Origin of the sequence: Janthinobacterium agaricidamnosum, from assembly GCF_003667705.1 — a bacterium.
Lineage (GTDB): Bacteria > Pseudomonadota > Gammaproteobacteria > Burkholderiales > Burkholderiaceae_D > Janthinobacterium.
Map to the genome: position 1 here is coordinate 5,837,310 of NZ_CP033019.1, position 56,431 is coordinate 5,893,740.

General features: G+C 62.5%; 52 protein-coding genes, 3 tRNA genes, 3 rRNA genes and 1 pseudogene (1 of these 59 running past the window's edge). 30 read left to right on the forward strand and 29 right to left on the reverse strand.

The features are described from left to right. Positions 1-329 precede the first annotated feature (329 nt). The 5 genes from rrf to D9M09_RS26330 form a co-directional block, all read right to left on the reverse strand. A 5S ribosomal RNA gene (rrf, locus tag D9M09_RS26310) occupies positions 330-442 on the reverse strand. 140 nt (positions 443-582) lie between these two features. Further along, positions 583-3,458: ribosomal RNA gene (locus tag D9M09_RS26315) — 23S ribosomal RNA — on the reverse strand. Between the two features lie 247 nt (positions 3,459-3,705). Continuing rightward, positions 3,706-3,781, reverse strand: a tRNA-Ala gene (locus tag D9M09_RS26320). A gap of 27 nt (positions 3,782-3,808) precedes the next feature. After that, a tRNA-Ile gene (locus tag D9M09_RS26325) sits at positions 3,809-3,885 on the reverse strand. Positions 3,886-3,985: 100 nt separating this feature from the next. Beyond that, positions 3,986-5,516: ribosomal RNA gene (locus D9M09_RS26330) — 16S ribosomal RNA — on the reverse strand. The 16S, 23S and 5S rRNA genes sit together here with 2 tRNA genes alongside, the layout of an rRNA operon. A gap of 526 nt (positions 5,517-6,042) precedes the next feature. Here D9M09_RS26330 and D9M09_RS26335 point away from each other — a divergent pair. Next, the gene (locus D9M09_RS26335; protein ID WP_070223147.1) at positions 6,043-7,422 is read left to right on the forward strand and encodes a sodium-dependent transporter; all 1,380 of its coding nucleotides are present in this window, start codon (positions 6,043-6,045) and stop codon (positions 7,420-7,422) included. Here D9M09_RS26335 and D9M09_RS26340 read toward each other — a convergent pair whose 3' ends face one another. From D9M09_RS26340 to D9M09_RS26375, 8 genes are all read right to left on the reverse strand, one after another. Then, positions 7,423-8,037 carry a M15 family metallopeptidase gene (locus D9M09_RS26340; protein ID WP_121670729.1) on the reverse strand — a complete coding sequence of 205 codons (615 nt, stop codon included), beginning with the start codon at positions 8,035-8,037 and terminating at the stop codon, positions 7,423-7,425. After that, positions 8,037-8,939, reverse strand: a complete 903-nt coding sequence (locus tag D9M09_RS26345) for a LysR family transcriptional regulator (RefSeq protein WP_070223151.1) — start codon at positions 8,937-8,939, stop codon at positions 8,037-8,039. Before D9M09_RS26345 ends, D9M09_RS26340 begins: the two co-directional genes overlap by 1 nt. An 82-nt stretch (positions 8,940-9,021) precedes the next feature. Next, a complete protein-coding gene (locus D9M09_RS26350; protein WP_121670730.1) occupies positions 9,022-9,822 on the reverse strand; it encodes an N-acetylmuramoyl-L-alanine amidase in 801 nt (266 codons plus the stop codon). Positions 9,823-9,852: 30 nt separating this feature from the next. Then, positions 9,853-10,800, reverse strand: a complete 948-nt coding sequence (locus tag D9M09_RS26355; protein ID WP_240453487.1) for a BadF/BadG/BcrA/BcrD ATPase family protein — start codon at positions 10,798-10,800, stop codon at positions 9,853-9,855. A 94-nt stretch (positions 10,801-10,894) separates the two neighbouring features. Continuing rightward, positions 10,895-12,556 carry a glycoside hydrolase family 10 protein gene (locus tag D9M09_RS26360; RefSeq protein ID WP_121670732.1) on the reverse strand — a complete coding sequence of 554 codons (1,662 nt, stop codon included), beginning with the start codon at positions 12,554-12,556 and terminating at the stop codon, positions 10,895-10,897. A 91-nt stretch (positions 12,557-12,647) separates the two neighbouring features. Beyond that, on the reverse strand, positions 12,648-13,946 hold the full coding sequence (locus tag D9M09_RS26365) for an MFS transporter (RefSeq protein ID WP_121670733.1): 1,299 nt from the start codon (positions 13,944-13,946) through the stop codon (positions 12,648-12,650). A gap of 45 nt (positions 13,947-13,991) precedes the next feature. After that, positions 13,992-14,873: an N-acetylmuramic acid 6-phosphate etherase gene (locus D9M09_RS26370; protein WP_070223161.1), complete on the reverse strand. Its 882-nt coding sequence runs from the start codon at positions 14,871-14,873 to the stop codon at positions 13,992-13,994. A 123-nt stretch (positions 14,874-14,996) separates the two neighbouring features. Continuing rightward, a complete protein-coding gene (locus tag D9M09_RS26375) occupies positions 14,997-15,737 on the reverse strand; it encodes a GntR family transcriptional regulator (protein ID WP_035823211.1) in 741 nt (246 codons plus the stop codon). A gap of 227 nt (positions 15,738-15,964) precedes the next feature. Here D9M09_RS26375 and D9M09_RS26380 point away from each other — a divergent pair, with 227 nt between their 5' ends. From D9M09_RS26380 to D9M09_RS26435, 12 genes are all read left to right on the forward strand, one after another. Beyond that, positions 15,965-17,284, forward strand: coding sequence for a serine hydrolase domain-containing protein (locus D9M09_RS26380; protein ID WP_121670734.1), 1,320 nt, complete (start codon positions 15,965-15,967; stop codon positions 17,282-17,284). 91 nt (positions 17,285-17,375) lie between these two features. Beyond that, the gene (locus tag D9M09_RS26385) at positions 17,376-18,662 is read left to right on the forward strand and encodes a D-amino acid dehydrogenase (protein ID WP_121670735.1); all 1,287 of its coding nucleotides are present in this window, start codon (positions 17,376-17,378) and stop codon (positions 18,660-18,662) included. Between the two features lie 79 nt (positions 18,663-18,741). Then, the gene (locus tag D9M09_RS26390; RefSeq protein WP_070312649.1) at positions 18,742-19,191 is read left to right on the forward strand and encodes a YchJ family protein; all 450 of its coding nucleotides are present in this window, start codon (positions 18,742-18,744) and stop codon (positions 19,189-19,191) included. A gap of 40 nt (positions 19,192-19,231) precedes the next feature. Further along, positions 19,232-20,854, forward strand: coding sequence for a carboxyl transferase domain-containing protein (locus tag D9M09_RS26395; protein ID WP_070312650.1), 1,623 nt, complete (start codon positions 19,232-19,234; stop codon positions 20,852-20,854). 13 nt (positions 20,855-20,867) lie between these two features. Continuing rightward, complete coding sequence (locus D9M09_RS26400) at positions 20,868-21,656, forward strand: enoyl-CoA hydratase/isomerase family protein (protein WP_121670736.1); 789 nt, start codon at positions 20,868-20,870, stop codon at positions 21,654-21,656. A 45-nt stretch (positions 21,657-21,701) separates the two neighbouring features. Continuing rightward, positions 21,702-23,030 carry an adenosylmethionine--8-amino-7-oxononanoate transaminase gene (gene bioA / locus D9M09_RS26405; RefSeq protein WP_121670737.1) on the forward strand — a complete coding sequence of 443 codons (1,329 nt, stop codon included), beginning with the start codon at positions 21,702-21,704 and terminating at the stop codon, positions 23,028-23,030. A 1-nt stretch (position 23,031) separates the two neighbouring features. Next, positions 23,032-24,228 (forward strand): 8-amino-7-oxononanoate synthase, encoded by a 1,197-nt coding sequence (bioF, locus tag D9M09_RS26410; protein ID WP_121670738.1) that lies wholly within the window; start codon positions 23,032-23,034, stop codon positions 24,226-24,228. Then, the gene (gene bioD, locus D9M09_RS26415; protein ID WP_070312654.1) at positions 24,218-25,009 is read left to right on the forward strand and encodes a dethiobiotin synthase; all 792 of its coding nucleotides are present in this window, start codon (positions 24,218-24,220) and stop codon (positions 25,007-25,009) included. The genes bioF and bioD overlap by 11 nt, the downstream gene beginning before the upstream one ends. Before the next feature lie 31 nt (positions 25,010-25,040). Beyond that, the gene (gene bioB, locus D9M09_RS26420) at positions 25,041-26,087 is read left to right on the forward strand and encodes a biotin synthase BioB (RefSeq protein ID WP_070223174.1); all 1,047 of its coding nucleotides are present in this window, start codon (positions 25,041-25,043) and stop codon (positions 26,085-26,087) included. Between the two features lie 161 nt (positions 26,088-26,248). After that, positions 26,249-28,276, forward strand: coding sequence for an acetyl/propionyl/methylcrotonyl-CoA carboxylase subunit alpha (locus D9M09_RS26425; protein WP_121670739.1), 2,028 nt, complete (start codon positions 26,249-26,251; stop codon positions 28,274-28,276). Between the two features lie 11 nt (positions 28,277-28,287). Continuing rightward, on the forward strand, positions 28,288-29,220 hold the full coding sequence (locus tag D9M09_RS26430) for a 2-hydroxyacid dehydrogenase (RefSeq protein ID WP_121670740.1): 933 nt from the start codon (positions 28,288-28,290) through the stop codon (positions 29,218-29,220). A gap of 1 nt (position 29,221) precedes the next feature. Further along, complete coding sequence (locus tag D9M09_RS26435; RefSeq protein ID WP_121670741.1) at positions 29,222-30,145, forward strand: hydroxymethylglutaryl-CoA lyase; 924 nt, start codon at positions 29,222-29,224, stop codon at positions 30,143-30,145. A gap of 164 nt (positions 30,146-30,309) precedes the next feature. Here D9M09_RS26435 and D9M09_RS26440 read toward each other — a convergent pair. Next, positions 30,310-30,386 (reverse strand) — tRNA-Pro (locus D9M09_RS26440). Between the two features lie 208 nt (positions 30,387-30,594). On the opposite strand from D9M09_RS26440, the gene D9M09_RS26445 reads away from it, so the two are divergent. From D9M09_RS26445 to D9M09_RS26455, 3 genes are all read left to right on the forward strand, one after another. After that, positions 30,595-31,197, forward strand: coding sequence for a hypothetical protein (locus D9M09_RS26445; RefSeq protein WP_121670742.1), 603 nt, complete (start codon positions 30,595-30,597; stop codon positions 31,195-31,197). Between the two features lie 65 nt (positions 31,198-31,262). Next, a complete protein-coding gene (locus D9M09_RS26450) occupies positions 31,263-31,874 on the forward strand; it encodes a nucleotidyltransferase domain-containing protein (protein WP_240453489.1) in 612 nt (203 codons plus the stop codon). After that, a complete protein-coding gene (locus D9M09_RS26455) occupies positions 31,813-32,250 on the forward strand; it encodes a hypothetical protein (RefSeq protein ID WP_121670744.1) in 438 nt (145 codons plus the stop codon). Before D9M09_RS26450 ends, D9M09_RS26455 begins: the two co-directional genes overlap by 62 nt. Positions 32,251-32,255: 5 nt before the next feature. Here the strand turns inward: D9M09_RS26455 and rsmI are convergent, their stop codons facing one another. Beyond that, positions 32,256-33,164 (reverse strand): 16S rRNA (cytidine(1402)-2'-O)-methyltransferase, encoded by a 909-nt coding sequence (gene rsmI / locus D9M09_RS26460; RefSeq protein ID WP_070288967.1) that lies wholly within the window; start codon positions 33,162-33,164, stop codon positions 32,256-32,258. A 165-nt stretch (positions 33,165-33,329) separates the two neighbouring features. Here rsmI and D9M09_RS26465 point away from each other — a divergent pair, with 165 nt between their 5' ends. The 7 genes from D9M09_RS26465 (at position 33,330) to D9M09_RS26495 (ending at position 38,214) form a co-directional block, all read left to right on the forward strand. Further along, a complete protein-coding gene (locus D9M09_RS26465; RefSeq protein WP_121670745.1) occupies positions 33,330-34,541 on the forward strand; it encodes a penicillin-binding protein activator in 1,212 nt (403 codons plus the stop codon). 10 nt (positions 34,542-34,551) lie between these two features. Beyond that, on the forward strand, positions 34,552-34,905 hold the full coding sequence (locus D9M09_RS26470; protein ID WP_121670746.1) for a YraN family protein: 354 nt from the start codon (positions 34,552-34,554) through the stop codon (positions 34,903-34,905). Positions 34,906-34,962: 57 nt separating this feature from the next. Continuing rightward, positions 34,963-35,559 (forward strand): phosphoheptose isomerase, encoded by a 597-nt coding sequence (locus tag D9M09_RS26475; RefSeq protein ID WP_034752465.1) that lies wholly within the window; start codon positions 34,963-34,965, stop codon positions 35,557-35,559. Beyond that, positions 35,552-36,238 carry a BON domain-containing protein gene (locus D9M09_RS26480; RefSeq protein WP_070223194.1) on the forward strand — a complete coding sequence of 229 codons (687 nt, stop codon included), beginning with the start codon at positions 35,552-35,554 and terminating at the stop codon, positions 36,236-36,238. The genes D9M09_RS26475 and D9M09_RS26480 overlap by 8 nt, the downstream gene beginning before the upstream one ends. A gap of 86 nt (positions 36,239-36,324) precedes the next feature. After that, positions 36,325-36,846 carry a peroxiredoxin family protein gene (locus tag D9M09_RS26485; RefSeq protein ID WP_070223196.1) on the forward strand — a complete coding sequence of 174 codons (522 nt, stop codon included), beginning with the start codon at positions 36,325-36,327 and terminating at the stop codon, positions 36,844-36,846. Positions 36,847-36,931: 85 nt separating this feature from the next. Further along, positions 36,932-37,522, forward strand: coding sequence for a sigma-70 family RNA polymerase sigma factor (locus D9M09_RS26490; protein WP_070288964.1), 591 nt, complete (start codon positions 36,932-36,934; stop codon positions 37,520-37,522). Beyond that, positions 37,519-38,214 carry an anti-sigma factor gene (locus D9M09_RS26495; protein WP_121670747.1) on the forward strand — a complete coding sequence of 232 codons (696 nt, stop codon included), beginning with the start codon at positions 37,519-37,521 and terminating at the stop codon, positions 38,212-38,214. The genes D9M09_RS26490 and D9M09_RS26495 overlap by 4 nt, the downstream gene beginning before the upstream one ends. 68 nt (positions 38,215-38,282) lie before the next feature. Here the strand turns inward: D9M09_RS26495 and D9M09_RS26500 are convergent. Then, a pseudogene (locus tag D9M09_RS26500) lies at positions 38,283-38,706 on the reverse strand (PaaI family thioesterase). 90 nt (positions 38,707-38,796) lie between these two features. Then, on the reverse strand, positions 38,797-39,954 hold the full coding sequence (locus D9M09_RS26505) for a PepSY-associated TM helix domain-containing protein (RefSeq protein ID WP_121670748.1): 1,158 nt from the start codon (positions 39,952-39,954) through the stop codon (positions 38,797-38,799). A 215-nt stretch (positions 39,955-40,169) separates the two neighbouring features. Here D9M09_RS26505 and D9M09_RS26510 point away from each other — a divergent pair, with 215 nt between their 5' ends. The 4 genes from D9M09_RS26510 (at position 40,170) to D9M09_RS26525 (ending at position 44,181) form a co-directional block, all read left to right on the forward strand. Beyond that, positions 40,170-40,715 (forward strand): YbhB/YbcL family Raf kinase inhibitor-like protein, encoded by a 546-nt coding sequence (locus tag D9M09_RS26510; protein WP_121670749.1) that lies wholly within the window; start codon positions 40,170-40,172, stop codon positions 40,713-40,715. Beyond that, complete coding sequence (locus tag D9M09_RS26515; RefSeq protein ID WP_205602309.1) at positions 40,705-41,526, forward strand: helix-turn-helix transcriptional regulator; 822 nt, start codon at positions 40,705-40,707, stop codon at positions 41,524-41,526. The genes D9M09_RS26510 and D9M09_RS26515 overlap by 11 nt, the downstream gene beginning before the upstream one ends. A 67-nt stretch (positions 41,527-41,593) precedes the next feature. Further along, positions 41,594-41,932 (forward strand): hypothetical protein, encoded by a 339-nt coding sequence (locus D9M09_RS26520; RefSeq protein WP_070223211.1) that lies wholly within the window; start codon positions 41,594-41,596, stop codon positions 41,930-41,932. A 92-nt stretch (positions 41,933-42,024) separates the two neighbouring features. Next, positions 42,025-44,181 carry a TonB-dependent receptor gene (locus D9M09_RS26525; RefSeq protein WP_121670750.1) on the forward strand — a complete coding sequence of 719 codons (2,157 nt, stop codon included), beginning with the start codon at positions 42,025-42,027 and terminating at the stop codon, positions 44,179-44,181. 101 nt (positions 44,182-44,282) lie between these two features. On the opposite strand, the gene D9M09_RS26530 is transcribed toward D9M09_RS26525, so the two are convergent. The 8 genes from D9M09_RS26530 to D9M09_RS26565 form a co-directional block, all read right to left on the reverse strand. Further along, positions 44,283-44,765 carry a GNAT family N-acetyltransferase gene (locus D9M09_RS26530; protein WP_162995799.1) on the reverse strand — a complete coding sequence of 161 codons (483 nt, stop codon included), beginning with the start codon at positions 44,763-44,765 and terminating at the stop codon, positions 44,283-44,285. Next, entirely contained in the window at positions 44,740-45,051 is a 312-nt protein-coding gene (locus tag D9M09_RS26535; RefSeq protein WP_071650246.1) for a DUF1778 domain-containing protein, read from the reverse strand. The genes D9M09_RS26530 and D9M09_RS26535 overlap by 26 nt, the downstream gene beginning before the upstream one ends. Before the next feature lie 105 nt (positions 45,052-45,156). Next, positions 45,157-45,825 carry a uracil-DNA glycosylase gene (ung, locus tag D9M09_RS26540; RefSeq protein WP_070223219.1) on the reverse strand — a complete coding sequence of 223 codons (669 nt, stop codon included), beginning with the start codon at positions 45,823-45,825 and terminating at the stop codon, positions 45,157-45,159. 90 nt (positions 45,826-45,915) lie between these two features. Further along, positions 45,916-46,221, reverse strand: a complete 306-nt coding sequence (locus D9M09_RS26545; protein ID WP_070223221.1) for a Txe/YoeB family addiction module toxin — start codon at positions 46,219-46,221, stop codon at positions 45,916-45,918. Then, the gene (locus D9M09_RS26550) at positions 46,202-46,471 is read right to left on the reverse strand and encodes a type II toxin-antitoxin system Phd/YefM family antitoxin (protein ID WP_070223351.1); all 270 of its coding nucleotides are present in this window, start codon (positions 46,469-46,471) and stop codon (positions 46,202-46,204) included. Before D9M09_RS26550 ends, D9M09_RS26545 begins: the two co-directional genes overlap by 20 nt. 122 nt (positions 46,472-46,593) lie before the next feature. Further along, complete coding sequence (lipA, locus tag D9M09_RS26555) at positions 46,594-47,601, reverse strand: lipoyl synthase (protein WP_070312669.1); 1,008 nt, start codon at positions 47,599-47,601, stop codon at positions 46,594-46,596. 37 nt (positions 47,602-47,638) lie between these two features. After that, the gene (gene lipB / locus D9M09_RS26560; RefSeq protein ID WP_070223225.1) at positions 47,639-48,343 is read right to left on the reverse strand and encodes a lipoyl(octanoyl) transferase LipB; all 705 of its coding nucleotides are present in this window, start codon (positions 48,341-48,343) and stop codon (positions 47,639-47,641) included. A 75-nt stretch (positions 48,344-48,418) separates the two neighbouring features. After that, positions 48,419-49,891 carry a PLP-dependent aminotransferase family protein gene (locus D9M09_RS26565; protein ID WP_121670752.1) on the reverse strand — a complete coding sequence of 491 codons (1,473 nt, stop codon included), beginning with the start codon at positions 49,889-49,891 and terminating at the stop codon, positions 48,419-48,421. 125 nt (positions 49,892-50,016) lie between these two features. Here D9M09_RS26565 and D9M09_RS26570 point away from each other — a divergent pair, with 125 nt between their 5' ends. Continuing rightward, positions 50,017-51,288 (forward strand): multidrug effflux MFS transporter, encoded by a 1,272-nt coding sequence (locus D9M09_RS26570; RefSeq protein WP_121670753.1) that lies wholly within the window; start codon positions 50,017-50,019, stop codon positions 51,286-51,288. Here D9M09_RS26570 and yfcF read toward each other — a convergent pair. After that, positions 51,176-51,814, reverse strand: coding sequence for a glutathione transferase (gene yfcF, locus D9M09_RS26575; protein ID WP_121670754.1), 639 nt, complete (start codon positions 51,812-51,814; stop codon positions 51,176-51,178). The genes D9M09_RS26570 and yfcF overlap by 113 nt on opposite strands. A gap of 110 nt (positions 51,815-51,924) precedes the next feature. On the opposite strand from yfcF, the gene gcvA reads away from it, so the two are divergent. Further along, entirely contained in the window at positions 51,925-52,830 is a 906-nt protein-coding gene (gene gcvA, locus D9M09_RS26580) for a transcriptional regulator GcvA (RefSeq protein WP_070223233.1), read from the forward strand. Here gcvA and D9M09_RS26585 read toward each other — a convergent pair. The 3 genes from D9M09_RS26585 to D9M09_RS26595 form a co-directional block, all read right to left on the reverse strand. Next, positions 52,823-53,119, reverse strand: a complete 297-nt coding sequence (locus D9M09_RS26585) for a DUF493 family protein (protein ID WP_070223235.1) — start codon at positions 53,117-53,119, stop codon at positions 52,823-52,825. The genes gcvA and D9M09_RS26585 overlap by 8 nt on opposite strands. Positions 53,120-53,435: 316 nt before the next feature. Next, positions 53,436-55,208, reverse strand: a complete 1,773-nt coding sequence (locus D9M09_RS26590; RefSeq protein WP_121670755.1) for a DUF6600 domain-containing protein — start codon at positions 55,206-55,208, stop codon at positions 53,436-53,438. A gap of 103 nt (positions 55,209-55,311) precedes the next feature. Further along, complete coding sequence (locus D9M09_RS26595; protein WP_121670756.1) at positions 55,312-55,953, reverse strand: LysE family transporter; 642 nt, start codon at positions 55,951-55,953, stop codon at positions 55,312-55,314. A 181-nt stretch (positions 55,954-56,134) separates the two neighbouring features. Here D9M09_RS26595 and D9M09_RS26600 point away from each other — a divergent pair, with 181 nt between their 5' ends. Beyond that, positions 56,135-56,431 carry the 5' end (the start) of a DUF808 domain-containing protein gene (locus D9M09_RS26600; protein ID WP_121670757.1) on the forward strand. Its footprint extends 651 nt past the window's final position, so the window shows 297 of its 948 coding nt (coding positions 1-297); it begins with the start codon at positions 56,135-56,137; its stop codon lies beyond the right edge, outside the window.

A 56,431-nucleotide genomic window follows, 5' to 3' on the forward strand; every position in this document is an offset into this window, starting at 1 on the left:
CACCAGGGCTGGTCGTAGGGTCGAATTGATCGGCTGGCATTGTTGTCGGATTACGCTACGCTAATCCGACCTACTGAACTTTACATGAGCGTAGGTCGGATCAGGCCGCAGGCCGTCATCCGACAACACTACGCTAATCCAGCCCACCCGACTTGGTCGATGTCGGTCGGCGCAGGTCGGCGCAGGCCGGCGTAGGTCGGCTTAGCGCAGCGTCAGCCGACAACCACCCGCGGCACCCCGCAAAACCGCCAGACGAAAAAAAACCCGACCATTGCTGATCGGGTTTTTCTCAAGAAACCACAGCCAAAGGCTGTTGCTTCAAATAACAAGCCTGACGATAACCTACTTTCACACTGGTTGCAGCACTATCATCGGCGCAAAGTTGTTTCACGGTCCTGTTCGGGATGGGAAGGGGTGGGACCAACTTGCTATGGTCATCAGGCATAACTTGTACTGACGCTTGTCTCCTGTAGGACGACAAGGCCATGAATCTGGAAGAAGCAAAGATTGGGGGTAATGAATTGGTGTATCAACACACACGCAACGTTGTACCGTCTTATCCTCTGTACCTGCTAAGGTTATAGGGACAAGCCGTACGGGCAATTAGTACTGGTTAGCTTAATGCATTACTGCACTTCCACACCCAGCCTATCAACGTCCTGGTCTCGAACGACCCTTCAAAGAGCTCAAGGCTCTGGGAAATCTCATCTCAAGGCAAGTTTCCCGCTTAGATGCTTTCAGCGGTTATCTCTTCCGAACTTAGCTACCCGGCAATGCCACTGGCGTGACAACCGGTACACCAGAGGTTCGTCCACTCCGGTCCTCTCGTACTAGGAGCAGCCCCCTTCAAATTTCCAACGCCCACGGCAGATAGGGACCAAACTGTCTCACGACGTTTTAAACCCAGCTCACGTACCACTTTAAATGGCGAACAGCCATACCCTTGGGACCGGCTACAGCCCCAGGATGTGATGAGCCGACATCGAGGTGCCAAACTCCCCCGTCGATATGAACTCTTGGGAGGAATCAGCCTGTTATCCCCAGAGTACCTTTTATCCGTTGAGCGATGGCCCTTCCATACAGAACCACCGGATCACTATGTCCTACTTTCGTACCTGCTCGACTTGTCAGTCTCGCAGTTAAGCACGCTTATGCCATTGCACTATCAACACGATGTCCGACCGTATCTAGCGTACCTTCGAACTCCTCCGTTACACTTTAGGAGGAGACCGCCCCAGTCAAACTGCCTACCATGCACTGTCCCCGATCCGGATAACGGACCAAGGTTAGAACCTCAAACAAACCAGGGTGGTATTTCAAGGTTGGCTCCACGAGAACTAGCGTCCCCGCTTCAAAGCCTCCCACCTATCCTACACAGATTGGTTCAAAGTCCAATGCAAAGCTACAGTAAAGGTTCATGGGGTCTTTCCGTCTAGCCGCGGGTAGATTGCATCATCACAAACATTTCAACTTCGCTGAGTCTCGGGAGGAGACAGTGTGGCCATCGTTACGCCATTCGTGCAGGTCGGAACTTACCCGACAAGGAATTTCGCTACCTTAGGACCGTTATAGTTACGGCCGCCGTTTACTGGGACTTCAATCAAGAGCTTGCACCCCATCATTTAATCTTCCAGCACCGGGCAGGCGTCACACCCTATACGTCCACTTTCGTGTTTGCAGAGTGCTGTGTTTTTATTAAACAGTCGCAGCCACCAGTTTATTGCAACCCTTTCACCCTTCTGGAGTAAACCAGTCAAGCTACCGGGGCGTACCTTTTCCCGAAGTTACGGTACCAATTTGCCGAGTTCCTTCTCCCGAGTTCTCTCAAGCGCCTTAGAATACTCATCTCGCCCACCTGTGTCGGTTTGCGGTACGGTCTCGTATGACTGAAGCTTAGAGGCTTTTCTTGGAACCACTTCCGATTGCTTCATGCACAAGTGCACTCGTCCCATCCCCTTGAATTGCGCGCCCGGATTTGCCTAAGCGCCTTCTATGAGACAGAAACTGACTATTCCAACAGTCAGACAACCTTCCGCGATCCGTCCCCCCATCGCATCATACGACGGTGCAGGAATATTAACCTGCTTCCCATCAGCTACGCATCTCTGCCTCGCCTTAGGGGCCGACTCACCCTGCTCCGATGAACGTTGAACAGGAAACCTTGGGCTTACGGCGTGGAGGCTTTTCACCCCCATTATCGCTACTCATGTCAGCATTCGCACTTCTGATACCTCCAGCATCCTTTACAAGACACCTTCGCAGGCTTACAGAACGCTCTCCTACCATATCCAATAAAGGATATCCGCAGCTTCGGTGACTGGCTTAGCCCCGTTACATCTTCCGCGCAGGACGACTCGATCAGTGAGCTATTACGCTTTCTTTAAATGATGGCTGCTTCTAAGCCAACATCCTGACTGTTTTAGCCTTCCCACTTCGTTTTCCACTTAGCCAATCTTTGGGACCTTAGCTGGCGGTCTGGGTTGTTTCCCTCTTGACGCCGGACGTTAGCACCCGACGTCTGTCTCCCAAGCTCGCACTCATCGGTATTCGGAGTTTGCAATGGTTTGGTAAGTCGCAATGACCCCCTAGCCATAACAGTGCTCTACCCCCGATGGTGATACTTGAGGCACTACCTAAATAGTTTTCGGAGAGAACCAGCTATTTCCAAGTTTGTTTAGCCTTTCACCCCTACCCACAGCTCATCCCCTAATTTTTCAACATTAGTGGGTTCGGACCTCCAGGGCGTGTTACCGCACCTTCATCCTGGCCATGAGTAGATCACTTGGTTTCGGGTCTACACCCAGCGACTGATCGCCCTATTCGGACTCGATTTCTCTACGGCTTCCCTATCTGGTTAACCTTGCCACTGAATGTAAGTCGCTGACCCATTATACAAAAGGTACGCAGTCACGGAACAAGTCCGCTCCTACTGTTTGTATGCACACGGTTTCAGGATCTATTTCACTCCCCTTCCGGGGTTCTTTTCGCCTTTCCCTCACGGTACTGGTTCACTATCGGTCGATTACGAGTATTTAGCCTTGGAGGATGGTCCCCCCATATTCAGACAGGATGTCACGTGTCCCGCCCTACTTGTCGTACGCTTAGTACCACCGGTCCGATTTCACATACGGGGCTATCACCCACTATGGCTCCTATTTCCAGAGGATTCTGTTATCGGTCCGACTATCACGTACAGGCTCTTCCCATTTCGCTCGCCGCTACTTTGGGAATCTCGGTTGATTTCTTTTCCTGCAGCTACTTAGATGTTTCAGTTCGCCGCGTTCGCCTTGCATACCTATGTATTCAGTATGCAATACCCTAAAAGGGTGGGTTGCCCCATTCGGAAATCTGCGGATCAAAGTGTGTTTGCTCACTCCCCGCAGCTTATCGCAAGCTACTACGTCCTTCATCGCCTGTAATCGCCAAGGCATCCACCATGTGCACTTATTCGCTTGTCCCTATAACGTTAGCCTCTGATCACCGAGGTGATCAAAGAGCGCTACAGGGATAAGAAAGTACAACGTTGTTGCTTGTTTGTTGATACATACAATCATTACCCATCGATTCGCTTTTTACGGCAAACCGATCAATAAATAATCTTTACTTCTTCCAGATTGTTAAAGAACGAAACAGCTTTGATCGCTAAAAGATCAAACCTAAACCCAAGTCTTGTTGACTGGCTTACGTTTGCACTTTCAAAGTACTTGGTGGAGGATGACGGGATCGAACCGACGACCCCCTGCTTGCAAAGCAGGTGCTCTCCCAGCTGAGCTAATCCCCCAGGATATTTCTACGACTCGGGTCTTACTGGTAGGGCTGGTTGGACTCGAACCAACGACCCCCGCGTTATCAACACGGTGCTCTAACCAGCTGAGCTACAGCCCCAACGCGGAACTTCTACGACTACTGTTTCTTCTTTGACTAACAGCCGATAAGTGTGAACATTTGATGCGTGAACCAGTTACCTGATTCGTGCAAACTCTAGAAAGGAGGTGATCCAGCCGCACCTTCCGATACGGCTACCTTGTTACGACTTCACCCCAGTCACGAATCCTACCGTGGTAAGCGCCCTCCTTACGGTTAAGCTACCTACTTCTGGTAAAACCCGCTCCCATGGTGTGACGGGCGGTGTGTACAAGACCCGGGAACGTATTCACCGCGACATGCTGATCCGCGATTACTAGCGATTCCAACTTCATGCAGTCGAGTTGCAGACTACAATCCGGACTACGATACACTTTCTGCGATTAGCTCCCCCTCGCGGGTTGGCGGCGCTCTGTATGTACCATTGTATGACGTGTGAAGCCCTACCCATAAGGGCCATGAGGACTTGACGTCATCCCCACCTTCCTCCGGTTTGTCACCGGCAGTCTCATTAGAGTGCCCTTTCGTAGCAACTAATGACAAGGGTTGCGCTCGTTGCGGGACTTAACCCAACATCTCACGACACGAGCTGACGACAGCCATGCAGCACCTGTGTACTGGTTCTCTTTCGAGCACTCCCCGATCTCTCGGGGATTCCAGCCATGTCAAGGGTAGGTAAGGTTTTTCGCGTTGCATCGAATTAATCCACATCATCCACCGCTTGTGCGGGTCCCCGTCAATTCCTTTGAGTTTTAATCTTGCGACCGTACTCCCCAGGCGGTCTACTTCACGCGTTAGCTGCGTTACCAAGTCAATTAAGACCCGACAACTAGTAGACATCGTTTAGGGCGTGGACTACCAGGGTATCTAATCCTGTTTGCTCCCCACGCTTTCGTGCATGAGCGTCAATCTTGACCCAGGGGGCTGCCTTCGCCATCGGTGTTCCTCCACATATCTACGCATTTCACTGCTACACGTGGAATTCTACCCCCCTCTGCCAGATTCTAGCCTTGCAGTCTCCAATGCAATTCCCAGGTTGAGCCCGGGGATTTCACATCAGACTTACAAAACCGCCTGCGCACGCTTTACGCCCAGTAATTCCGATTAACGCTTGCACCCTACGTATTACCGCGGCTGCTGGCACGTAGTTAGCCGGTGCTTATTCTTCAGGTACCGTCATTAGCAAGAGATATTAGCTCTCACCGTTTCTTCCCTGACAAAAGAGCTTTACAACCCGAAGGCCTTCTTCACTCACGCGGCATTGCTGGATCAGGCTTTCGCCCATTGTCCAAAATTCCCCACTGCTGCCTCCCGTAGGAGTCTGGACCGTGTCTCAGTTCCAGTGTGGCTGGTCGTCCTCTCAGACCAGCTACTGATCGATGCCTTGGTAGGCTTTTACCCTACCAACTAGCTAATCAGATATCGGCCGCTCCACGAGCATGAGGTCTTGCGATCCCCCACTTTCATCCTTAGATCGTATGCGGTATTAGCGTAACTTTCGCTACGTTATCCCCCACTCCAGGGTACGTTCCGATATATTACTCACCCGTTCGCCACTCGCCACCAGAGCAAGCTCCGTGCTGCCGTTCGACTTGCATGTGTAAGGCATGCCGCCAGCGTTCAATCTGAGCCAGGATCAAACTCTTCAGTTTAATCTCTGTTACTTTGCCGTTTTACCGGCATGGTCGAACTATTTAACTAGTTCAAACCCCTCGCATTGCGAGGTGTTTGCTCACTCAAAAAACTGACAGGCTACTTCCGAAGAAGTATCCTATTTCATTATTTCTTGTGAACATTTGATATTTTAAGTTAGACGCCAATCCGAAGATTGACGCTGCACTTGCATCAAATGCCCACACTTATCGACTGTTAATTGTTAAAGAACTGTATTCGGTGCTACTTTCGCGCTATCGACAAAGCGTTGTGTTTGTCAGCTGCGAAGAAGGAAGAGTATGAAGCATTTCACTACATCCGTCAACTCCTTCTTTTCCTGCTCATCGCCGTTTCCGGTGATCCTCAAGTGCCGCATTTGACTGCGTCTCATTGGGGAGGCGAACTATAGCAAAGCGCCCCAGCGGAAGCAAGGCTTTTCCGGGGCTTTTGCGGCCAACTGCTACAATTTCGCCCCCTCCGCGCCAAACGGCGCTTGTCTATATATAGAACCATAGAAGATTCACCATGAAACAACAAGCTCAAGGATCAGGCCTGACCCTGAAACGAGCTGGCTTTACCACTGGCTTCGGCGTGCTCGCCGCCACCCTCGGTTCCGCAGTCGGTCTCGGCAATATCTGGAAATTCCCCTATCTGACAGGCGCCAATGGCGGCGCCGGCTTCCTGCTCATCTATCTGCTCGCTACCTTATTGGTAGGCCTGCCCGTGATGATCGCGGAAATCACCCTGGGGCGCCGCGCCAAAGTCAATCCCATCTCCACCATGGAACAGCTGGCACCGAAGGGCAAGCCCTGGTGGCTGGTCGGCTTTATCGGCATGGTCGCCGCCTTCCTGATCGTCGCGTTTTATTCGGAAGTCGTGGGCTGGGTATTTGCGTACATCGCCAAGGCCATCGACGGCTCCATCTTGAGCAGCGACAAACTGGTGACGGAAGCGGCCTTCGCCTCGCTGATCAGCAATCCTTTGCAATCGCTGTTCTGGCAATGGGGCGTGCTGCTGTTTATCGGCGGCATATTGATGCTGGGCGTGACCAAGGGCATCGAGGCGATCGCCAAGAAGCTGATGCCGCTGCTGTTCCTGCTGTTACTGTTGCTGTGCGCGGTGAGCCTGTCGCTCGATAAGGCGGGCGAAGGCTTGGCTTTCCTGTTCCGCCCTGATTTTTCCAAGCTGACGGCTTCCGTCGTGCTGACGGCCATGGGCCTAGCCTTCTTTAAATTATCCGTCGGCATGGGTACGATGATGACCTACGGCAGCTATTTCCGCGATGACCAGAATATCCCCGTCACGACTTTACGCGTGATGGCGGCCGACCTCGGCGTATCGATGCTGGCCGGCATCGCCATCTTCCCCGCCGTGTTCACGTTTGGTTTCGCCCCCAGCGCGGGACCGTCGCTGGTGTTCATCACGATTCCGGCCGTGTTTTCGCAAATTCCCATGGGACAAGTGCTGATGGTGGTGTTCTTCATCCTGGCCGCCGTGGCTGCCACGGGGGCGATGCTGTCGCTGATGGAAGTGCCCGTGGTGATTTTCCATGAACGCTTCGGCTGGACGCGCACCAAGTCCACCATCGTGACCATGCTGCTGCTGGCCGTGCTCGGTTCCGTGTGCGCGCTGAGTAACAGCACCCTGGCGGACTTCAAGCTATTCAATTTGAATATGTTTGATTTGTTCGACTTCGTTTCGTCGAATATCTTCCTGCCCGTGGGCGGCATCGCCATTGCCTTGTTTACAGGCTGGGCCTGGGGCAAGCAGCATTTCATCGAGGCGATCAGCAATCATGGCCAGTTGCAAAATCAAACCCTGGCGCATGTGCTGCTGTTCCTGCTGCGCTTTGTCTCGCCCGTGCTGATCCTGATCGTGATGCTGAAGGGCCTGAAAGTCTTCTAATCAGAGTACCCGGGTGTAGGTCTGGCGCACCAGCACCCGGTCGCCGCAATCGAAATGCCACCACTCGCTGTTGATGCCGAAGAAGCCCGCCTGGAACATGGCGTCGCGCAACAAACGGCGGTGTGCCACTTGCTCCTCCGTAATTTCCCCCTTCTCCAGCAACACCAGCTCCAGCGCCGGATGCGAGCGCTCACTCAGGTCGTCAAAACCCGTGCCCATGTCCAGTTCCTGCCCATCCGGGCCGACGATGGTGATGTCGAGTGCCATGCCGAACGAGTGGATGGAGCCGCGCGACGGCTCGGCGATGTAGCCCAGCAACTCCGTTCCCTGCAGCGCATCCCACAATTGCTGCTGCACCCGCTGCGGGCGCAGCGCGTCAAGCACCAAGAGATGATGATCGGGGCGATGCGCGGCCAGCCAGGCCACGGCCTGCTCCAGCGCGGCGGCCGCATCGCGGTGCAGCCAGGCGCAATCGATGGGGCTGTATAAGTCGCGGCCGACGAAATTGTCGGGCGTGGCATAGCGCAAGTCGACGGCAATGCCGGCGATGCTGCTCAGGTGGCGAAATTGCGGGTCGCTGCCGACCGCTTCCAATTGCAAACTTGCAACAGACATCAGACTCCTCTTTCCAGGCAGTTGCGCGCCGCCACGCCAATGCTGTCGGCCAGGCGCCGCGCGCCATGCGACAGCGGCGAGTGGCTCGCCGTCAATAAATACAGTTGGATCGGAATGGTGGGCGCCCAAGGACGGCGCTGCAGCCGCTCGGGCGAGCCGGACGCCGCCGTAAACGGGTCGACCACGGCCATGCCGGCGCCCGCTTCCACCAGGGAACGGGCGATTTGATACGTCTGCACCACGGTGGAAAACACGGGATGGATATCCTGCGCCTCGCAGGCGGCCACCACCAGTTCGCCCAGCGGATCGTTGTCCGCATGGCCGATCAGCTCGCCGTTCAGGCCATGCGCCGTCAACGGTGTGCCGCAATCGGCCGCATGCCAGGTGCCGGACGGGGCGATGACCGTCATGACGCCCTGCGCGATCGGTTCGGCCACGATGCCCGGATGGCGCGGGTCTTGCAGCGATACGGCCAGGTCCGCTTCACCGAGGCGCAGGGTATTGACAATCTCGCCCGTGTGGTGGGTAGCCAGTTGGCAACGCGTGTGAGGAAAGTCGCGCCGCCACTCCGTCATGGCAAACGGCAAGACGCTGATGGCAAGCGTCGGCGTGGACACCAAACGGATGGTTTCCACCGCGTGGCCCTTCAGGCTGGCCGCCAGACGGCGGATGCCCAATAAATCGCGGTTGAGCTTTTCCGTCTCGACAAACAAACGGTGCGCCTCGGGCTTCGGGTACAGCTTGCCCCGCACGCGCTCGAACAGCGGCATGCCCAGTTGCAACTCGCAATGCTGCAAGACCTTGGTCACAGCCGGCTGCGAGATATGCAGGACCTGGGCGGCGCCGCTGATGGTGCCAACTTGCATGATGGCGTGAAACACTTCGATATGACGCAGCCGCATGAGCTATTCCTTTACCTTGCCGTGGCCGCCTGGGCCGTAATGTTCAGCATATAAGAAAAAGTCATGGGCTGGAACGGCCATGCTACTTTGTTGCAACAGCTGTGGCCGGTGTCGTCAGCACTTCCAGCAGGGCCGCCGTCTCACCATCGGGCATGCCGTCAAAGCGCGTATTGCGGTACTTCATCTGGAAGGCGATCAGCACATTGCGCGTCGCTTCATCGAATATGCCCGTATTTGGCGTCGCATAGCCGTGCTGGGCCAGCTTTTTCTGGAACCAGACGGCGTCCGGCACTTGCTGCTCAAAAATGAGGCGCTGCGCGGCCACGCGGTTGGCATCGGGCCAGACGATCAGGCCCGCATCGGCCAGCTGGCGCCATGGAAACAGCGGACCCGGGTCCTGCTTGCGTTGCGGGGCGATTTCGTTGTGGCCCAGGATATTTTCCGGCGCGATGTTGTAGCGGGCCTGGATATCTTTCAACAGCGGAATGAGTTCATCGATCTGTGCCTGCGGGAATGGATACCAGAGGCGGCCTTCCGGCGTGTCCTTGTAGCCAGGGTTGACGATCTCGATGCCGATCGAGCTGACATTTAACTGTGTATATGTCTTCCAGTTACTCACACCCGCGTGATTGGCCTGGCGCGATTCGTCGACCAGCACGTAAAACTTCGGCTTATCCGTGTCCGTCAGCAAATAATGGCTGCTGACTACTTGTTCCGTCAGGATCTTGATCGAACGGGGCAGGTCGCTGACCGTGTAATGGATGACGATGAATTTCACGCGCGGGCTCTGGCTGCGCGCCGTCAAGCTATGGTCGAGGTGCGGCGCGGGCGTGGTACACGCGGAAAGCAGTGCCACCAGCAGGGCGAGGGCGATTTTTTTCATGAAAGATCCGTGTTCGGGTTAATAAAATAGTCAGTACTTGACAATACGCTGGCTCGCCGTCCTGGCCGCCAGCTTGGCCGCGGCCTCATGCGAACGGGCAACTTTTTGCTCCATCATCAACGATACAGGCAAAGCGGCGCGCATGGCAGCCGCGATGGCCGGGTGCAATTGCGCCGCGCGCCCGGCCAGCACCACGGGACGGGGGCCGTAGCGCGCCGTCAGCGCCAGCGCCAATCGCGCCAGTTCCTGTCCCGCGCGCTGCAAGATGTCCAGCGCCAGCGGGTCGGCATCCGCACTGGCGGCCACGGCCAGCGCCAGCCGGCCGATGGCGCCCCGATCCTGGCCATACATGAAGGCGCGCGACAGCGACCAGTCGCTGCCGCCCAGTTGCGCAAACACGGCTTCGGCCATGGGCGAGCTGTGCCAGCTGCCGGGCGCCTCGTCTTCGCGGCGCCAGATGTGGCGCAAGGCTTCGCGCGCGATCCAGTAGCCGCCGCCGCCATCGTCGAGCAGCACGCCGCGCCCGCCGGCGCGGTGAAAGCCGCCATCCGCATCGATCCAGGCGGCGATCGAACCCGTGCCAGCGTAGACCAGATAACCTTCGCCAGGTTCAAAACTGTCGCGATAAGCGATGTCGATATCGTTGCCGATGCTGACGTCGCCGGCATCCAGCGCCAGCAAGGTGGCGAGCGTTTGCGCCAGCGCAACACCGTCGCCGCCAAAACCCGTCAAACCCGCCACCACGGCGCGCGGTTGGCCGACGGCCAGCACTTGCTTGCACAATATTGCAAACGTGGCATGCACGGCGGCGCGGCCCGCATCGCTGCTCATTTGCAAGGCAGACAAGCCTTCCACGGCGCCGTCGGCCACGATGGCGCCGTCGCCGGTAGCCAGCGCCCAGCGCGTCTGCGTGCCGCCCGCGTCGATGCCCAGCCCGAGCACGGCAGTATCAGTATTGGTTGCAGGGACGGAAATCATGGCATGAGTGTAAAGCCAAGCGGAGCTTGCAGGCATGAAAGCTTGCGCATGTTTCATGCCTGCAGGTTATGGACTAGCGGTGAACGGTCAGCAATTACTTGGCGGGGCCCGTAAACGGTGCGCGCACGGTGACGCGAGGGCTTTCATTGCCGAGGCGGTCCACGGCGCTGACCACCACCGCATTGACTTTACCGATGGCATCGTCGACCAGGGTCAGTTCAGCCTGCACGCCAGTGACCACGGTGAAGCGCCAGTCTTCGCCATAGCGGGCCCAGATGGCGTATTGCGCCACGGGTTTGCCGCCGCCCGACGTCAATTTGACGTTCAGGCTGCTGGAATCGCGGCGCAAAGCCAGCACCGGCGTGCCCGGCGCTTCCTTGCCCAGCCATGGCGTGGCGGGGATCAGGGCCGGGCTTTGATACACACTCGCCTTGAGTTGCTCGCTAACACCTTTGCGGTTCTGCATCAGGGGCACCATGCTGAAATGCACTTGTCCATTCGCGCCGGGGCGCGTGCGCGTCACTTCGATCTGCTTGATGATCTCTTGCGGCGTGAAGGACTTGGCGGAATTGTCGATGCGACTCGTGTACAGGCCCGGCCACACGTGGCGGCCATACGGATTTTGCGCCAGCCAGTAGTCGAGCAGCACGCCAAACGCTTGCGGCGCCTGCGCCACGGGCCAGTACAGCTGCGGCGACAGATAATCGAGCCAGCCCTTGGCCAGCCACAGTTCCGCATCCGCATACAATTTATCGTACTGGCTGAAGCCGACGATGCCGGCAGGGCGGCGGTCGGGACGGCCTATGCCAAACGGGCTGATGCCGAAACGCACCCAGCTCTTTTCGCGGTGGATGCCGGTATACAAGGCTTCGATCAGCTGGTTGACGTTCTGGCGACGCCAGGAAGCGCGGTCCAGCTGGCCGCCGGCCAGCAGATATTGCTGCCAGGAAGGCTCATCGGGAAATGGCAGTTCGCGCTTGGCGCCGCCATTGCCCGCGTCCAGCGCGGCCGTCTCGGCTCCCGCGCCGGCGCCAGGCGCGTCGATCGGATACGGATAAAAGTAGTCGTCGATGTGCACGCCATCGATGTCGTAGCGGCGCACCACGTCCAGCACCACGTCCGTCGTATGCTTCGAGGCGGCCGCATCGCCCGGGTCCATCCACAGATAGCGGCCGTATTGCTTGACGGATGCCGGGTTGGTGGACGCGAAACTGTCGCGCGCCAGCGGCGACTTGGCCGTGGCGTGACGGGCCCGGTACGGGTTGAACCAGGCGTGCAATTCCAGGCCGCGCGCATGCGCCTGGGCCACCCAGAAGGCCAGCGGGTCATACATGGGCAATGGCGGCTGGCCTTGCTTGCCTGTCAGGTATTCCGACCATGGCTCCAGTTGCGACGGGTAAATCGTGTCGGCGCTGGGGCGCACCTGCAGCACAATCGCGTTCAGATTCAAGGACTTGGCGCGGTCGAGGATGGCGATCGCTTCGGCTTGCTGCTTGGCGACAGGCAAATTGCTGCGGCTGGGCCAGTCGATATTGGCCACCGTCGAGACCCAGGCGGCGCGGAATTCGCGCGGCGCCGGCGGCGGCACTTCGCCCGTGATGTGCTGCACGGGCGGCACGGCCGGCAAGCCCGCTTCGCCTGGCGTCACTGCGGACGGCATTTTGGTGCTGGTACAGCTGCTGAGCAATGTGGCGGTGGCCAAGGCGGCCAGCACGCCGGCCGTGGCACTCAGGCGTTTTTTAAAAGTAGACAACAAAACAATTCCTTGCAGTGGTGAAGCGCAGGTCTATCGGTGCGGGCATTTTACTGTGCGCCCGCCATCCATGCGGGCGCACCGTTCAAAAGAATCAGGCCTCGGCCTTCTTGCCGAATTCGGGATCGATCTTGACCAGCGCGGCCATGATGAAAGCGGGAATCGTGGCGATGCACACCCAGATGAAGAAGTGCTGGTAACCGAGCATTTGCTGGATCCAGCCGCTGGCCATGCCCGGCAACATCATGCCCAGTGCCATGAAGCCCGTGCAAATGGCGTAATGGGCCGTTTTATGCGCGCCATCGGACACCATGATCATGTACAACATATACGAGGCGAAACCAAAGCCGTAACCGAATTGCTCCAACGCAATGCCACCGGCGATCACATAAATGTTGCTGGGCAAGGCGCTGGCCAGGTACACAAACACCAGGTCGGGCAAGTGCACGGACAGCACCATGATCCACAGGCAGCGTTTCAAGCCGAAGCGGGAAATGATGAAGCCTCCCAGCAAGCCGCCCAGGGTCAGGGCGATCACGCCGATGGTGCCGTAGACGAGGCCCACCTGTTCCGTCGTGAGGCCCAGGCCGCCCTTGGCGACAGGGTCGAGCAGGAAGGGCGCGGCCAATTTGAGCAATTGCGCTTCGCCGAGGCGGAACAGCAGCAAGAAGCCAAGGATGACGACAATATCCTTCTTCTTGAAGAAGGCCGCAAAGGTGGCGATGAACTCTTGCAGCGGAGAAATGCCGGCGCCCTGGATGCTGGGCCGGTCATCTTTAGGCTTGGGCAAAATGAAATAGTGGTACAGGAAGAGGGCGATGAACAGGCCCGCCAGGATGGCGAACACGACGGACCAGGCCAGCTGCACATTGCCCGTCGCATGCGTCAGATAGCCGGCCAGATACACGAGGCCGCCCTGGCCCGCAATCATGGCCAGGCGATAAAACGTGCTGCGCACGCCCACGAAGGCCGCCTGCTGGTGCTCTTCCAGGCCCAGCATATAAAAGCCGTCGGCGGCGATATCATGCGTGGCGGAACTGAAGGCCATCAGCCAGAAGATGGCCAGGCTGATCTGGAAGAAATGGGGCAGCGACGTCGTCAGGGCCACCAGCGCCAGCGCGGCGCCGATCACCAGCTGCAAGCCGACGATCCAGAAGCGCTTGGTGCGGTACATATCGATGAAGGGCGACCACAAGGGCTTGATGACCCAAGGCAAGTACAGCCAGCTTGTGTACAGCGCGATATCCGTATTGGAAAAGCCGTAATTCTTGTACATGATCACGGACAAGGTCATGACCACTACGTAGGGGATACCCTGGCCGAAATACAGGGAAGGGATCCACAGCCACGGCTTATTGGTGCGCACCGGGACGGGTTGTTTCACTAGCTCCATACATCCTTCTTGGTCTCCCAGACAGAAGAATGCCGCGCCATCGGATCACGCCGCCAGTGCCGCCCGCACACTGCCGCCTGCGCCGGCCAACAATGCCTGTGCCTGGTTTGTGTTGATTTTTTTGATCAAGGCAACAATCGCCACCTTGACGTGATAGTGGCATTGCTCCAGCACGGTCCTGGCCTGCACCTCGCTGGCGCCGGTGGCATGCATGGTCAGACGCACGGCCCGCCAGATCAGCTTGGCGTTGGTCGGCTTCAAGTCTACCATCAAGTTTCCGTAAGTTTTGTGCAAACCGACCATCAGGGCGCTGGAAATCGTGTTCAGGGTGATTTTCTGCGCCGTACCCGCTTTCAAACGCGTGCTGCCGGAAATGACTTCCGTGCCTGTGTCGAGCACGATACCGCATTGTGCCTCGTGCGCCACGGGGGCGTCCACATTGTTGGCAATGCCTATCGTCAAGGCGCCCGCCTTGCGCGCGGCCAGCAGGGCGCCCAGCACGTACGGCGTGGCGCCGGAGGCGGCCAGCAGGATCACGACATCATTTTCTTGCGGCAACAGGGCCAGCACATCGCGTTCGCCTTGCTGTACATCATCTTCCGCCCCCTCCACGGCCGTGAACATGGCGCCCGCGCCGCCGGCCAGAATGGCGACGGCCCGCTCGGGCGGCCAGGAAAACGTGGGCGTCAATTCAACGCTGTCGAGCACGCCCAGACGTCCCGACGTGCCAGCGCCCACGTACAGCAAGCGTCCGCCGGCCGCGATGCGGGGCAGGGCGGCCGCGATGGCGGCCCCGATTTGCGGCGAGGCCAGCCGCACGGCTTCGACGGCCCAGAACTGGTCGTCGACCAACGCCGCCACCAGTTGTTCCACCGGATACAAGTCCAGATCCGGATGCCGCCGGCTCGGGGTTTCAGTTTTCAACATGATTTCAGAACATGGTTGAAGGTGAAACCAGTTTAATACCAACGAGCAAGATCAGCCATGAAAGGATGGCGGGCGGGCATAACGGGAGTCTATGGGTGCACGCGGATCGTGGCGGCCGCCTTCTTACGGCGCGCGGCGCATCTCGGCCACGAAGTCGTAATGGTCGCTACGGCAATACGAATGCGTCAGTTCCACCGCCTCGCCCGTTTCCAGGTAGGCGATACGCGTGATGAACAGCACGGCCTGGCCATCAGGGATGCCCAGCTGCTTGGCCAGCACGTCCGTCGCATTCATGGCGCGGATGTGCTGCAAGGCGCGCACGGGCGCCTTCTTGATGCTGCTCAAGTATTCATACAGCGAGTCGCCCATGGCGGCCGGGTCCGGCACCACGCTGAAGGGCAGCACGCTCACTTCATACGCCATCACCACGTCGTCGGCCAGGCGCAGGCGCTCCAGGCGCGCCACTTTCGTGTTTTGCGCCAGGCCCAGGCTCAGCTGCTCGTCGCTGCTGGCGATGACGACTTCGCGCTTGAGCCAGCGCGAGCCGGGACGGTAGCCGCGCTGCTGCAGCTGCTCGGAAAAGCTCGACAGGTTCGACAGCGGCTGCTCGATGCGCGGGGCAATATAGTTGCCCGAACCACGGCGGCGCACGACGAGACCTTGCTCGACGAGCTGGTCGATGGCCTTGCGGGCAGTCACGCGCGATACGTCGAGCAGTTCGGACAGGGTACGTTCGGATGGCAGGGCCTGGTCTACCTGGTAGCGGCCGTTGCGTACGTCATCGCTCAGCTTGCGGGCGATCTGCATATATAAAGGCGAATTGTCATTTAAATCGACCTTGAGTTCTACGCTGGTCTGGCTCATACAGTTCTCCTTGTCCTCCTAGTGTAATAGCGATGGCGCTTGCGCGTAGCCCGTCCACCCATGAATAAATGGAAAATGACCATAAATAACGGTTATACATTTAAAAAAACAATGTTTTACCGTACGTATAGCTTTGCATTATAGATAAATAAGCAATTTTCATTAGCCTGGGAAACGATCCCGCCCTATGCTGGCGATGCCTCCACCACATCGCGACACAGGGAAACATGCACAATAAAATGACGGGTTTGCTGGGCTTGCTGCTGCTGGGCACAACCTGGAGCGCGTTGGCCGCCCCGCCCGGCAGCGGCAAGGACCAGCAGCCTGCGCTCGATGCAGCCCTGTCCGCCATCGTCGACGATGCTACCCACCCGTTGGCCAGCCTGTCCGTGCTGGCCATCCGTAATGGTAAGGTGTCGTATCAGCAACAATTTGGCTACCGGCACATCGGCGCCACGCCGGCTGACAGCTTGCCCGTGACGCCGGACACCCTGTTCCGCATCGCTTCCGTCTCGAAGATGATGACGACCCTGGGCCTGATGCGCTTGCTCGAGCAGGGCAAGCTGAGCCTGGACCAGGACGTGGGCATTTATTTAGGCTTTTCCCTGCGCAACCCGCACTTTCCCCAGCGGCCCGTGACCTTGCGCAGCCTGCTCAGTCACACTTCCTCGCTGCGCGACGCGGGCGGCTATGCCTGGGGGCCGGAACGCAGCCTGCGTGACGTGTTTACGGCCGGCGGCGACGCGATGTGGGATTCCAGCGCGGCACCCGGCCGCTACTTTACGTATTCCAACCTGAACTGGGGCGTGATCGGCACGGTGATGGAGCAAGTCACGGGCGAGCGCTTCGACTTGCTGATGCGGCGCCTGCTGCTCGATCCCCTGCAGTTGCGCGGCGGCTACCATCCGGCGGCATTCTCTCAGGCAGAGCTGGCGGACACAGCCACCCTGTACCGCAAGCGCACGCTGGAGACGGAAGAGTGGCGGCCGCAGGGACCATGGATCGCGCAAGCCGACGATTTTGACCAGCATCCGCCTGCCGGCATCGCGCGTTATGTGATCGGCAGCAACGCCACCGTCTTTAGTCCCACGGGCGGCTTGCGCATCTCCGCCGCGGGACTGGGCACCGTCATGCAGATGCTGCTCGACGGCGGCCGCCATGAGGGCAAACAACTATTGCAGCCAGCCACCATCGCCTTGATGTTTGGCCGCCAATGGCAGCTGGCGCAGGACAGCAGCAATGGCAACAGCGAACGGGGCTTGTACCGCGCCTGGGGCCTGGGCAACCAGCAGTTCGATGCCGTGGCGGGGCAGGGCAACGGCCTGGTCGAGGGCGCCAGCTTCTCCGCCGTGGGCCACCTGGGCGACGCGTATGGCCTCGTCTCCGCCTTCGTGCTCGATTTCAAGCACAAGAATGGCATGGTGATGCTGGTGGGCGGTACGGGCAGCGATCCCGAGCGTTATCCGGGCGCGTATTCCGCCATGGGGCGCAGCGAGGAATTGATACTCACGACCTTGTATCGTGGTGCGATTGGCAATAATGAATAATTTGCACAAAAACAGTGCATTCCTGAAAGTTATGGCTGCACCATGATGTTTCATTGGCTCCCGTGATGGCCAGCCTCTAAGCTCTCATCGAATGCTCCCGCACCATGGGAGCGCAACGCAGCGAGGCAACATGCAGCAACACGTCATCATCATCGGCGGCGGCGTCGTCGGTCTGACATCGGCCTGGTGGCTGGCCGAGGCCGGCTACAAGGTCACAGTACTGGAACGCAATGAACAGGTGGCGATCGCCGCCAGCTACCGCAATGGCGGCCAGCTCAGCTATCGCTATGTGGCACCGCTGGCGGACGCGGGCGTGCCCTTCAAAGCCCTGCAATGGCTGCTGCAGAAGGATGGCCCGCTGCGCTTCCGTCCCGAGGCGGACTGGCGCCAATGGCGCTGGCTGGCCAGTTTCCTGCGCAATTGCAATGCAGCCAGCAATGCCCGCACGACGGCCAAGCTGCTGCAGCTGGGGGAATGGAGCCGCGCCGGCATGGCGCAGCTGGAGTTGACCGTACCTCCCGAGGCGTATGCCTGGCGCGATGCGGGCAAACTCATCGTCTACCGTTCGCCCGCCATCTTCCAGCGGGCCGTGGCGCGGCCCGAATCGGAAGAGGCGCGCATCGTCTTGTCGCCGCTTGAAGCCGTACAACGCGAACCGGCGCTGGCCGCCTTGCAAGGCGCGCTGGCGGGCGGCATCTTTACCGAGGGCGAGGCAGTGGCCGATTGCCACGCCTTTTGCCTGGCCCTGGAAGCGCGTTTATTGCAGCATCCGAACTGTTCGCTCCTGTTAAAAGGCGAGGCGCGCCGTCTCGTCACGCACAAGGGCAGGATCACGGGCGTCGACACCAGCCTGGGCCTGCTGCAAGCGGACCATTACGTGCTGGCGGCCGGCATCCAGAGCCGCGACCTGGCCGCCACGGCCGGCGTCTACCTGCCCCTGTACCCGCTGAAAGGCTACAGCCTGACGGCGCCCATCCGCGCGCAGGACCGGGCGCCCGAGATCAGCATCACGGATTTCGAGCGCAAGGTGCTGTATGCGCGCATAGGCGGCGACCTGCGCGTGGCCGCCATGGTCGACATGGTGGGCGCCGACAACAGCATCGACTGGAACCGCATCGCCGGCCTGACGCGGCTGGCGCGCGAAGCCATGCCGCGCGGCGCCGACTACGACCAGGCCACGGCTTGGGCCGGCCTGCGCCCCGCCACCCCGAACAGCGCGCCGCTGGTGGGCGCCAGCAAAGTTGGCAATTTGTGGCTCAACGTGGGCCATGGCCCGCTGGGCTTTACCTTTGCCGCCGGCACGGCGCGCATCCTCGCCGATCTCATGGCCGGCAAGGCGCCGCCGTTCGCGCTGGACTTCCTCAGCCCGAAACAATAGCCGGCCAGGGCGGCGCGCACGCGCCGCTGCCGATATGGCGGATAATTGCGGAACTTTCCTGTTCCCTGTCTGCCAACGCATGTCCACACCCTCGAAATTGTCCGCCTGCCCCTGCGGCGGCGCCTCCTACGCCAGCTGCTGCGGCCCGTATATTGCGGGCGACGCCTTGCCGCCCACGGCCGAAGCCCTGATGCGTTCGCGCTACACGGCGTTCACCTTGCGCGACGAAGCGTATCTGCGCGCCACCTGGCACGCCAGCACCCGTCCGGCCGACGCTTTATTTGCCGAAGAAGAAAAAGTCCACTGGCTGGGACTTGAGGTAAAATCTGCTTTACGTTTACGTCAACGTAAAGCAGAATCAGCAGATCAAGCCGAAGAGATACACCGCGATACCGTCGAATTCGTGGCCCGCTACAAGGTCAACGGCCGCGCGCACCGCCTGCATGAGGTAAGCCGCTTCGTGCGCGAGGCGGGCGAGGGCGGTGGTGCCCTGCGCTGGTTTTATCTCGACGGCAGTTTTCCCGAATAGCGCGACCCGAGAGACCGGGCGATCATAAAAAGGAACCGCAATGCCGCACATCGAAAGCAAACTCAATCCGCGCAGTGAAGATTTCAAGGCCAATGCCGCGGCCATGCAAGCCATCGTCGACGATCTGCGCGACAAGGTCGAGAAAATCGCGGCCGGCGGCGGCGAGGCGGCAGCCGCCAAGCACCTGGCGCGGGGAAAACTGCTGCCGCGCGACAGAGTCCAGATGCTGCTCGATCCCGGCACACCCTTCCTCGAGTTTTCCCAGATGGCGGCCTACGCCATGTACCAGGACGCCAAGGGCGTCGATGCGGCCCCTAGCGCCGGCATCATCACGGGCATCGGCCGCGTCTCGGGCCAGGAATGCGTCATCGTGTGTAACGACGCTACCGTCAAGGGCGGCACCTACTACCCGATGACGGTGAAAAAGCATTTGCGCGCCCAGGAAATCGCCGACCAGAACAACCTGCCGTGCATCTACCTGGTCGATTCGGGCGGTGCCAACCTGCCGAACCAGGACGACGTCTTCCCCGACCGCGACCATTTCGGCCGCATTTTCTATAACCAGGCGAATCTGTCCGCCAAGGGCATCCCGCAAATCGCCGTCGTGATGGGTTCTTGCACGGCGGGCGGCGCATACGTGCCGGCCATGAGCGACGAATCGATCATCGTCAAGGAGCAGGGCACGATCTTCCTCGGCGGCCCGCCGCTGGTGAAGGCTGCCACCGGCGAAGTGGTGACGGCGGAAGACCTGGGCGGCGGCGACGTGCATACGCGCCTGTCCGGCGTGGTCGACCACCTGGCGCAGAACGATCTGCATGCGCTGTCGCTGGCGCGCACCATCGTCTCGAACCTGAACCGTAAAAAACCGCAGCAGATGGCGCTGCGCGAGTCCGTCGAACCCAAATACCCGACGCAGGAACTGTATGGCGTGATCCCCGTCGATACGCGCAAACCGTTCGACGTGCGCGAGGTGATCGCGCGCATCGTCGACGGCAGCGACTTCGACGAATTCAAGGCCCGCTACGGCACCACCCTGATCTGCGGCTTCGCGCACATCTATGGCGTCAAGGTCGGCATCATCGCCAACAACGGCATCCTGTTCTCGGAATCGGCCCTGAAAGGCACGCATTTCATCGAGTTGTGCTGCCAGCGCAAGATCCCGCTCGTCTTCCTGCAAAACATCACGGGCTTCATGGTGGGCCGCAAATACGAAAACGAGGGCATCGCCCGCAATGGCGCCAAGATGGTGACGGCCGTGGCCACGGCCGCCGTGCCGAAATTCACGGTGATCATCGGCGGCAGCTTCGGCGCCGGCAATTACGGCATGTGCGGCCGCGCGTTCTCTCCCCGTTTCATGTGGATGTGGCCGAATGCGCGCATTTCCGTCATGGGCGGCGACCAGGCGGCCTCCGTGCTGGCGACCGTCAAGCGCGACGGCATCGAGGGCAAGGGCGGCGCATGGAGCGCGGACGAGGAAGCGGCCTTCAAGCAGCCGATCAAGGATCAATACGAACACCAGGGCCACCCGTATTACGCCACCGCGCGCCTGTGGGACGATGGCGTGATCGACCCGGCCGATACCCGCATGGTGCTGGGCCTGGGCCTGTCGGCCGCCTTGAACGCGGAAATCCCGGACACGAAGTTCGGCGTATTCCGCATGTAAGGGAGAGAAAAGCATGGAATTTGAAACCTTAAAGCTGGTCATCGAAGGCAATGTCGCCACCGTGACCCTGAACCGCCCGGACGTGCGCAATGCCTTCAACGAGACGACGATCGCCGAACTGGCGCGCGCCTTCGAGGGGCTGGGGCGCAGCGACATGGTGCGCGCCATCGTGCTGGCCGCGAACGGCGCCGCCTTCTGCGCCGGCGCGGACCTGAACTGGATGAAGAAGATGGCCGGCTATACGCATGCCGAAAACCAGGCCGACGCGCTGCAGCTGGCGCAGATGCTGCGCACGATTTACCTGTGTCCGAAACCCGTGGTGGCGAAGATCCAGGGCGACTGCTATGCGGGCGGCATGGGCCTCGTCGCCGCATGCGATATCATTCTGGTTGCGGAAGACGTGCATTTCTGCCTGAGCGAAGTGCGGCTGGGACTGATCCCGGCCACTATTTCACCGTATGTCATCAAGGCCATGGGCGAAAACGCGGCACGCCGCTATTTCCTGACGGCGGAGCGATTCTCCGCCCAGGAAGCGCTGCGCATCGGCTTTGCCCACGAGGTAGTCGAGGCAAGCGCGCTGGACGCGAAAACCGCCGAGGTACTGAAAGCCCTGACGGGCAACAGCCCGCACGCCGTGGCGCAAGCGAAAACGCTGGTGCGCGAGATCGCCGGCAAGCCGGTCGACGACGCGCTGTTGGCGGACACCGCCGAGCGCATCGCGCAGATCCGCGCCTCGGAGCAGGGACGCGAAGGCGTGCAATCCTTCCTAGACAAGCGCAAGCCGGGTTGGCTCATGGGCTAGTTAATAGTCCAAAGCTCATGGACTAAGAAAATCATTGGAGCAGTTTTGAAAGCAGAAAAACAATCGGGCTGGGTCGAACGCAGTCTGCGCAGCGTGTGGCATCCGTGCACGCAAATGCAGCATCACGAGACGGTTCCCCTCATCCCCGTCAGCCATGGCCGCGGCGCCTGGCTGTATGACCACGAAGGCCGACGCTACCTGGACGCCATCAGCTCCTGGTGGGTGAACCTGTTCGGCCATGCCAACCCGCGCATCAATGCGGAACTGAAGGATCAACTGGACCGCCTGGAACACGCGATGCTGGCCGGTTTCACGCATGAACCGGTGATCGAGCTGTCGGAAAAGCTCTCCGCGCTCACCAATGGCGTGCTCGGTCACAGTTTTTATGCGTCCGATGGCGCCTCGGCCGTGGAAATCGCCCTGAAAATGAGTTTTCATGCCTGGCGCAACAGCGGCAAGGGTGAAAAACAGGAATTCGTCTGCCTGAAAGGCAGCTACCACGGCGAAACCATCGGCGCGCTGGCCGTCACCGATGTCGCCCTGTTCAAGGATGCCTACGGCCCCCTGCTGCGTGCCTCGCAGACGGTGATGTCGCCCGACTTCCGCCAGGCGGCAGACAACGAATCGGCGCAGGACGTGGCGCGCCGCGCCGCGGCCGACGTGGAACGGCTGTTCCAGGAAAAGTCCGAAAGAATCGCCGCCATCATCATCGAGCCGCTGGTGCAGTGCGCCACCGGCATGGCCATGCACGACCCGCTGTACCTGTCGCTCGTGCGCGCCCTGTGCGACCGCTATCAAGTCCATTTGATCCTCGACGAAATCGCCGTCGGCTGCGGCCGCACGGGCACCTTCTTTGCGTGCGAACAGGCCGGCATCTGGCCCGATTTCGTCTGCCTGTCCAAGGGCATCAGCGGCGGCTATTTGCCGCTGTCCCTCGTGATGACGCGCGAAGATATTTATCAGGCGTTCTACAGCACCGACGTGCGCCGCGGTTTTTTGCATTCGCACTCGTACACGGGCAACCCGCTGGCCTGCCGCGCGGCGCTGGCAACCCTGTCGATTTTCGAGGAAGACGACGTGCTGGCGGCCAATCAAAAACGCGCCGCCAGGATCACGCGCGCCCTGGCGCCGCTGGCGCAGCACGAGCGCGTAAAACACTTCCGCCAGCAGGGCATGATCTGGGCCTTCGATGCGGTAGACGCGGCGCCCGACTTTTCGCGCCGCTTCTTCAGCACGGCGCTGGAACACGAACTGCTGATGCGCCCCATCGGCTCCACCGTCTACCTGATGCCGCCGTACATCCTCGACGACACAGAAATCGCGGGCCTGGGCCAGCAGACGCTGGCCGTCTTCAACAAAGTGATCGGAGCCTGAGATGGAACTGCTCACGCGCTTGAAGCAGCAGTTGCAGGGGCTGGAAGAGCGCAGCCTGATCCGCCGCCGCCGCACCGTCGACACGCCGTGCGCGCCGCGCCTGACGGTCGATGGCCGCGACATGCTGGCCTTTTGCAGCAATGACTACCTGGGCCTGGCTGCGCATCCGCGCATCGTCGATGCCCTGAAAGAGGGCGCCGACCTGTATGGCGCCGGCAGCGGCGCGTCGCACCTGATCAGTGGCCACAGCCGCGCCCACGCGCAGCTGGAGGAACGCCTGGCCGCGTTTGTCGGCACCAACCTGGAACAGGCGCGCGCACTGTATTTCTGCACCGGCTACATGGCCAACCTGGCTGTGCTCACCGCCCTGGCGGCGGGCGATCCGGACGCGGAGATCTTCTCGGAAGCGCTGAACCACGCTTCGCTGATCGACGGCACGCGCCTGGCACGCGTCAAGACGCGCGTGTATCCGCATGCGGACCTCGATGCCCTGGCGCTCCTGCTGGCGGAAAGCAAAGCCAAAACGAAAATCGTCGTCACGGACAGCGTCTTCAGCATGGATGGCGACCTGGCGCCGCTGCCCGCGCTGCTGGCCCTGTGCGAGCAATACGGTGCCTGGCTGGTGGTCGACGATGCGCACGGCTTCGGCGCGCTGGGAGCCAATGGCCGCGGCGCCCTGGAACACTTCGGCCTGCATTCGCCCTACCTCGTGTACGTCGGCACGCTGGGCAAATCGGCTGGCGTGGGCGGCGCCTTCGTTTGCGCGCATGAAGCCGTGATCGAAACGCTGATCCAGAAGGCGCGCCCCTACATCTTCACCACGGCAGCCGCGCCCGCGCTTGCGCATGCGCTGCTGGCCAGCCTGGACATCATCGCCGGTGAAGAAGGAAAACAACGCCGGATGCACCTGGCCGTGCTGGTGGCGCAATGGAACGAGGGCTTGCAGCTGCAGCGCTGGCAAGCCTTGCCGTCGCTCTCCGCCATCCAGCCCGTCATCATCGGCGAGAATGCGGACATGCTGGCCGTCGCCGCGAATCTGTACCAGCAAGGCCTGTGGGTCGGCGCCATCCGCCCGCCCACCGTCCCTGCCGGCACGGCGCGCCTGCGCGTAACCCTGTCGGCCGGCCATACGGCGCAGGAAGTGGCGCAATTGATCAACGCAGTCAACACCTTGGAAAGGACTCGCCATGAGCCTTGATGACCCTATCGTGGCGGAAGTGCTGGCGGACCTGGCGCCGGCCGTGCAGCCGGCACCGGCCACTATCGGTCTGCCATCGCGCTTTGCCTGTTTCGTCACCGGCACCGACACGGAAATCGGCAAGACCCTGACCTCGTCAGCCCTGCTGCACGCGCTGGTGGCGCGCGGCGTGCGCGCCTGCGGCATGAAGCCCGTGGCCGCCGGCGCCGAGATGCGCGACGGCGAACTGCATAATGAAGACGCCGACAGCCTGATCGCCGCCGGCAACGTCACCATGCTGCGCAATATCACCACGCCGTATATGCTGAAGGAACCGGCCGCGCCGCACATCGCCGCCGCGCTCGAAGGCGTGAGCATCGAGTCCGTACCGATCCTGGCCGCCTACCTGGAAATCGCCGCCGCGTCGGACGCCGTCGTGGTCGAAGGCGTGGGCGGTTTCCGCGTGCCGCTGTCGCCCGGTTTCGATTCGGCCGACCTGGCGCAGCAGCTCGACCTGCCCGTGATCCTCGTGGTCGGCATGCGTCTGGGCTGCATCAGCCAGGCCTTGCTGACGGTGGAAGCCATCGAGGCGCGCGGCCTGACGGTGATCGGCTGGGTCGCCAACACACTGGAAGTGGAAATGCGCTTCCTCGACGAAAATATCGATGCGCTGATCGAGCGCATCCCGGCGCCGCTGCTGGGCAGGGTGCCGCGCCTGGCGCAGCCCAGCGCGGAAGCGGCGGCCGCGTATCTCGATTTCACCGGCTTGCCCAACTGGCCGGCGCAGCATCCCAACACTTAAACGCATTCAAAAATAGAAACGAAGGAATCACATGTCTCACGTCCAAGAAGCAGCAAAAACCGTCGAACTGCACCGCCCAGCGGCGCGCATCACCGTGCCGGAAGCGGCCACCTGGCCCGTCGCCGACGTGCTGGCCCTGTTCGACCTGCCATTCAATGACTTGATGTTCAAGGCCCAGCAAACCCACCGCGTCAATTTCCCCGACGGCGACGTGGAACTGGCGACCCTGTTGTCGATCAAGACCGGCGGCTGCGAGGAAGACTGCGGCTACTGCCCGCAGGCGGCCCGCTACGACACGGGCGTGGAAGCGAAGAAAATTCTCGACATCGACACGGTGCTCGACGCGGCCCGCCAGGCGAAAGCCAATGGCGCCACGCGCTTCTGCATGGGCGCCGCCTGGCGCGGCCCGAAGGATCGCGACATGGACAAAGTCGAAGAGATGGTCAGCAAAGTGAAAGCGCTGGGCCTGGAAACCTGCGCCACCCTGGGCATGCTGGAAGAAGGACAAGCGGACCGCCTGAAAAACGCGGGCCTGGACTTCTACAACCATAACCTCGATACGGCGCCCGAGTTCTACGACAACGTCATCTCCACGCGCGAATACCAGGACCGCCTCGATACTTTGGGCCGCGTGCGCGAAGCGGGCTTGAAAGTATGCTGCGGCGGGATCGTCGGCATGGGCGAGACGCGCTTGCAGCGCGCGGGCCTGATCGCCCAGCTGGCCAATCTGAATCCGTACCCGGAATCGGTGCCCGTCAACCACCTGGTGCAGGTGGAAGGCACGCCTTTGTTCGGCCTGGAAGCGCTGGACCCGTTCGAATTCGTGCGCACGATCGCCGTGGCCCGCATCACCATGCCGAAGGCGCGCGTGCGTTTGTCGGCCGGCCGCCGCCAGATGGGCGAAGCCGTACAGGCGATGTGCTTCCTGGCCGGCGCCAACTCCATTTTCTATGGCGACAAGCTGCTCACCACCGACAACCCGGAAGCGGAAGACGACCGCGTCTTGTTGAACAAACTGGGCTTGCAGACACGCGGCGCCATGCTCGAATCGGTACAGAAAGAGAAGTGCGGCTGCTGATCCAGCCTTGTCGGGTTACGCCGTGCCGGCTAACCCGACCTGCGAATACCGCCTCACCAATGCGTAGGTCGGCTTAGCGCAAAGCGCGTAAGCCGACACGCCAGCACACAACGTCCATGACAAGAGACAGCTGCCCCTTTTTGAGAGAATAGAGAGAGACCATGTTCACTAAAATCCTGATCGCCAACCGCGGCGAAATCGCTTGCCGTGTCGCCGCTACCGCGCGCCGCATGGGCATCCAGACCGTCGCCGTGTATTCGGAGGCGGACGCCAACGCCAAGCACGTCGCCGTCTGCGACGAAGCGGTGCTGATCGGCCCCGCGCCGGCCAAGGAAAGCTATCTGTGCGGCGACAAGATCATCGCCGTGGCCCTGGCCACGGGTGCGCAGGCGATCCACCCCGGCTACGGCTTTTTGTCCGAAAACGCCGACTTCGCCGACGCCTGCCACGCGGCGGGCCTGGTCTTCATCGGCCCGCCGGCATCCGCCATGCGCGCCATGGGCTCGAAATCGGCCGCCAAGTCGCTGATGGAAAAAGCCAAAGTGCCGCTGGTGCCCGGCTACCACGGCGAGAATCAGGATGCGGAATTTTTGCACGGCCAGGCAGACAAGATCGGCTATCCCGTGCTGCTGAAGGCATCCGCCGGCGGCGGCGGCAAGGGCATGCGCGTCATTGAAAACAGCGCCGACTTCAAGGCGGCGCTGGCCTCGTGCAAGCGCGAAGCGATCAGCTCTTTCGGCGACGACAAGGTGCTGGCCGAAAAATACCTGTCGCGTCCGCGGCATATCGAAATCCAGGTGTTCGCCGACACGCTCGGCAACTGCATCTACCTGTTTGAGCGCGATTGCTCGGTGCAGCGCCGTCACCAGAAGGTGCTGGAAGAAGCGCCGGCGCCGGGCATGCCGGCCGAGCGCCGCGCGGCCATGGGCGAAGCGGCCGTCGCCGCCGCCAAGGCCGTCGGCTACGTGGGTGCGGGCACGGTGGAATTCATCGCCAACCAGGATGGCTCGTTCTACTTCATGGAGATGAACACGCGCCTGCAGGTGGAACATCCGGTAACGGAAATGATCACCGGCACCGACCTGGTGGAATGGCAGTTGCGCGTCGCCTTTGGCGAGCCGCTGCCGAAAAAGCAGAATGAATTGACGATCCACGGCCACGCCATCGAGGCGCGCATCTACGCGGAAAACCCGGAAAAGGGCTTTTTACCGTCGATCGGCACCCTGCGCCACATGCAGTCGCCATCGGCCGTCACGTTCGAACTGGGCGGCACCGTGGTGCCGGCGTCCGTGCGCATCGATTCGGGCGTGCGCGAAGGCGACGCCATCTCGCCGTTCTACGACCCGATGATCGCCAAGCTGATCGTCTGGGGCGCGGACCGCCGCGAAGCGCTGGCGCGCATGGCGCAGGCGCTGGCCGACTACCAGATCGTGGGCCTGGCCAGCAATATCGCCTTCCTGAAGCGCCTGGTCGAAGGCCAGGCGTTTGCCAGCGCGGACCTCGATACGGGTTTGATCGAGCGCAATCAGGCGTCGCTGTTCCCCGCCCTGCAGCCGGCACCCGACACGGCCCTGGCGCTGGCATCCGTCGCCCTGCTGCTGGAAGAAAAAACGGCCGCCGAAGCGCAGTCGGCCAACCGCGCCGACCCGTGGGGCAACGCCCTGGGTTGGCGCTTGAACAGCACTCTGGGGCGCAGCCTGTCGTTCGCCGATGAATTCGCACTGGCCAGCGACGACAAAACCTATGCCGCGCGCATCGCCTACAAGACCGATGGCTGGCTGTTCAACGGCCAGCCCCTGAGCTTGACGGCGCGCACAGGCAACGAGCTGCACATCAAGCTGGGCGAGCGTGCCGTGCATGGCACGGTGCTGCGCGACGGCGAGCAGTTCCACGTATTCACCAGCGGCTTGCACTATACGCTGCACTACAGCGACCCGATGGCGCATGCGGGCGAAACGGAAGCGGAGGGCGGCCGCCTGACGGCGCCGATGCCGGGCAAGGTCGTCGCCGTGCTGGTCAACAAAGGGCAGGACGTCAAGAAGGGCGAACCGCTGGTCATCATGGAAGCGATGAAGATGGAGCACACGATCGCCGCGCCGCACGACGGCCTGGTGGAAGACGTGCTGTATGCGGTCGGCGACCAGGTGGCCGATGGCGCGCCGCTGCTGGCCTTCAAGGCAGCCGCATAGAGGCTGCCACGATGCGCATCCTTTTACAACGTTCGGACGGCAAGGAAGCGGCGTGGATCAGCGACTTCCGCGACTTGCTGCCCGAAGCTGACATCCACTTCTGGCGCGAAGGCGAGGCGGCTCCACCGTGCGACTACGCCGTCGTGTGGCAGCCGCCCGCCGCCATGCTGCCCGAGCTGGCCAACGTCAAAGCCATCTTCAACACGGGCGCCGGCGTCGACGCGCTGCTGAAATTCGGCGATGCGCTGCCGGCCCACGTACCGCTGGTACGCCTCGACGACGCGGGCATGGGCGTGCAGATGGCCGAGTATGTGAGCCACGCCGTGCTGCGCCACTTCCGCCGTTTCGACGATTACGAGGCGCAGGGCCGCGCCGGCATCTGGCAGCCGCTGCCCGCCTTCGACAAGATGGATTTCCCCGTCGGCGTGTTGGGCATGGGCGTGCTGGGCACGCGCGTGCTGCAAGCGCTGGCGCAGTTCGAATTCCCCCTGCGCGGATGGAGCCGCAGCCGCAAGCACATCGATGGCGTCGCATGCTTTGCGGGCGAGGAAGGGCTCGATGCCTTTTTGCGCGGCACGCGCGTGCTCGTGTGCATGCTGCCGCTCACGCCGGACACGCACAACCTGCTCGACCGCGCGCGCCTGTCGATGCTGCTGCCGGGCGCCTACATCATCAACGTGGCGCGCGGCGCGCATCTGGCCGAGCCGGATCTGCTGACCCTGATCCGCTCCGGCCATATCGCCGGGGCGACCCTCGACGTGTTCCGCAACGAGCCGCTGCCGCAGCAGCACCCGTTCTGGCAAGAACCGCGCATCACCATCACGCCGCATATTTCGGCCGCCACCCTGCGCCGCGAAAGCGTGGCGCAGATCGCCGCCAAGATGCGCCGCCTGCACGCCGGAGACTCCGTCGCCGGCATCGTCAACCGTTTGCAAGGATATTGAGATGAACCCTACTACCAGTTTGCCCAAGCAGGTCAAGATCGTCGAAGTGGGGCCGCGCGACGGCCTGCAAAACGAGAAGGACACCATCAGCGCCGCCGTCAAGATCGAACTGGTCGACCGCCTGACCCTGGCCGGCTTCGCCAATATCGAGGCGGCGTCCTTCGTCTCGCCGAAATGGGTGCCGCAGATGGCCACCAGCGCGGAAGTGATGGAGAGAATCGCACGCCGCGCCGGCACCATTTATTCGGCGCTGACGCCGAACATGCTGGGTTTCGATGCCGCGCTGGCGGCAAAAGCCGATGAAGTGGTAATTTTCGGCTCGGCCTCGGAGGCGTTCTCGCAAAAAAACATCAACTGCTCGATCGCCGAATCGATCGCCCGCTTCGAAGGCGTGGCGAAAGCGGCCAAGGAACACGGCCTGCGCCTGCGCGGCAGCATCAGCTGCGCCTTCGGCTGCCCCTACCAGGGAGACGTGCCGCTCGACGCCGTGGCCGACGTGGTGGGCCGCATGCGCGACCTCGGTTGCGACGAGATCGACATTGCCGACACCATCGGCGTGGCCACGCCGAGAAAGACGCAGGCGGTGATGCAGCGCGCCATCGGGGCTTTCCACGTGGGCGGCCTGTCCGGCCACTTCCACGACACCTACGGCCAGGCGCTGGCGAACATCTACGCCAGCCTGGAAACGGGCATCGCGATCTATCATTCGTCCGTCTCCGGCCTGGGCGGCTGCCCGTACGCCAAGGGCGCCACCGGCAACGTGGCAACAGAAGACGTGCTGTACATGATGCAGGGACTGGGCATTGCCACCGGCATCGACCTGGACCTGGTGGTCGATGCGGGCCAGTTCATTGCGCAGCAGCTGGGGCGCAAGGGTTCCAGCCGAGCGGGCAATGCCATTGCGACGAAACGCCTCGCGGCGTAGGTCGGGTTAGCGCGTAGCGCGTAACCCGACAACAATGTTGGCCATGATCCTGGTGTTGTCGGATTACGCGCTTGCGCGCTAATCCGACCTACGTCGACCTACCCGAACCGTACAGACGAAAAAAAACCCAAGAGCCGAAACTCTTGGGTTTTTTTCTACAAATTTGGTCGGAGTACAAGGATTCGAACCTTGGACCCCCTGGTCCCAAACCAGGTGCGCTACCGGGCTGCGCCACACTCCGAAGACCAAGATAATACAGGCCGTATCGACTTCGGTCAAGGGTCAGGTGAAACTCTGTGTAAATTATTTACGCGCGGCACTGGGACTCATGTATTTTTCAAAACGATTGAAGTATGCGACACTGGGTTTGCAAGTTTTCCCGATCAGACATGAAGGCGACGACGGCAATGGAGTTCAGGATAGAAAGAAGCAGCGGCGGCGGCCAGCCCATGCCGAATCGCCGCGGCATCGTGCTGGGCGTCGGCGTGTCCTTGCTGCTGCATGGCGCCTTGATCTATCTGTGGCGCCACGTCCAGCCGCCTGTGCCGCCGGACACGGCCCCGCGCGTGGAATCGATCGCCGTGTGGATACGCCCGCTGGCCGCCAAGCCCCCGCCGCCGCCTGTCGAGGTCGTCAAGCCGAAGCGCGAACCCAAGCCCATCAGCAAGCAGAAACGCGCCGCTGTCCGCGAAACGCCGGCGGCAGCCACGGCGCCGGCATCCAGCCCGCAAGCCATCACGGTGGTGCCGGCCTCACCAGCCACGCCGGCGGCCAGTCCCGACACCTTCAGGCAAGAAACTGCGGAAACGCCGAAATTCGACATGGAAGCGGCCAGGAAGACGGCGCGCAAGATGGCGGGCGAACGCGACCCGTCAAAGGTGGGCACGGCCGTGGGGCAAATCCCCGACAAACCGCTGCAAATGGAAACCCAGCTGGCGCGCGACATCGCCCAAGGCAAGCGCGGCGATTGCCGCACCGCTTATGCAGGGGCGGGCTTGCTGGCGCCCGTGCTGATGTTGCTGGACAAGAAGGATAGCGGTTGCAAGTGGTGAGGGCTTGCTTGACTATACCCATATTGGGTATTAACATACCCAATATGGGTATATATGCAGACACATTGTTTTCCAAAGCACAGCAACGCGTGCTGGCTTTGCTCTTTGGCCAGGCGCAGCGCTCTTTCTATGCGAATGAAATCATCGCCTTCGCGGCCATCGGCTCGGGCGCCGTGCAACGCGAACTGGCCAAGCTGGTGAAATCGGCCCTGGTGACCGTCAAGAAAGTGGGCAACCAGAAGCATTACCAGGCAAATCATGATGCGCCGATCTTCGACGAGCTGCGCAGCATTGTGCTGAAAACCTTTGGCGTCGCCGATGTGCTTCGCGTGGCCCTGCAACCGTATTGGCAAGAAATCGACCTGGCCTTTGTGTACGGTTCGATGGCCAAGGGCACGGAACAGGCGCACAGCGACATCGACCTGATGGTCATCGGCAGCATGGCATCGAATGCCCAGTTGCTGGCAGCGCTGCAGCCTGCGCAACAGCAGCTGGGCCGCAGCATCAACCCGACCTTGTATACGCGGGAAGAATGGCGGCAAAGAATAGACGACGGCAAGTCGTTCGCCGTGCGCATCCTCGAACAGCCCAAGATTTTTGTCAAAGGGGCCAACGATGACCTCACCGAACTCACAGGCGCTGGCGAACCTGGCGCGCATCGGCCAGCTCAAGGCTGAGCCACCGGACGCACGCGAACGGCCGGGCTTGCTGCGCTCGGCCACCGTGCGCCTGCACGATGTCAGGCAGCCGATACTGTCGCTGGAAAGCCGCTTCGACCTCGCGTGTAACGCCGCGCATGCTGCCGCCTTGTCTGCGCTGCGTCAACATGGTTATCGCAGCGACAACCGCTATCTCGTCTTTCAAAGCCTGGAACACACGCTGAGTTTCACGCCACAGCAATGGCTGCTATTCAATCAGGCCCACAAGAAGCGCAACCTGGCCGAATACGAGGGCGAGCTGGATGTCACGCAGGGCTTTGTCGACGAGTTGATCGAGCATGTGGAACAATTGCTCGCGGCGGCAAGTGCACTCAATGTCCAGCCGCCAAGCTAATCGCCTTATTCCTGCCCCTTCAACTGCAACGCCCGCTCATACAGGGCGTTTTTCTTGCGGCCCGTGATTTGCGCCGTCAGATTCGCCGCCTGCTTGACGCTGCATTCGGCCAACAGGATATTGAGGATGCGTTCCGCTTCCACGTCTTCCGCGTCCTGCGCTTGCGTGGCGCCTTCCAGCAGGACGACGAACTCTCCCTTTTCGCGGTGCGCGTCGGCACGGATCCAGCTTTCCGCTTCCGACAGGGGGCAGCGGTGGATTTCCTCGAACAGTTTCGTCAGTTCGCGCGCGAACACCACCTGGCGCGTCGGCTCGAACGCTTCCACCAGGGCCGTGGCGCAATCGAGGATGCGGTGCGGCGCTTCATAGAACACCATGGTCGCCGTCACGCCGCGCAGGCTGTGCAAGATGTTTTCGCGCTGCTTGGCCTTGGCTGGCAGGAAGCCGACAAAGTAGAACTGGTCATTCAACAAGCCGCTGGCGGAGATGGCGGTGATCGCCGCCGACGGGCCGGGCAGGGGCAGCACGCGCAGTCCCGCCGCGCGCACGGCGTCGACGATGCGCGCGCCGGGGTCGGACACGGCGGGCGTGCCGGCGTCGGAAACGAGGGCGATGCGCTCGCCCGCCTGCAGGCGCGCGATCAGGGTCTGCGCCACTTCGCGCTCATTATGTTGATGCGCCGCAATCAATGGCTTGTTCAAGCCGAAGCGCGTCAGCAGGTGCGCCGTGTTGCGCGTATCTTCACAGGCGACGGCATCGGCAAGGCTCAGCAAGTGCAGCGCGCGCAGGCTGATATCGGTCACATTACCGATGGGCGTGGCCACTATATACAATGTTGCGATAGGATAGACCTGGTGCGCCGCCTCTGTCATGATGGGCAGGCTGGCGATGGAACTGATTTCTTGTACGGTCATTTTGGAGGTTGAATGCTTGCTAATAGTGTGAAGTTACTGCTTGTTTGTGCCGCGACCGGCATGCTGAGCGCTTGCAGCACGCCTTGCGACGCGCCCGGGCAATTGTGCGCGCCTATTGAATCTAACACAAGGGCGCTGCCGCCACCGAAGCCGCTGCCGCCTCCCGTGCCGCCCAAGCCGCCCGCGCCCGAACCGGTCACGTTTGCCGTGGCCGTGCCCGATATTACCGCGTACGACGGCAGCGGCGCGCCGCTGGCGCCCACCGCCACCAAGCCGGCAACGGGCACGCCGCAGGACATGCCGGCCGCCACGGCACCGGCGCCGTCCGACGGCAATCTGCACCACATCGGCCTGCTGCTGCCGCTGCGCTCGGCGTCCCTGGGCCCGGCCGCCGAACTGCTGCGCGCCGGTTTCATGGCCGCGTATGAGCGCGACCGCAGCGGCTTCGAAGTGACGGTGATCGACACGGGCGACGGCAGCACCGACGTGCTGAACAAATTTGCGCAGGCACAGGAAGAACAGGACGTCGTCGTCGGACCGTTGTCGCGCTCGGCCATCACGGCCGTGGCGAACAGCGACCTGGTGCGTAAACCAACGATCGCCCTGAACCACCCGGACAACCGCGGCGAGGCGCGCCTGCCGGCCAAGCTGCTGGTGATGGGCCTGTCGATCGAGGCGGAAGCGCGCCAGGTCGCCGCCTGGGCCGCCAGCGAACAGCCGGGCGCCAGCGCGCTGATCCTGTCGGCCGGTTCGCCTTCGCAGCGCCGCATCAGCGCCGCCTTCAAGCAGGAATGGCTGCGCCAGGGCGGCAAGGTCGATGCGATGGACTTGACGGCCACGAATGGCTACCTGAGCGATGCGGAGCTGGTGCAGCTGCGCGCGCGCCTGGCCGCCACGCCGCCGGGCCTGCTGTTTGCCGCGCTCGACGCCGACCAGGCGCGCCAGCTGCGCGTGGCCATCGGCAGCGATCTGCCCCTGTATGGCACCTCGTCACTGAACCCCGGCGCCGGGCGCGGCGCCAGCGGTCCCGAACTCGACGGCGCGCGCCTGCTGGACCTGCCATGGCAAGTGCGGCGCGACCATCCGCAAGTGATGGTGTATCCGCAACCGCCGCAACCGGCCGACGCCCGCCTGACGGCCGACATGGAACGCCTGTACGCGCTGGGCATCGACGCCTTCCGCGTGGCGCGCGAAGTGGCGCTGCGGCCAAACGTGCCATTCACGCTCGACGGCGTGACGGGCCGCCTGGCCGTGCGCTTTGAGAATGATCAAAGCGTGTTCGAACGCACGGAACAGGCCGCCACCTACCAGCAGGGCGTGCTGGGCACCTGGCCACCGGCCCCGCCGCCACCTGCCACCATGCCGCCGGTACAATAAGGACACCGCCATGCCGCCCTTCTGGAACAAACGGGAACGGGGACGGCAGGGGGAAGACGATGCGCTCGCGTATCTGTTGCTGCAAGGCTTGGCGCTGCTGGAACGCAATTATCTGTGCAAGGGCGGCGAACTGGACCTGATCATGCGCGATGGCGCCTCCATCGTCTTCGTCGAAGTGCGGCTGCGCAGCAGTGCCAGCTTCGGCGGCGCCCTGGCCAGCATCACGCCCGCCAAGCAGCGGCGCATGGTGGTGGCCGCGCAAACCTGGCTGCTGGGACAAAAAACCGTGCCGCCATGCCGCTTCGACGCGCTGGCCATCGATGGCGGGCGCATCAGCTGGCTGAAGAACATCCTCGATATGTAAGCATTTTTAACAGTGCTTGTCCGCCATGCCGCGCGCCTGCACTATAATCGGCAGACTATGAATAATCAACGCATCCTCTCGCACTTCCACGAAAGTGCCGAACTCAAGATCCAGGCAGCCACCGTACTGGCGCAACCCATTGCGCAGGCGATCGACCTGATGTTTTATGCATTGTCCAACGGCAACAAGATCCTCGCCTGCGGCAACGGCGGTTCCGCCGCCGACTGCCAGCATTTCGCGGCCGAGCTGGTCGGACGCTTCGAACGCGAGCGCTTTCCGCTGCCGGCCCTGGCGCTGACGACGGATACGTCGATCCTGACGGCCGTGGCCAACGACTACAGCTACCGCGAGATCTTCTCGAAGCAGGTGCAGGCCTTCGGCCAGGCCGGCGACATCCTGTTGGCCATCTCCACGTCGGGCAATTCGGCCAACGTGATGGCCGCCGTGGAAGCGGCGCTCGAGCGCGAAATGCGCGTCGTGGCGCTGACGGGCAAGGACGGCGGCGCCATCGGCAAGATGCTGACGGACGCCGACGTGCATATCTGCGTGCCGGCCGAGCGCACGGCGCGCATCCAGGAAGTCCACCTGACCACCATACATTGCATCTGCGACGGCATCGACGTCGCGCTATTCGGAGGAGACGTGAATGACTAAATTCGGTACTGGCCCAGGCTGGAAACGCGTACAACGCCCGCTGGCCACCGCACTGCTGTGCGGCGCCATGCTCACTTCGCTCACCGGCTGCATCGAATTGATGGTCGGCGGCGCGGTGATGGGCGGCGTTGCCGCGGCGGACCGCCGCACCCTGGGCGCCCAGACCGAAGACAAGTCGATCGCCGTCAAGGGCGAGGCGCGCATCCCGTCCATCGTCGGCGATGCGGGCCACGTGAATGTCACCAGCTTCAACCGCCGCGTCCTGCTGACGGGCGAAGTGCGCGACGAGGCGATGAAAAATGCCGTCGAGCGCGAAGTGCGCAATATCGAGGGCGTGGAATCGGTGGCCAATGAATTGATCATCGCCGGCCCGGCCAGCTATACCTCGCGCTCGAACGACGCGCTGATCACCACCAAGGTCAAGGCCAGCCTGGTCGACATGAAAACCATCTCGGCCGCCTCGTTCAAGGTCGTCACGGAAAACGGCACCGTCTTCCTGATGGGCCGCGTGACCCAGCGCGAAGGCACGGTCGCGGCCGACGTGGCACGCGGCGTGGGCGGCGTGCAGAAAGTGGTCAAGCTGTTCGACTACATTTCGGAAGCGGAACTGAAGCAATTGCAGCCCGATCCGCCGCAGCAGCGCACGACCAGCACGGTCAGCGATACGGTCCAGCAATAAACGCCTCCGCCGTTTGACCTACGGCGCCAGACTGACGATGCGTCTATAATGGCCGCATCGTTGCTCTACATTAGTGAAACTTTGCCATGTCCACTTCGCCCTCCGCAAGCAAGTCCTGGATCAAGCCAGCCCTCATCGCCGTGTTCGTGGCGGGCGTGGCGGCGGCCGGCTATCTGTCGCTGAACGACAAGCAACGCGCGCCGGACGTGACTTTCCACGGCATCCATGGCGAGAAGATCACCTCGGCCAGCCTGCGCGGCAAGGTGGTGATGGTCAATTTCTGGGCCACTTCGTGCACCACCTGCGTGGCGGAAATGCCGGACATGGTCGACACCTACAACAAGTACAAGGGGCAGGGCCTGGAATTCGTGGCCGTGGCCATGAAATACGATCCGGCCAACTACGTGCTGAATTTCGCCGAAACACGCCAGCTGCCGTTCAAGGTGGCGCTCGACGTGACGGGCGAGGCGGCCAAGGCCTACGGCGACGTGGCCCTCACGCCCACCACCTTCGTGCTCGACAAGCAGGGCAAGATCCTCAAGCGCTACGTGGGCAAGCCGGAATTTGCCGAACTGCACAAATTGCTCGAAACGGCCATCGCGGGATAACACGGCACAAAACCCTGTTGCCAAGCGTTGTCAATCTGTTATAACCTTCCCAGGCGTGATCCCATTCACCTTGTGAAGGCCAGCCGTGTCCCCAGCCGCTCAATCGCTCGACCCGCAGCAACTGAAAACCTGGCTGCTTGCCACCGGGAACAAGGACGCCACGGCGTTCCGCCAGCTATATAACTCCACATCATCGAAACTGTTTGGCTTCGCGCTGCGTATATTGCATAAGCAAGAGCTCGCTGAAGAAGCCTTGCAAGAGGGTTTTGTCGCCATCTGGAACAACGCCGCCGCTTACCAGAGCCATCTGGCCGCGCCGATGACCTGGATGGCCACCATCGTGCGCAACAAGGCGTTCGATGTGCTGCGGCGCAGCGACGATACCGTGGAAATCGATGCCGAACAGTTTGATAGCGAAGTCATGAATGCACTCCGGGACCCCCAGGCCACGCCGATCGAATCACTGCAGATGAGCGGTGACGCCAAGGCGCTGGCGTTTTGCATGTCGGCCCTGGAAGGGCTGCACCGGCAGGTGGTCGCCCTGGCGTTTTATCACGACCTGTCGCACAGCGAAGTGGCGCAGCAGATGTCGCTGCCGATCGGCACCGTGAAGACGTGGATACGCCGCAGCCTGGAACGGCTGCGCACGTGCCTGGCGAAACGGGAGGCATCATGAATATCCGCGGCAATGACGCGCTGCGCCAGAAACTGGCGTCCGAATACGTGCTGGGCACCCTGAAAGGGGGCGCGCGGCGGCGTTTCGAAGGCTGGCTGCACAACGACGCCGATTTGCGCAATATCACGGCCGAATGGCGCCAGCGCCTGGAACCGATGGCCGAATTCGCCACGCCCGTGGCGCCGCCCAAGCGCGTGTGGCAGCAGATCGAGCAGCGCCTGCACCTGAAGCCGCAGGGCGGCTGGGCGTTGTGGCGCGATGCGCTGTCGTTCTGGCGTGGCCTGGGCATGGCGTCGAGCGCCATCGCCGCCTTGCTGGTGATCGTCTTGGCCACGCGCGTGATGGACGCGCCGCAGATCAGCTATGTCGCCAGCCTGACGGACGAGAAGGCGCAAACGGCATTGGTGCTGACGGCCGACAGCCGCCACGGCGCGCTCGAGGTGCGCATGGTGGCCAACGCGCCCGTGCCAAGTGATAAGGATCTGGAACTGTGGGCCGTGCCAAAGAGCGGCAACCCGCGCTCCCTGGGCTTGCTGGCGGACAAGGGCAATGTGAAACTGGCCCTGTCCCAGCGCGCCATCGGCAACGACGTGGCCTTGCTGGCCGTCACCCTGGAGCCGAAAGGCGGTTCGCCGAATCCGAACGGACCGACGGGACCAATCTTGTATAAAGGTAACTGGGTAAAAATTTAACCCTAACGCAAAAATCCGGGGTCAGACCCGTCGGGTCTGACCCCAGCAGTTGATTTGGGTTGCTTACCTTACTTTGGATACAGAATCATCTGCGTGCAGCGGAACAGGGCAATCGTCTTGCCCGTTTCCTTGCTTTTCACCACGGCATCCCACACTTGCGTGTTGCGGCCCTTGTGCTCGACTTTCGCCGTGCAGATCAGCGTGCCTTCACGGGCAGTGCCCAGGTGGTTCGATTTCAGTTCGATGGTGGTGAAATTCGTCGCGCCTTCGGCGCAGGTTGACGATGCAGCCATAGCCGGACGCCGTGTCGGCCAGGGTCACGACGCTGCCCGCGTGCAGGTAGCCGTTCGGCGCCAGCAGGTGCGGCAACACGGGCAATTCCGCCGTCAGCTGGCCGTCGCCCACGGCCGTGATGACGATGCCCAGGTGGCCGGGCAGGCGGCCCGTGCCGCGTTCATTCAACATTGCTACGGTGATGTCGGGATTGCTCATGCTGGTCCTTGTGCGGGTGGGTCCGGACAGCGGATCTGCCGGAAAATACTATGATGATAGCAACTTTCCCCGCAACGGTTTGGCCGCCGCTTATTTCCGGCCGCGCCGCCGTTTCCACCACACCAGGGTCCCCGTCAGCAGGAACAGCAAGGGCATCAGGCCAAACAGCGTAATGAAGGCGCGCCCGGCCACGCCAAACGCCTGGCCCGAATGCAGGGGGAATTGCCAGCCCAGGAAAACGTCTCCGGCCGGCGCCCGCAAGGGATCGCGTATGCGCAGGGGCAAGCCGCTGCGCGCATCGAGGGTGATGCGCGTGGCGCCGTCGCCGTGGGCGATCTCGCCGGGCTGGCGCACGCGCACGTCGTACGGCTGGTCCTTTTTCGCCGGCAACACGATGCGCGACACGCGCGCCTGCGGATACAGCTGCTGCGCGGCGGCCATGGCCTGGCCCGCATCGAGCACGGCGCCGTCCTGGGCCACATTCTTCAGTTTGACGGTATCGGGCACCGTCGACACGAGCTCCACCAGGGGCACGATCAATTGCGGCAAATTGAAATAGATGCCGGAAAAGGCGAGCACGGCCAGCACGGGCGCGGCAAAGAAGCCCGCCGCCTTGTGAAACGTGTAATTAAAACGGGGCCAGGAGCCGCCATGCGACACGGTCAGGGCGCGCCGGATCGCCGTCCACTGCAGGCGCGGCCACCACAGATAAATGCCGCTCAGGGCCATCAGCAGCAGGGCCACGCCCGAGATACCCGTGATGGTCTTGCCCACGTCGCCGGACAGTAAATAGCGGTGCAAATGAAACATGCCCGACATGAACAAGGGGCGCGAGAGGCCGAAGCGCCCCCAGTCGCGCTCGCCTTTGACTTGCAGGGTGTACGGGTCGACCATCACCTGGCGCACGATGGCCTGGCTGAACGGGGACGGTTTGCTAGTCTGGCGGTACGAGGCCACGTACACGTCGCGCGCGTCGGCGGGCGGATTGAGCTGGCTCGGCTTGCCGTAGGCGGGGTCGGCCGTAAGCTGGTCCACCACCGCCTGCACCGTGCGCGGCGTCACCTGAAACACCTGGCCCGGCGCGGGCGTGCTCGCCTGCAACAAATTCGGATTCAGATAAGCGTCGAGTTCCGGCATCCAGGCGATGGCGGAACCCGTCAAACCCAGCAGGACAAACAGGGCGCCGAACCACAGGCCCACGTACAGGTGCAGTTTGCTGAGCAACCACTTGATCGAGCGTTGTGACATGGAAACTTTGGGAAATTTGGGCTGCGAAACGATAGCATGAAAGCCCCACAGTGAAAATCATGCACGGTCAGAAAGCGGCAAACCGCACAACACGCTCATGCGAACGTCTGAAATAGGATAAAACGAGCGTTTCGGCACCATCAGCGAGCGCATCGGCATCGCGGGTAAATATTGCACGGCATACACTTTCCCCTATACTTATCGAAAGGAAAACCATGACTACCTCCCGCCTCTTCGCCGCCACCTTGGGCCTCGCCCTTCACCTGGGCGCCCACGCTGCCGATTTCACGGTGACCAGCACCGACATCGCCCCCGGCCAGCGCCTGGCGAGCGCGCAAGTATTCCAGGGCTTCGGCTGCACGGGCGGCAACCTGTCGCCGCAATTGTCATGGAGCAACGCACCGGCCGGCACCAAAAGCTACGCCGTCACCCTGTACGACCCGGACGCGCCCACGGGCAGCGGCTGGTGGCACTGGAGCGTATTCAATGTGCCGACCAGCACCACGTCCTTGCCTGCGGGAACGACAACCGCCACCTTGCCGGCCGGCGCCGTACAAGGGCGCAACGATTACGGCGACAGCGCCTACGGCGGCGCCTGCCCGCCACCGGGCGACCAGGCCCACCGCTACCAGATCACGGTGTGGGCGCTGAAAACGGACAAGCTGCCGCTGGACCAGCACGCCAGCGGCGCCATGCTGGGCTACATGCTCAATGCCAACGCGCTGGGCAAGGCACAACTGACGGGACTGTATGGCAGATGACATGGAAGCGGTGGCCCTGAGCGAGCTGCGCATCGCCCACGGCACCATCGAGGCGCGCCGCGCGCAAACCCTGCGCCGCGTGCCCGTCTTCCAGAGCGCCCTGTGCCGCGTGCGGCAAGGAACCAAGCTGCTGGAATGGGGGGCACGCCAGGCGCGCGCCGGCACGCACGACGTGGTGCTGATGCCGGCGGGACAGGAACTGGGCGTAGCCAACCTGCCTGGCGCGCAAGGCTACCGCGCGGAAGTGCTGAGTTTTTCGCCGGCCCTGATCGCCCGTTTCCGCGCGCGCCATGGCGGCCTCGTCGATACCCAGCTGCGCCAGGCGGCCACGGCCAGCCTGTGCGTGCCGCTCGATGCCCACGCGGCGGTGGCCTGGGACCAGCTGACGGCCAGCCTGGCGGGCAGTACACCGCCCGCGCTGCTGGCGCACCAGGCGGAAGGCTTGCTGCTGGCCCTGGCACTGGGCGGCCATTGCGGCCCGCTGTTGCTGGACCGCCGCGATCCGCTGGCCGCGCGCGTGCAGCAAGTGCTGCTGCTGGACCCGGGCGCCGACTGGAGCGTGACCAAGGTTGCCAGCCATCTGCACCTGGGCGCCTCGACCCTGCGCCGCCAGCTGGCCCTGGAACAGCGTCACTTCCGCGCCATCCTGGAAGACGTGCGCCTGGGACTGGCCTTGCAGGAATTGCAATCTGGCATCTTACCCATCGGCGACATCGCCGCCGCCTGCGGCTACGCCTCGCCCTCGCGCTTCGCGGCCCGTTTCCGCCAGCATTACGGCCTGTCGCCGCGCGACCTGCGCGCCACCTTGTAAGCCCGCTCTGGCGCAAATCAAGCAACAAGCGCTGACAGCGGGACGATTTTCTTGCTACTATGCGCCCATGTCTTCCCGCCAGCCATCCCGCAAGCCTTACCCGGCGTCCGCCCTCGCGCGCACGCCGTGGCAGCTGTGCGTGGCGCTGTTCAGTGCGCTGGCCCTCGTGTTCCTGCTGTCGACGGCCGCCTCGCACCTGCACAAGACGACGCTCGACGCGGAAGAGTGCGCGCTGTGCGCCACGGTCATCGACAAGGTGGCCGACATCGCCGTGCCGCCGGCCATCGCCGAGCCGCCCGCCCAGTTACTGCCGTACCGCCTGCTGGCCCTCGCGCCCGCTACCCTGGCGCCCGTCGCCGTCCTCGTCCTGCCGCCCGTGCGCGGCCCGCCTGCCGCCTCACTGTAGTTCTCACGCTGTTTTTATCCTTTTCAGGCTGCCCCTTGCCGCACTTTGATGCGCGCCGGGCCGCCTGGCGTTGACTATTTTCGAGGTTTACCATGCAACACACTCCACGTCTGAGCGCGCTGTCGCTCGCCCTTGCCAGCCTGTTTACCGTTTCCGCCCATGCCGCCGAGCCTGCCGAAGCCAGTACCGATGCCGCCCCACCGGAAATGCAAAAGGTCGAAGTCACCTCCGCCCATCTGAAAAGCGCGCGCATCGAACTGTCGCCGAAAGTCGGCACCACCATCTACAGCATCGACAGCCACATGGTCGACATGCTGGGCCAGGGCGACAACACGCCGTTCAATGAAGTGCTGCTGCGCCTGCCGGGCGTGTCGCAGGATTCAAAGGGCTCCGGCGCCCTGCACGTGCGCGACGACCATGCCAACGTACAATACCGCATCAACGGCGTGCAGTTGCCCGAAAGCATCAGCGGCTTCGGCCAGTCGATCGACACGCGCTTGATCGACAAGACGGATTTCATGACGGGCGCCTTGCCGGCCCAGTTCGGCCTGCGCACGGCCGGCATCGTCGATATTGAAACGAAGGAAGGCGGCTTGAGCCCTGGCGGGCGCATCGGCATCATGGTGGGCAGCCACGACCACGTGGAGCCGAGTGCCGAATTTTTCGGCAGCGTGGGCAAGTTCAATTACTACCTGTCCGGCAGCTATCTGGGTAATTCCCTGGGCGTGGAAAACCCGCAAGCCACGCGCAGCGCCCTGCACGACAAGACGCGCCAGAACAAATCGTTCGGCAGCCTGTCGTATTTCCTTGATGACAACACGCGACTGGGCGCCATGTTCGGCACCTATAACGGCCGCTTCCAGATCCCGAACAACCCGGACCAGGCGCCGGCATTCAGCTTGGCCGGCCACAGCGATGCGCAGGCGGGCACGTCCAGCATCGCTTCCTCGCAGCTGAATGAAAACCAGCGCGAAGTGAACCGTTTTCTCGTGCTGTCGCTGCAAAAAAGCCTGGGCGACGTCAATTACCAGGTGTCGGCCTTCCACCAGTATTCGGAACTGCACTTCACGCCCGACGCCATCGGCGACCTGATCTACAACGGCGTGGCCTCGGACTCGCGCCGCGCGAACAGCGCTTCCGGTGCCCAGTTCGACATCAGCTACAAGTTGCACCAGGACCACACCGTGCGCGCGGGCCTGGCCTACACGCGCCAGAAAACGACGAGCGACAACACGGTGGCCGTCTTCCCCGCCATGGACGGCGCGCAAACCTCCACCACGCCGGTCAGCATTCTGGACAACAGCGGCAAGACGGGCACCCTGGCCAGTGTCTACCTGCAGGATGAATGGCATATCAGCAAACCGCTGACCCTGAACTACGGCGCCCGCTTCGACAAGGTCTCGGCCTACACGAGCGAACAGCAATGGAGCCCGCGCGTCAACCTGGCCTACCAGATCGCGCCGGGCACGGCCCTGCACGCGGGCTATTCGCGCTACTTCACGCCGCCGCCGCAGGAACTGGCGGCGCAAGCCAGTATCGACCTGTACGCGAACACGACGAATGCGCCGGCAATCGGCCAGTCCGACAACGTCAAGGCCGAGCGCACGCATTACTACGATATCGGCATCAGCCACCAGGTCAATTCAAAACTGACCGTGACGGCCGATGTATATTATAAAAAGATTAATAACCTGCTCGACGAAGGCCAGTTCGGCCAGGCGTTGATCCTGACGCCGTTCAACTATGCGGACGGCTACGCCAAGGGCCTGGAGCTGTCCGCCATCTACAGCGAGAAAAACTGGGGCCTGTTCCTCAACGCCAGCACGCAAAAGGCGCAGGGCCGCAACATCAATTCGGGGCAAGCCCTGTTTGGCGCCGATGAGTTGAACTACATCAGCCAGCACTATGTCTACCTCGATCATGACCAGAAATACACGCTGTCGGGTGGCGGCCACTATCACTTCGGCGATTCGCAAGTGAGCGCTGACTTCCTCTACGGCAGCGGCCTGCGCATGACGCCGGACGGCGGCGCACCGAATTCCGGCCATTTGCCGAGTTACTTCACCGTCAACACGGCGCTCACGCACACGTGGAAGAACACGCCGGTGGGCAAGGTGGAAGGACGGCTGGCCCTGATCAACCTGTTCGACAAGTCGTATTTGCTGCGCGACGGTTCCGGCGTGGGCGTGGGAGCGCCGCAGTATGGCGCCCGCCGCAGCATCTACGCCGGCCTGTCCACCAGTTTTTAACCGTTACCACCGTTACGCGCGAAGACAGCGGCAGGGAGCAACGCCTGCCGCTGTCGGTTGCCGTTAAGAAACGATCTCGTGGCGTCTATCGGGATGCTGTTTTAATGGGGAATATCGGCGATTGGTAGCAGCATGGTCAGCGGATCATCGGGGAGGGGCGTAAAACCATACTGTTGATAAAATTGCGTGCCTTGCGGCTCTTTGGCATCGACAAACAGGGCAAAACCGCCCACCTCCGCTGCGACCGATTGCACACGCTTCATGGCTGCTACCAGCAGCAATCGGCCAAAGCCGCGACGCTGATGCCGCTGCGCGACAGCAAGCCGCGCCAAGGTAAAGCCGGGTACGTTGCTGGGCAACTTCTTCATCATGGCGATGGGAATAGCCTCCTTGGGGGTCATGGTACGAATCGCCAGTGAAAAATAGCCAATAATTTCCGTAGGATCAGTTTCATCGACCAGCGCGAACGTTCGCGATGCGCCATGCCGCTGATGCTGCCTTGCTATTGTCTGCAACCACGTATCCAATACCGGTGTGCCGCAATGAAACCTTGTTACATCATGTATTGCTTTCAGTGCTGTCACGAAGTACGCCATTCTCTACTTTCTGTGCATAATTTTCAAAAGCCTTCGTCAAAGCCGCATTCGGCCCCTGCGGGTTTTCCAGCAAATCGATCATCATGGCGGCGTCACGACGGGAATAGCGGATCAGGTATTCGCGATCGATGATCATTTCCGCCTTTTCCAATGCAGCTTGCACGAGGAATTGATTCAAGGTAGCGCCGGTCAGCTCAGCCGCTTCTTGAAGTTTCTCGGCAATTGAGCCGGAAACCCTGGCCGTAATACGGCCGCGTTCTTCAGTCACACTCATTATTTAGCTCGTGTCGTCGGGTTTGTTCGGGTGTCGTCGGGTATCCCAATGAGCATAGTACATGATGGGGACAAAGCAACCCTTATTGGAGACAAAATGTCACCATTACTCATTGCCCCATTTGATTTCGGCATGATGATGCGCCTGCAGATACGCATTTGCCTGGCTGAACGGCTTGCTGCCAAAGAAACCTTTGCTGGCCGACAAGGGAGATGGATGGGGCGCTGCCAGCACCAGGTGCTTGCCGGGGTCGATCAAAGTGCGCTTGGCTTGCGCATAGCCGCCCCACAGGATGAACACAAGGTGTTCGCGCTCGGCGGACAGGTGGCCGATGGCGCTGTCCGTCAGCTTTTCCCACCCCTTGGCTGCATGCGAACCGGCCGCCCCGGCGCGCACCGTCAGCACGCTGTTGAGCAGGAACACGCCTTGCTCGGCCCAGTCGGACAAATCCGTGCGCGTGCGCGCCACGCCCATGTCGCTGTGTAATTCCTTGAAGATATTCTGCAGGCTCGGCTGCGGCGGCGTGCCTTCGGGAATCGAAAAGCACAGCCCCATGGCGGCACCGGGCGTGTGATACGGGTCTTGCCCCAGGATCACCACCTTGACTTGCCCGAACGGCGTCAGGTCGAAGGCGCGAAAAATGAGTTTACCGGGAGGACAACACGGCCCCGCCGCATATTCGGCCTTGACGAAGGCGGCCAGGCGCTCCCAGTAGGGCTGGGCAAACTCCCCCTCCAGCCGCGCCTTCCACGATGCGTCGATGCGTACGTCCATGGCTCCCCCGTCAATCATGTTTTTAAAACATCATTGATCAGTATAGCCGCGTCACGTCCGGTACCGCGTTACGGTACGGCTGGGCAATGCCTATTTGTCGTCATAGTGATAACGGCAGGCCGCCACGTAGATGCAGCCCGCGTCGGGCAGATACACGAGCCGGTGCTGGCGGTCGATGCGGCGCGACCAGAAACCCGTCAGGTCGCCTTTCAGCGGTTCCGGCTTGCCCGTGCCCTTGAACGGATCGGCCAGGCATGCATCGAGCAAGTCGTTGATTTTTTGCAGGATTTTCAAGTCGTTCTCTTGCCAGAACAGATAATCCTCCCAGGCATGATCGGTCCAGGCCAGCACGGCGGCGCGCGCCTGCTGCTTGTTTTCAGTCTTCCGGTTTTTCATGCCGCGCCAATGCCCGTGGCTGCGCCTTGCCCGCCTTGATCTGCGCCACGGACGCCATCAGCCGGCTGGCATTCTTTGCCGTGCCCAGCAAATACAGGGTTTCCTCGATGCTGTTGTAGTCCGACAAGGACAGCATCACCACATGTTCGCCATTCACGCGCGTGATCACCGTAGGCGTATGGTCGTTGCAGACGTCGTCCATCACGCTTTTCAGGCCCGCGCGCGCCTCGCTGAAAGTCAGGATATTCATGCCGTGCCACCACTCCATGGAAAGTACATGCCAATAATTGTACAGGATATTGTACATCACCTCAATCAGGCAAAAAAAAGCCGCCACGCTATCGCGGGCGGCTTTGATGTGGCGCAAACGGCTTAGAAATTCAGCGCCGATTCCACGCCGGCGCTGTGCGCCTGTTCATCCGCGTGGTACGAGCTGCGCACCATGGCGCCCACGGCGGCGTGGGTGAAGCCCATTTTATAGGCTTCTTCCTCGAACATTTTGAAGACGTCCGGGTGCACGTAGCGGCGCACGGGCAGGTGGCTGTTCGATGGCGCCAGGTACTGGCCGATGGTCAGCATGTCGATGTCGTGCTCGCGCATGTCGCGCATGACTTGCAGGATTTCCTCGTCCGTCTCGCCCAGGCCCACCATGATGCCGGACTTGGTTTTGACGTCCGGGTACATGGCCTTGAAATCCTTCAGCAGTTTCAGCGAGTGCATGTAGTCGGAACCGGGACGGGCTTCCTTGTACAGGCGCGGCGCCGTTTCCAGGTTGTGGTTCATGACGTCAGGCAAGCCATCCTTGAACAGATCCAGGGCTTTTTCCAGGCGGCCGCGGAAGTCGGGCACCAGCACTTCGATGCGGGTGTTCGGCGACAGGGCGCGCGTTTGCTGGATGCACTCGACGAAATGGCCGGCGCCGCCGTCGCGCAAGTCATCGCGGTCGACGGAGGTGATGACGACGTAGTTCAGGCGCAGCTTGGCGATGGTTTTCGACAGGTTGGCCGGCTCTTCCTTGTCCAGCGGGTCCGGACGGCCGTGGCCCACGTCGCAGAACGGGCAGCGGCGCGTGCACTTGTCGCCCATGATCATGAAGGTGGCCGTGCCCTTGCCGAAACACTCGCCGATGTTCGGGCAGCTGGCTTCCTCGCACACGGTCACGAGCTTGTTTTCGCGCAACACATCCTTGATTTCATAGAAACGGGTCGAAGCCGAAGCGGCCTTGACGCGGATCCAGTCCGGCTTTTTCAGGCGCTCGACTTGCTCGATCGGAATGATCTTGATCGGGATGCGCGAAGTCTTGCTGGCGCCTTTTTGCTTTTCGCTCGGGTTGTAGGCGGGAGCGGCGGGGGCGGTGCTGGAAATGGTCTCAGAAGTCATGGCTGCAAGCCCTTGACGGGCATGTTGGTTTGTTTGCTCAGGCATCCGCTGCCTGAGGCGCGCCTGCGGCGCTGTTTACTTCGCTTACATCGAGTAATACGGTCAATTCCTGGGCCAGGGCCCGCTGCACCTCGGCCAGCGGCGCCACGACGCCCATGCTGCGCATGTCCACCGTCTTCAGGCCGGAATAGCCGCAAGGGTTAATCCAGGAAAACGGCGCCAGGTCCATCGCCACGTTGAGCGATACGCCATGGTAGGTGCAGCCGTTGCCGCGCACTTTCAATCCCAGCGCGGCGATCTTCGCACCCTTGTCTGGCCCGCCGGCAATGTAGATGCCGGGCGCGCCATCGATGCGCTCGCCTGCGAGATTATACGCCGCCAGCACGTTGATGATGGCTTGCTCGATTTTATGCACGAACTGGCGCGCATACAGCTTGCCGCCCGGCTTGTTGCGGCGCAAGTCCATCAGCAGGTAAATCACCACCTGGCCGGGGCCGTGGAAGGTGACTTCGCCACCCCGGTCCGTCTGCACCACGGGCACACTCTCGGCGCCGGCCAGCAAATGGCCGCGATCGGCCGCCAGGCCCAACGTAAAGACGGGCGGATGCTCGACGATCCACAGTTCGTCGCGCGTGTCCGTCGTGCGCGCGTCGGTAAAGGCGCGCATGGCGGCAAAGGTCGGCTCGTAATCGACGCGGCCCAGCTCGCGGATCAGCGCCGTTTCGGTGCGGGTGGTGGTCATGACAGATTCTGTAATCAGCTGCCGGCGCCCTGCGGACGCTGCGGCGAAGCCGTGATTATAAGCCAGGCCGCCGTTTCATTCAGCCGCGGGCGCCGGCGACAACAGCAATCTGCCCAATTTTTGTGCAGCGTGGCGCACCTGGGCCAGGCTCAGGGCCGTGTAACCGAGCAGCACGGCCGGCGCCAGCCTGGCGCTGTGGCAAAAGTCACCGAGCGGCTGCAGCGCCAGCCCGTCCTGCGCTGCGCGCGCGCAAAACGCCCGTTCGTCGCCATCGGGCGGCAGCCACAGCACGCAATGAAAACCCGCTTGCTGGCCGGAAATCGTGTAGCGCCCGGGCGCCGTCTGCTCGAGGCAGGCCAGCAGCAGGTCGCGCCGCTCCTTGTAGGCCAGCCGCGCCTGGCGCAGATGGCGCACGAAAGCGCCTTCCTCCATCCAGGCGGCCAGCGCCAGCTGTTCCGTCACGCCCACGGACCTGCCCGTCAATTGCACGATGCGCAGCAGCTGCGGGCGCAAGGCGGGCGGCAGCACCATGAAGCCCACGCGCAGGCCGGCAAACAGGGTCTTGTTGAAACTGCCGCAATAAATCACGCGCTGGTACTGGTCCAGTGCCTTCAGGGCCGCCAGCGGCGCGCTGTGGTAATTGAATTCGCTGTCGTAATCGTCTTCCACCACCCAGGCGCCGCTGTCGTTCGCCCATTCCAGCAAGGCCAGGCGGCGCGTGACGGACATGGTCACGCCCAGCGGCGACTGGTGCGCCGGCGTCACATAGGCGAGGCAGGCGTCCGTGTGCGCGGCCAGGGCGGCGCAATCGATGCCCCCGGCATCGACGGCAATATCCACGGGCACGGCGCCGGCCAGGGCGAACAGGGCGCGCGCAGCCGGATAGCCCGGTTCTTCCAGGCACACCTTGTCGCCATCGCGCACGATGCCGCGCGCCAGCAAGTCGATCGCGTGGCGGATGCCGGTGGTAACGACAATGTCTTGCGGGTCGCAGCGGATGCCGCGGTACTTGGCGAGGAAGTCGGCGATCTGCTGGCGCAGCTGGGGCAAGCCAGCCGGATCGGCGCTGCACAGCTGCTCCGGCGTGGCGGCCGCCAGCGCCCGCGTGGCGCACTTGGACCAGGCAGCCATGGGAAACAGGCTGGCGTCGGCACGCCGCGCCACGAAGGGCAAGCCGTCGCGCACGCCCGTGTCCGGGGCAGGCGCGGGCACGCTGGCTGGCGCGGCCGGGGCGGTATCGCCGAAGCCTGCCATCAGAAAGCGTTCCGGCACCACGGCGCACACGCGCGTGCCGGAACCGGGCACGCGCGTCACATACGCTTCCGCGTGCAGGCGGTCGAACACGGTTTCGATGGTGCCGCGCGACAACTCCCACCGTTCGGCCAGGGTGCGGCTCGATGGCAGCCGGCTGCCCGCCGGCAGCATCTTCGTCAGGATGGCCGAGCGCAGCGCTTCATACGCGCCATCCTGCTTGTTGACGCCCGCCTTGTCGAGCCAGCTGGTGGGACGAGGCAAGTCCAGGGCGTGCGGTGATTTTCCTCGCGGCATGATGATCGTCCAAGTGGTCCAATGAGTTTTCTGATGAGTGGCACTTCGCATTACACCACAACCAACCTACTCTCACCGTTCCGGTGCGCCAGCGGGGCGCACCCTTGCAAGGATCGTATAAAACAATGCAGAAACACATCGCTTTATGGGCCTGGGGCGGCATTGTGCTGCTGCTGGTCTGCCTGTCGCGCATCAGCATCGACATCTATCTCCCTTCGCTGCCGGCCATGGCCGACGCCCTGCATGCCAGCGATGCCCAGTTACAACTGACCCTGAGCCTGTTCATGGCCGGCTCCGCCGCCTCGATGCTCGCCTGCGGGCCGCTGGCCGACCGCTACGGACGCCGTCCCGTGTTGCTGGCCGGCACGGGCATTTTTGTGCTCGCCAGCATCGTCTGCACCTTCACCAGCGATGTGCACATGCTGATCGCCGCGCGCGTGCTGCAGGCGTTCGGCGGCTGCAGCGGCACCATCATCGGCCGGGTCATGGTGCGCGACCGCTTCGACCCCGCCACGCAGGCGCGCATGCTGGGCAGAATATCGATGGCGATGGGTTTGTCGCCGATCCTGGCGCCGCTGGCCGGCAGCGTGCTCGACGCGGCGCTCGGCTGGCGCGCTGTGTTTGGCGTGCTGTGCCTGCTGGGTGCGCTGTCGCTGTGGCTGATCGCCGCCTGGGTGCCGGAAACCAAGCCGGCCAGCGTCGTACCACAGGGCAATACCCTGGCGCTGTACTGCCGCCTGCTGGGCGACAGATATTTCCTGCGCTATGCGCTGGCCATCGGCTGTGTGTATTGCACGTATTTCCCCTTCATCGCGGAATCGTCCGTGCTGTTGCAAAGGGGCATGCAGCTGTCGCCTGGCGCGTATGCGCTGGTGTTCGGGCTGACGGTGAGCGGCTATATCGCGGGGTCGAGCCTGTTCCGCGCGCTGGGCCCGCGCCTGGGCGCCGACCACATGCTGGGCGTGGCTGTGCTGCTGAATGTGGCGGGGGCGGCCAGTTTGTTGCTGGCGGGTACGTTGGCGCCGCGGCACGTGGCGTCGCTGGTGGCGCCCATGCTGCTGGTGATGGTGTCGGTGGGCATGGCGATTCCCGCCTGCCAGCTGGCCGTGCTGCAGCCATATGGCGCCCGGGCAGGCAGCGCCTCGGGCCTGTTCTTCTTCGTGCAGATGGCCATCACGGCCGCCTGCGGCGCCGTCATCGCCGCCATCACGGACGGCAGCGAAAAACCGCTGCTGTGGGTGACGGCGGCGGCCAGCGGCGCCTTTGCCCTCGTGTGGCTGCTGACTAAGCCAGTTGCGGCAACGGCACGTTCGCCAGCCACTGCCGCACGGCAGGACGCTGCCACTGGGCCAGCGCATACGCGCGCAGCGCAGGCGGCACGGGCTGGCCGCTCTTGATCAAACGCAACAACATCAGGGCCAGGTCCGTGTCGGCGATGCTCCAGGCGCCGAACAGATGCTCGCCCTGCACCAGTTCGCCCGCGATCTGCAGCAGCTTGGCGCCAGCGGCCTGTGCCGCCGGCGACAGCGGCGCATGGTCCGCGCGGGGCGGGTGGAACACGACGGTGGAATCGCGCTCGTTGCGCAGCACCAGCAGATCGCTGCGCAGCCAGGCCTGCACCTGCCGCGCCCGTGCCCGCTGGCGCAGATCACGCGGCAGCACGGAAGGATAGTCGGGCGCGGCAAAGACGTCGTCGAGATAATCGGCGATGGCGTTCGATTCCGTCAGGATAAAGCCGTCGTGGTCGATGGCGGGCACGCGCTGCGTCAGGCTCAGGGCGCTGAACGGCGGCTGACGCGCCGCGCCGGCGTCCAGGTCGACGTCCTGGACGGTGAAGGGAAGCCGCTTTTCGCTCAGGGCGACATAGGTGGACAGGGCGTACGGACTGATGCGGTTGCGGTCGACATACAAAATGAGGGACATGGCGGGCGTTCCTGTGGATAAGTGAACAGGATTCATCATAAAGCGCCGTGTTAAGCTAACAAAACGAGTTATATTCGACGTTCTAGTTACTTTTATTCACATTAAACGCCATGTCCAGATTGCCGAATTTTTCAGCACTGCGCGCCTTCGAGGCGGCTGCCCGCCACGGCAATTTTTCGCGCGCGGCCGAGGAGTTGCACCTGACGCACGGCGCCATCAGCCACCAGGTGCGCAAGCTGGAAGAAGAGCTGGGCTTGCCGCTATTCCTGCGCAATGGCCGCCATGTGACGGTCACGCCACAGGGGCGGCAATTCGCGCTGGTGCTGGGCAAGGCTTTTACAGAGATCGCCACGGCGGCGCAAGCCCTGCGGCCTGCGCCTGCCAATACGCGGCTGACGATCACCGCGATTCCCTCGTTTGCGGCGCGCTGGCTGGCGCCGCGCCTCGGACATTTCATCGAACGCCATCCCGGCATCGAAGTGGTGCTGCAAACGAGCGGCGCCTTGCAGGACCTGGAAGGCGAAGGCATCGACGTGGGCATCCGCTTCGGCCGCGGCCATTATCCCGGCCTGCTGGTGCAGCCGCTGATGGGCGACGTGTATTACCCGGTCTGCAGCCCCCGTTACCGGGGCGGCAACTTGCCGGCCACGCCGGAGGCGCTGGCGCAGGTGACCTTGCTGCGCTCGCTCGAGCCTTGGCGGCCGTGGCTTGCGGCGGCTGGCTTGCCGCTGGCTGAACCCGTGGGCGGCGTACTGTACGAGGATTTGTCGATGCTGATCCGTTCGGCCATCGATGGCGATGGCGTGGCGCTGGTGCGCCATGTGGTGGCGTTGCAGGAAGTGGCCGCGGGACGGCTGGTGCGCCTGTTCGATATGGCGGTGCCCTGCGCCGACGCGTATTACCTGGTCAGCCCGCCCGCTGCGGCGCAGCGCGGGCCCGTGCACGCCTTCCGTGCCTGGCTGGACGAAGAAATCGCCGCCTTCCAGGCACGCGAAGCGCCCACCTTGCTTACATGACGATCTTGACCATCGGGTGGCCCGACAGCGCCATGTACAGGGCGTCGAGCTGCTCGCGGCTGATGGCGCGCACGGTCACGGTCAGGCCCGTGTAATTGCCCTTGCCCGATGGACGCTCTTCCATGCGGCCCACATGGAAGGTCGGATCGTGGCTGATGACCAGCTCGAGCATGGTCGGCGCGAAATCGACATGCGTCGGACCCATGATCTTGATGGGAAAATCGCTCGGGTATTCGATCAGCGATTCGCTGGGAGGAATCGTCACTTCGGTCGGTGGGGTGGTTTGCATGGGAAATCCAATCAGTGCCGGTCAGAACAGGCAGCGCTTATCGCGCGGCGGCTGCATAAAGGCGTATTGTAGCCAACTTTGGCAGCGCCTGCGCCGGCCGCCATGGCCCCAGGGGCGCGGAAAAAAAAAAGCCAGCTGGGTAAGCTGGCGAAAACTATTTCGTTTGGACAAAATAGCCGGAAAAGTCGATGCTGTCACTTGGAGGATAAGCAGTGGCCGTACTGTAGCCAAACCACGGCAGCTTTACCTCCGGTATGTGACGAACTGCGCATTTCGCGGCTTGAACGTCGATACGGCGCGACAGACGGCACGGCCGTCAGCGCTCCGCTTCCTGCATCCGGCCATTGCGGCCGGGACCGCCGCGCTCGTTGTTGCGCTCAATGTTGCGCTCATTGTTGCGTTCACGGGGCGGATTGGGACGCTCGGCGCTGCGCGCTTCCTGGGGCGGACGGGCGGCAGGGGCCGGCATCGGCGGCGCAGGGCGCGGCTGTGCCACCGGCGGCGGCGCGGGCAAGGATGGCGGCGGCGCCGTCTGCAGCACTTCGCGGCGGGGGCCACGCTCGGCGCGGGGCCAGTCGGCGCGGGGCCGCTCCTCGCCACGCCAGCCGGGACGGGCCACATGGTCATGCACCGGTGGCAAGACCGGCATCGCCGGCATCACGGGCTGCGCCGGCATGGGTGGCTGCTGCGGCTGGGCCGGCACGGGCGGGCGGTTCGGCTGCATGGGATGCGGCGCCAGGTGCGTCTGGCCGTCGTCCGTCTGCAAACGGCCAGGGCGGCTGCCCCAGTCGCGCCGGGGCTCCCGGTCGCCGCGCGGCGCCTCAACGGGACGCTGCCAGTTGCCGGCCGGCGCAGGCGCGGTGCTCAACGGCAAGCTTTGCATGACGGGCGGCGGCATGGTGGTGCGGTTGCGGCGCGGCACGTCGACCGTGCGCGAGGCGCCAAAACGCTCGCCGGGCAGCATCGTCATGCCCGCACGGCGTTCGCGTTCACCCCGCTCACCCATGACCGGGCGGCGCCCTTCGGCCACGCGGTTGATGCGGCGTTCATAGTCCGCGCTGGCGCGGTAGCCGGGCACGTAGTGGTCGTGCGGCGACAGGGGGAACCAGCCGATACCGGGCCCCGGCCGCTGGCCGTGCTGCTGCCAATGGTTGCCGCCGACCCAGCCCACCAGGGCCGGCGCCCAGGGCGCGCGCACGCGCTCGCGGCCCGGCGCCCAGCCCCAGCGGTGGCCCAGCAGCACCCAGCGGCCGTAGTGCGAGGGCGCGTAACCCCACGGCGCATTGTCGACCCAGGTCCAGCCCCACGGCGCGATCCACGTCCAGCGCCCGTCGCTGTACGGTGCCCAGCCGGCAGGCACGCTGCTCGGCAGCCACAGGGGGCCGTATTGCGCGTCTTCCTGCCAGGCGCCGTAGCGGTCCAGCTCTTCATAGCCGGTGGTATCGTCCGTGACATAGCGCAAGGCCGGCGCGGCGGCGGGCAAGGCTTCGGGCCAGTGGTCGAACGCCACGCGCTGCACGGCGCCCGTGCGCAATTCTTCGTCCGTCAACTCGGCGCGCTTGCCGGCACGCAAGGTCACGCTGCCCGTCGCGCCATCCACGTCGGCCGCGCCGTCGAGCACGCTGACAACGCTGGTGCCGGGCTGGCGTCCCGCCTCGATGCGCACCCAGCCCGGCTGGGTCAGGATCACACGGGCCTGGGCCGTGGTCAGCTCGAAGCCGCGCAGCGCGTCCGGGTTGCGCACGCGCACGCTGACCGTGCCATAGCTGAGGTGCAGCTTGAAACTGTCGTCATCGAGTTCGCTCACTTCCAACTCGGAATCGCCATCGAGGCGCACGGCGGCCACGCCCACGCGAAATTCGGCCAGCGCACCGCGCAGGGTGCTCAAGCGGTTATCCGTCGTGACGGGCCAGTTCAAGAGGGCGTTTTGCGCGTCGCCATCGCCGGCGCGCACCAGCACTTGCCCTTCGACGGTGGAAATGCGGCCCACGCGGGCGGGCGGGTCCTGCGCCAGGGCGAAGGCGCACGCCGACGACAGCAGCGCGGCGCACACGGTGCGCAGGAAGGGGAGAGTCAGGGTCGGACGCATGGCAGCGCTCCAGGCAGGACTTACAGGGATGATTGCCACCGATTACATCCGCATTCGACGGACCTCGCAAGCGGGCTTACAAATGTTTGCATATTGACTTCGTTCAGGTTGCCGCCTGGCTGCCCCGCTTGACGAAGAACAGGGCCGCGCCGACGGCTATCAGCAAGCCGCCAAAGAAGCGGTTCTGCTTTTTCACGGCGCGCGCATCGCGGAAAAAGCGCTGCATCGAGGAAGCCAGGAAGGCGTAGCTGTGCATGACGATCTGATCGATCGTACACATGGTGACGGCCAGGATCAGCAGCTGCGGCAGCAGCGGCGCTGCCGGGCTGATAAATTGCGGCAACACCGCCACCATGAAAATGATGCCTTTCGGGTTAGTCACGTTGGTCAGAAAGCCCGTCAGCACGCGCCGGCCCATGGAAGGCACCACGGCGTCGGCATGCAGGTCGCCCGTGACGGCCACCTTGGCGCGCCATTGCGACAGGCCCAAATAGATCAGGTACAGCGCGCCCACCGTCTTGACGATATTGAACGCCACTTCCGAGGCCAGCAGCAGGGAACCGACGCCGGCGCCGGCGATGCCCAGCACCACCAGCAGCCCCAGCTGCAGGCCCAGAATCGTCGCGCTGGCCTTTCTGACCCCGTACGACAGGCCGTGCGACATCGACAGCACGGCGCCCGATCCGGGCGAGACGGCGATGATGGAAGCGGCGATGACAAAGGTGATCCAGGTGGCGAAGTGCATGCGGTGTCCAAAAAATGGTGACGATGAGCAATTTTAACCCGGTCGGTGCGGCCTTGCCGGCGCTCCCTGAGGTAAGATCGCAGTCACACACTTCCTTGCCGTACAACCAAGAATAACATCATGAAAAACAACACTTTCCTCGCTCCACAATTTCCTGCCGCTACCGTGGGAGCGCGCTGAGATGGCCGGCTCCAGTCTGCTGGCCCTGCTCGACGACATCGCCAGCATCCTCGATGACGTTTCCCTGATGACCAAGGTGGCCGCCAAGAAGACGGCCGGCGTGCTCGGCGACGACCTGGCCCTGAACGCGCAGCAAGTGGCCGGCGTGCGCGCCGAGCGCGAACTGCCCGTCGTCTGGGCCGTCGCCGTCGGTTCGCTGAAGAACAAGGCCATCCTCGTGCCCGCCGCGCTGGCCATCAGCGCGTTTGCGCCGTGGGCCATCACGCCATTGCTGATGGTGGGCGGCGCCTACCTGTGC

Excerpts from the sequence above, each read along its gene's own strand:
- D9M09_RS26335 (WP_070223147.1), top strand. The coding sequence starts at position 6,043 with ATGAAACAACAAGCTCAAGGATCAGGCCTGACCCTGAAACGAGCTGGC.
- D9M09_RS26340 (WP_121670729.1), bottom strand. The coding sequence starts at position 8,037 with ATGTCTGTTGCAAGTTTGCAATTGGAAGCGGTCGGCAGCGACCCGCAA.
- D9M09_RS26345 (WP_070223151.1), bottom strand. The coding sequence starts at position 8,939 with ATGCGGCTGCGTCATATCGAAGTGTTTCACGCCATCATGCAAGTTGGC.
- D9M09_RS26350 (WP_121670730.1), bottom strand. The coding sequence starts at position 9,822 with ATGAAAAAAATCGCCCTCGCCCTGCTGGTGGCACTGCTTTCCGCGTGT.
- D9M09_RS26355 (WP_240453487.1), bottom strand. The coding sequence starts at position 10,800 with ATGATTTCCGTCCCTGCAACCAATACTGATACTGCCGTGCTCGGGCTG.
- D9M09_RS26365 (WP_121670733.1), bottom strand. The coding sequence starts at position 13,946 with ATGGAGCTAGTGAAACAACCCGTCCCGGTGCGCACCAATAAGCCGTGG.
- D9M09_RS26370 (WP_070223161.1), bottom strand. The coding sequence starts at position 14,873 with ATGTTGAAAACTGAAACCCCGAGCCGGCGGCATCCGGATCTGGACTTG.
- D9M09_RS26375 (WP_035823211.1), bottom strand. The coding sequence starts at position 15,737 with ATGAGCCAGACCAGCGTAGAACTCAAGGTCGATTTAAATGACAATTCG.
- D9M09_RS26380 (WP_121670734.1), top strand. The coding sequence starts at position 15,965 with ATGCACAATAAAATGACGGGTTTGCTGGGCTTGCTGCTGCTGGGCACA.
- D9M09_RS26385 (WP_121670735.1), top strand. The coding sequence starts at position 17,376 with ATGCTCCCGCACCATGGGAGCGCAACGCAGCGAGGCAACATGCAGCAA.
- D9M09_RS26390 (WP_070312649.1), top strand. The coding sequence starts at position 18,742 with ATGTCCACACCCTCGAAATTGTCCGCCTGCCCCTGCGGCGGCGCCTCC.
- D9M09_RS26395 (WP_070312650.1), top strand. The coding sequence starts at position 19,232 with ATGCCGCACATCGAAAGCAAACTCAATCCGCGCAGTGAAGATTTCAAG.
- D9M09_RS26400 (WP_121670736.1), top strand. The coding sequence starts at position 20,868 with ATGGAATTTGAAACCTTAAAGCTGGTCATCGAAGGCAATGTCGCCACC.
- bioF (WP_121670738.1), top strand. The coding sequence starts at position 23,032 with ATGGAACTGCTCACGCGCTTGAAGCAGCAGTTGCAGGGGCTGGAAGAG.
- bioD (WP_070312654.1), top strand. The coding sequence starts at position 24,218 with ATGAGCCTTGATGACCCTATCGTGGCGGAAGTGCTGGCGGACCTGGCG.
- bioB (WP_070223174.1), top strand. The coding sequence starts at position 25,041 with ATGTCTCACGTCCAAGAAGCAGCAAAAACCGTCGAACTGCACCGCCCA.
- D9M09_RS26425 (WP_121670739.1), top strand. The coding sequence starts at position 26,249 with ATGTTCACTAAAATCCTGATCGCCAACCGCGGCGAAATCGCTTGCCGT.
- D9M09_RS26430 (WP_121670740.1), top strand. The coding sequence starts at position 28,288 with ATGCGCATCCTTTTACAACGTTCGGACGGCAAGGAAGCGGCGTGGATC.
- D9M09_RS26435 (WP_121670741.1), top strand. The coding sequence starts at position 29,222 with ATGAACCCTACTACCAGTTTGCCCAAGCAGGTCAAGATCGTCGAAGTG.
- D9M09_RS26445 (WP_121670742.1), top strand. The coding sequence starts at position 30,595 with ATGCCGAATCGCCGCGGCATCGTGCTGGGCGTCGGCGTGTCCTTGCTG.
- D9M09_RS26455 (WP_121670744.1), top strand. The coding sequence starts at position 31,813 with ATGACCTCACCGAACTCACAGGCGCTGGCGAACCTGGCGCGCATCGGC.
- rsmI (WP_070288967.1), bottom strand. The coding sequence starts at position 33,164 with ATGACCGTACAAGAAATCAGTTCCATCGCCAGCCTGCCCATCATGACA.
- D9M09_RS26470 (WP_121670746.1), top strand. The coding sequence starts at position 34,552 with ATGCCGCCCTTCTGGAACAAACGGGAACGGGGACGGCAGGGGGAAGAC.
- D9M09_RS26475 (WP_034752465.1), top strand. The coding sequence starts at position 34,963 with ATGAATAATCAACGCATCCTCTCGCACTTCCACGAAAGTGCCGAACTC.
- D9M09_RS26480 (WP_070223194.1), top strand. The coding sequence starts at position 35,552 with ATGACTAAATTCGGTACTGGCCCAGGCTGGAAACGCGTACAACGCCCG.
- D9M09_RS26485 (WP_070223196.1), top strand. The coding sequence starts at position 36,325 with ATGTCCACTTCGCCCTCCGCAAGCAAGTCCTGGATCAAGCCAGCCCTC.
- D9M09_RS26495 (WP_121670747.1), top strand. The coding sequence starts at position 37,519 with ATGAATATCCGCGGCAATGACGCGCTGCGCCAGAAACTGGCGTCCGAA.
- D9M09_RS26505 (WP_121670748.1), bottom strand. The coding sequence starts at position 39,954 with ATGTCACAACGCTCGATCAAGTGGTTGCTCAGCAAACTGCACCTGTAC.
- D9M09_RS26510 (WP_121670749.1), top strand. The coding sequence starts at position 40,170 with ATGACTACCTCCCGCCTCTTCGCCGCCACCTTGGGCCTCGCCCTTCAC.
- D9M09_RS26515 (WP_205602309.1), top strand. The coding sequence starts at position 40,705 with ATGGCAGATGACATGGAAGCGGTGGCCCTGAGCGAGCTGCGCATCGCC.
- D9M09_RS26520 (WP_070223211.1), top strand. The coding sequence starts at position 41,594 with ATGTCTTCCCGCCAGCCATCCCGCAAGCCTTACCCGGCGTCCGCCCTC.
- D9M09_RS26525 (WP_121670750.1), top strand. The coding sequence starts at position 42,025 with ATGCAACACACTCCACGTCTGAGCGCGCTGTCGCTCGCCCTTGCCAGC.
- D9M09_RS26535 (WP_071650246.1), bottom strand. The coding sequence starts at position 45,051 with ATGAGTGTGACTGAAGAACGCGGCCGTATTACGGCCAGGGTTTCCGGC.
- ung (WP_070223219.1), bottom strand. The coding sequence starts at position 45,825 with ATGGACGTACGCATCGACGCATCGTGGAAGGCGCGGCTGGAGGGGGAG.
- D9M09_RS26545 (WP_070223221.1), bottom strand. The coding sequence starts at position 46,221 with ATGAAAAACCGGAAGACTGAAAACAAGCAGCAGGCGCGCGCCGCCGTG.
- D9M09_RS26550 (WP_070223351.1), bottom strand. The coding sequence starts at position 46,471 with ATGAATATCCTGACTTTCAGCGAGGCGCGCGCGGGCCTGAAAAGCGTG.
- lipA (WP_070312669.1), bottom strand. The coding sequence starts at position 47,601 with ATGACTTCTGAGACCATTTCCAGCACCGCCCCCGCCGCTCCCGCCTAC.
- lipB (WP_070223225.1), bottom strand. The coding sequence starts at position 48,343 with ATGACCACCACCCGCACCGAAACGGCGCTGATCCGCGAGCTGGGCCGC.
- D9M09_RS26565 (WP_121670752.1), bottom strand. The coding sequence starts at position 49,891 with ATGCCGCGAGGAAAATCACCGCACGCCCTGGACTTGCCTCGTCCCACC.
- D9M09_RS26570 (WP_121670753.1), top strand. The coding sequence starts at position 50,017 with ATGCAGAAACACATCGCTTTATGGGCCTGGGGCGGCATTGTGCTGCTG.
- yfcF (WP_121670754.1), bottom strand. The coding sequence starts at position 51,814 with ATGTCCCTCATTTTGTATGTCGACCGCAACCGCATCAGTCCGTACGCC.
- gcvA (WP_070223233.1), top strand. The coding sequence starts at position 51,925 with ATGTCCAGATTGCCGAATTTTTCAGCACTGCGCGCCTTCGAGGCGGCT.
- D9M09_RS26585 (WP_070223235.1), bottom strand. The coding sequence starts at position 53,119 with ATGCAAACCACCCCACCGACCGAAGTGACGATTCCTCCCAGCGAATCG.
- D9M09_RS26590 (WP_121670755.1), bottom strand. The coding sequence starts at position 55,208 with ATGCGTCCGACCCTGACTCTCCCCTTCCTGCGCACCGTGTGCGCCGCG.
- D9M09_RS26595 (WP_121670756.1), bottom strand. The coding sequence starts at position 55,953 with ATGCACTTCGCCACCTGGATCACCTTTGTCATCGCCGCTTCCATCATC.